Consider the following 57671-nt stretch of genomic DNA (forward strand, 5'->3'; position numbering starts at 1 on the left):
ACCGCATCTTCAAATCCTACGACGACATCGTCGATCACTGCTGCTTCGCCTGGAACAGGCTCGTCGAGCAACCATGGCGCATCATGTCCATCGGCCTGCGCCAATGGGCGCACAGGTTCTGATCAACGAGTCTTGGTATAAGTTTTGTTATTAAATGGACAAAAGTTGTCCCATATTAGATCATCCCTCGTTAACTATAAAAGACCGCGTGACAGCGTAAGAAATCAAACAATAAGATCAGGCCCAGTTGCCGAGAAGTTGTTAGTTAGGAGCCTGAACATGCGTGATCTTAATCTTGACGAACTCGAAATGGTTTACGGTGCGGGCAGCAAGGGCCGCGGTTGCGGTGACTCGCCGACCCCGCCGAGCTGCTGGTGCGATGGCGGCAGCAAAGGCAGCAAAGGCAGCAAAGGTAGCAAAGGCAGCAACCACTCGAAGAACTCCAATAGGCCAAAAAAGAAGTCCAAGCACAGCAAGTGCTAAGCTGACCTTCGCAGCACATTCGAAAGGGCGGGAGCGATCCCGCCCTTTTCATTTGCAGCGGTGCTTTGTGGCGCTCTTTGCGGTTTGGTAAGGCATCGGGGCTAAGCATTCCGCATGCAGCAAGGCGCAAACTCCAAGGAACAGGTTCCGGCGGCCGGGCCAGCCGGCGCTCCGGTACTGGCCAGTGCCGAGCGCGACATGGTCTGGATCCTGGGCCAGCCGCAGCTTGAGGACTATCTCGAGTTCCAGAAGAACAAGGTAATCCGCGAGGGCACCTGCGACCTGCGCGCCTGCGCCGCCGAATGGCGCGCGGCCAATGACCTCTACTATGACCTTGAACAGTCCGAGGCCGGGCTGGCCGAGCAGATCGATTGTCGACCCCTGCCCCCCGAACTGATGCCGCTGGCCCGCGAAGTCGAGGCCCACCGCTGGTTCCAGTCATCGTTCGACGATCTGCCCTACAGCTTCGAACTGGTCGAGCTCGACAAGCTGGTGATTTCCCAGCTGCAGGTGGAAACCGGCTATTCGCGCCGGATCGCCGAACTGCTCGGTGCCGCGCCGCCGCCAGAGGCGCTGTTCCGGTTCTGCCTGCCACTGGAGCGTGAGTTTCCGCCCTACCGGGTGCGCCGGCTCAGCTCGACCCGGTTCCAGTTCACCTCTTATTCCAGCGACTTTCGCGAGCATCGCCCGACCCTGCTCGACCAGGACCAGCTGGCGGCACTGGCTCTGCCCAATCCGGCCGTGGCAATGGTCGGCGTGCCGATCGGTTTCGGCTCCAACCTGCTGAGCGGGATCCGCAGCGGCCAGCGCGTCCTGCTGCAGAACGGCTATCACCGGGCCTATGCCCTGCGCAGCGCGGGCTTCACCCACGCCTGGTGCGTGGTCGAGACTGTGACCCGCAAGGACGAACTGCGCCTGACCGCCGACGAGGACGTGATCGCCGATCCCGAATTCTATTTCGCGGCGCGGCGCCCGCCCCTGCTCAAGGACTTCTTCGACCCGCGCCTGGCCCGGCACTTCCGCGCGCGCCGCAGCGAATTCGTGGTCGAGGTGGAAATCTCGATCCGCACCTCCGGGGCACTGGACGTCACGCCCGACCGCTGACGCCATCCGCAGCCGCCTTGGCCGCAGCCGCGACTAGGGTCGCGACAGCCAGCCCGTGATCGAATAGCGCCGCCGCGGCGCGGCCGGGCTGACCAACGAAACGCTGTGATACTTGGGCACCGCGAAGAGATCGAGCGTGTTGAACTGCGGGCCCATGCCCCAGAAGGGCACCTGGCCGAGTTCGTGGAACATCAGCAGCCCACCCCACTCCAGCCGCCATTGCGGCGTCAGGCCCAGCACGAAGGCCGCCGCCCGCCCGGACCCGGCCAGATCGTCATCATGGCCGGTCAGAAAATCGCCGTGGCCATAGGCCGTCACCTGGCCATCGGTGAAGACCGGATCGGCAATCCCGGTGATCGCCGTCAGCACCTGCTTGACGGCCGCATCGGCCAGCAGGTCGCTGATCTGGCACAAGACCGGATCGTTGCAGGCCTCGTCCTGGGCCGGGATGCGCAGCGCGGCATAGCTGTACTGGAACCCGTCGCAGGCATTGGCGTAGGCTTCCCGCTCGATTTCCGCCCGCTGCCGCGATCCGGGCTCCAGCCATTCGTGGAGAGGCATTTCCCAGGCCCCGCCGGAGGGCTTGTTCAGCAGCTGCATCCAGCATTCGTTGGCTTCGAGATAGCGGTAGAGTTCGGGTGCACCGGCCGTGAGAACGTGCGGAATGCGGACGTGACCCCTGGTGCGAAAAGTCTCCGCGAGCGTCGGAATGTCGAGGTCCGGGTTGAGGGTCAGCGGGCTGACCAGCCGGGTATGGGCATTCATGAGACACCTCCGCTTGCGAACTGCGCCTGGGTTTCGGTGGGGGTCGCCGGGCGGGCACTGGCGGCAAACCCGGATTGGGCATTGGTCCGCACGTGGACCTGCCCGCCATCGACCTCGAGCACGATATCGGCGAGGCGCACCAGCGCCGGCCGGTGCGAGATGGCGATCCGGGTGATCGGCCAGGCGGCAATCGAGCGGGCCAGCACTTCCTCGGTCTGGCTGTCGAGGTTGGCGGTCCCCTCGTCGAGGATCAGCATGTCGGGCTGGCGGTAGACCGCGCGGGCCAGCAGCATCCGCTGGCGCTGGCCGGAGGAAAGGGCCACGCCCATGTCGCTGACCAGCGAGTGATAGCCCATTGGCATTCGGGCGATATCGTCATGGATCTGGGCGAAGCGGGCGGCCTGCTCGATCCGCTGCTGATCGGGGTGCGGATCGAAGAAGGCGATGTTGTCGGCCAGGCTGCCGGACAAGAGATAATCGTCCTGCATCACGGCGCCGACGCGCGCGCGCCAACCAGCGAGACTGGTGGCGTTGAGCGGCGTGCCATCGATCTCGAGCGCGCCGCCCTGCGGGGTCAGCAGGCCCAGCAGCAGCCGCATCAGCGTGGTCTTGCCGGCACCGGACGGGCCGACGATCGCCACCAGCGAACCGGCCGGAATGTCGAAGCTGACCCGCTCCAGCACCGGGGCCGACTGCGCCGAATAGGCAAAGGTCAGGTCGCGCGCACGGATCGTGGGCGGCCGGATCGCGGTGCGCCGCGGGACGACCGGGGCCAGCTGTTCGCGCGGCTCGCCGACGATATCGGACAGCCGCTGCAGATGGACGGACAGCAGCCGCCACTTCTGCCACTGCCGGACCAGCGCCCGCGCGCTGCCCGAAAAGGTGCTGCGGTAAGACAGGAACGCCAGCAGGGTGCCGACCGTCAGTTCCTGGCTGATCACGGCCAGTGCCCCGAAATAGACGGTCAGCAGGAAGGCCAGGTTCGAGGTGATGTCTTCAAGGAAATCGACCTTCTGATTGGCCATCTGGGCCTTGTAACCGGCCGAGATCACCTCTGCGAAATGGTTGCGCCAGCCGCTTTCGCGCGTGGCTTCAAAGCCGTGCAGCTTGATCGCCCGCATCGCCCGCAGGCTTTCCATGACATAGGTTTCTTCCTGGGCCTGGGCCACGATCTGCTCTTCGGTCAGGCGGCGCAGGGTGGGGTGAACCAGCTGGGTGACCAGCAGGTAGAACAGCGTCGCGCCGATGCCGATCAGGGCCAGCGGCACGCTGATCATGAACATCACCACCAGCGTGGCCAGCACCAGCGTGGTGTCGATCACCGTATCGACCAGCCCGTGCGTCAGCAGCGACTGGATCGGGCCCACCGCCCCCAGCCGCGACATGATATCGCCCACGTGGCGCCGTTCGAAATAGGTGGCCGGCAAGCGCAACAGGTGGCGCATCAGGTTGCCCGCCAGCTGGAAAGTCAGCGATTGCCCCAGGCAGATCGTCACCCAGGTCCGCAGGAAACGGGTGACCGATTGCAGCAGATAGATGAACCCGAAGCCCAGCAGCAGCACGGTCAGCAGGCTGCTGTCACCCTGGTTCACCGCATCATCGACCACCATCTGCATGAACAGCGGGCTGGCCAGCGAGGCCAACTGGACCAGCAGCGACAGGAACAGAACCTGCGCGATGGCCGAGCGGAAATTGGTCAGCTGACTCCACAGGTCGGTCAGACGGGTCTGGACCCGGGCCTCGATCGGCTTGAAATCGGGGGTGGGGGTCAGCTCCAGCGCTACCCCGGTAAAGTGTCGTCCGATCGCTGATGCCGCGATACGGACCCGACCACGGGCCGGATCGAGCACGACCACCGACCTCGCGCTGACCGATTCCAGCACCACGAAATGGTTCAGATCCCAGTGCAGGATCGCGGGCAGGGCCAGCTGGTCGAGCTCCTCGACCTCGAGCCGGACCGCGCGCGGCGCAAGGTCAAGCGCCGAGGCGGCGGCCATCAGCTGGCGCAGGTTCAGCCCATCGAGCGAGGTGGGGAAGCGGCGACGCAGGCCAGCCAGGTCAACCCGGTGGCCGAAGTGGCGGGCCACCATGGCGAGCGACGCCAGCCCGCACTCGGCCGCCTCCGACTGGAGGATCGGCGCCATCCGCCGCGTCCAGGGCCAGTCGAAGTCGCTCATGCGGGACCCTTCTCGCCCCAGCCGAACAGGGCCGCCCACAGGCTGCGTCGTTCAACCACGATCTTGCCGGTGACCGTCATCCCCGGCCGCAGCAGTTGCGGGCCGCCCGTAACGCGCGGGGCCATCGCCCGCAGGGAAGTGCGGATCCTGAACACCGGTTCGGCAATCTTCAGGCCGGGATCGAGCGCGGCGGGTTCGGTCGGCACGCCGGCCACAGCGGAGACCACACCAAGGCCGGTGCCATAGGTGCGATGGGGAAAGGCATCGAACTGCAGCCGCACCTGCTGGCCGATGCGGGCATGGCCGACCGCGCGGCTGGGCGCGAACAGCCAGATTTCCAGCTTGCTGCCCGCGGGCACGATCGTCGCCACGGCGGCATCGGGCCGGACCTGCTGGCCCAGTTCGCCGGTGAGGTCACCCACGGTGCCGGCCACCGGGGCCACCAGCACGATCCGGTCGGACCGTTCCAGCGCCTTCAACTCGGCAGCCAGGGCAGCGCGCTGCCCCTCAATCAGCGAGGCCGATTTCGCCCCGCCCGTGGTCAGCAGGGCCCGTTCGGCCGCAACCGCCTGGCGGGCCGAGCGCTGCGCGGCAATCTGTTCGGCAATCGCCTCGGCCTCGGCCCGTCGGGCCAGGACGGCGGACCGCGCATCCTCGACCTGGCGCTGCGTGGCGGCCTGCTCGCGGGCGAGGGCCTGGGCGCGGCGGGCGGCGGATTCGGCCAGCCCAACCTGTTCGCGGGCCAGGACCAGCTGGCGCTGCAACGAGGCGATGGCCGCATCGATCCCGGCGGCACGCTGGGTCAGCGCGGCCAGCTGCGACACGGTCTCGATCCCGGCCAGTTCAGACTGGCGGGCCAGTTCGGCGTCCTGGCGGGACAGGTCCTTGAGTTGCGGGGCCAGGCCCTGCTGGCCCTGGGCAATCGCCAGTTCGACCAGCGGATCGCCGGCGGCGACCTGTTGCCCGGTCTTAACGAAGATCCGCGCAACTTCCGCCGTGGTGCGCGGATAGACCCGCGCCACGCCCTGGTCATAGGCCACGACCCCCCGGACATCGGCCGTCGTCGAAAAACTGCCCAGCATGGCGATCAGCAGCGCGATCGCGAAGGCTGCAAGCGCCAGGCCGGTATAGAGCCAGGCACCGGGCGGCGTGGCCGCAACGACCCGACCGTTCAGGCGGGTGCGCCCAGCCTCGATCACTTCGTTCCGGAAAAGCTGCTGCGCCATTGTCCTCGGCTGAAATCCCCTGCAGGTGCAGGCGGGTTAGCTGCCAAAGGAGAAAATCTGGTTAACCCCGTTTGCAGCACCCCTTTGCGGGCAAGGCGCGGGGCGATAAGCCAATCTTTACCAGCTTCGGTTACCGCGCTGGCATGCGGCTATGCCTTTCCCGAACCCCGGCGATCTGCCTGATGGCCCTGGCGACAGGCTGCGCCGGTTCGGCGCCGCCCGCAATTCGCTATGAAATTCCGGATCTTGCCTGGACCGAACCGACCGCGCGAGCGGCGGCGGAGCAGGCGCCCGCGCACCTCGGCCAGCTGCTGGGCGATCCCCGCCTGACCCAGTTGATCGACACCGCCCTGGCCAATAATCCCGAGATCGGGATTGCCGCCGCGCGGGTCGAGCGCGTGCGAGCGGAGCTGATCAGCCTGCGGCAACAGGGCCTGCCCGAAGTCAGCGCCGAGGCCGGGATCGGCCGCGAGTTCCGCCGCAGTTCCGGCCAGACACTGGATTTCCGCAGCGGCCAGGTGCAGCTGGATATTGCCTGGGAGCCGGACCTGTTCGGTCGGATCCGGGCGGAGAACCGCGCCGGCCTGGCCCGCGCCCGGGCCGCCGAGTGGGAACGCGCGGCGGTCGAACAGGCGATCGTGGCGCAGGTCGCCAGGGCCTGGGTCCAGCGCGCCACGCTCAATCGCCGCCTGCAGATCTACGACGAGGTGATCGCCCGCTCGGAGGAACTCGAACGGGTCGTGCGGGTGCGCCACGCCGCCGGGGCGGCCACGCGGGTCGAACTGGGCCTGCAGACCATCCGGGTGCTTGAACTGCGCCAGCGCCGCAAGGAGCTGGAACAGAGCCTCGACCGGACCCGCACCGCGCTGGCCCAGTTGACCGGCGCCCCGGCTCCCGGCTTTCTGGCCGCCGATCCGCTGCCAGCCGAGCTGGCCCTGCCCGACCTCCAGCCGCCGCCACCGCGGCAATTGCTGGCCCTGCGGCCCGATATCCTCGCAGCCGAGGCCCGCATCCGGGCCACCGATGGTGATGCTCAGGCGGCCCGCGCGGCCTTCTTTCCCCGGCTCAGCCTGTCGTTTGTCGGCATGGTCGAGGCCCTGGGCGGCCAGCCGACCACCCAGTCGCTGTCGCTCGGCTCGTCGCTGCTGGCCCCGATCTTCGATCTCGGACGCCTGCGCCGCAACCTGGCCGTGGCCCGGGCCGACCAGCTGGAGGCAGCGGAAGACTATCGCCGCACCATCCTGGCCGCCCTGGGTGAGGTTGAAGACCTGCTCAAGGCCCGGAGCCTGATTGCCCAGCGCAGCCGGATCATCGCCCAGATCACCGCCGAATCCAGCCTGACCGCCCGGCTGGGCAAGGCGCAATATCTTGAGGGCGAGGAAGATCTGCGGACGCTGATCGACGCCGACGAATTGCTGAGCGAGGCCGAAGAAGCCCAGATCCTGGCCTGGGAAGAACAGCTGCTGGCCGAGATTGCCCTCTACCAGGCGATCGGCGCGCGTGCCGCCATCAGCGCACCAGCACCAGACGCGGAGCGGTCCGCTTCAAACTGATTCGCCACGAACGGAATTCGGCCCTGCGTGATTCTACTGACACGGTCCCAACTAGCCGGTCGGGGCCGACCTCCCAAATGACCAATCTGTGGCATTTTTGCTACCCATTGAAACAAAATTACGCCCGGGACACAGCATTTAGGCACCCGGACTTGCACAACGTGCATCCGCCTGCATGATATCGTTCATCCAGATGGGGGATATTCATGTCTAGTTCTTACGAGTTGCGGGGCCGCTTTGGCCTGCTTGCAAGTGTTGCCGCCGGTGCTCTCACCTTCGCTGCTCCGGCCTTAGCCCAGGATGCCAGTACCCAGGACGCGGGTCAGGAAGAGCAGCCGCAGGCGACCACCGACGATGGCGGGATTGTCGTTACGGGTTCGCGCATCCGTTCGGTCACGCCGTTCAACAGCCCTGACCCGGTTTCGGTGGTCGATCCGGAAATCGCCAAGAAGGAAGGCCGGTTCGACCTGGCCAACACCCTGCAAAGCTCACCGATCGCCAATGGTTCGACCCAGATCACCTCGGCGCTCTCGTCGAACTTCGTGACCAACGGCGGCCCCGGCGCCCAGACGGTCGACCTGCGCGGCCTTGGCGCCAATCGCACCCTGGTGCTGCTGAATGGTCGCCGTGCCGGTCCGGCCGGTACCCGTGGCGGCGTATCCTCGTTCGATCTCAACGTCCTGCCACTGTCGATCATCAACGACATCCAGATCCTCAAGACCGGCGCCTCGTCGGTCTATGGTTCGGACGCGATCGCCGGCGTGGTCAACATCTTCACCAAGTCGAAGCTCGATGGCATCACGCTCGACGTCAACACCTCGTTGCCGTTCGATGCCGGCGGTGAGCAGTATCGCGTCAGCGCCGCCTGGGGCAAGACGTTCGACCGTGGCCGCTTCATGATCGCGGGCGACTATTCCAAGACGAAGGAACTGGCCCGTGGCGACCGCAGCTACCTGGCCTGCCCGGCAGCCAACATCTATGACGAGGCGGGCAACCGCTCCGACCTGATCGACCCGCGCACCGGCAAGCCGCATTGCGAAGATCTGCGCTGGGGCCACGTCTGGACCTATGACCTGATCGGCAACATGCGGCTGGACGGGCCGGGCGGCCCGGACACCGGCCTGTTTACCGCGCTTGGTGGCCGCAACCTGCTGCAGTTCCAGTATCCGGGTCAGACGCTGGGCATCCCGGCCTATGGCGCTCCGTCTTTCGCGGGCGACTTCTTCGCACCGGCGGGCTGGTTCCCGACCGGTTATGACGCCAAGTCGATGGCAGTGCAGAACGCCTATCACCCGTTCGTGGACGAGCAGACCATCGTCCCCGAGACCGATCTCTACACGGTCTATGCCGAAGGCGCGTTCGAACTGTCGGATTCAGCCGAGCTGTTCGGTGAATTCCTGTTCAACCGCCGCGAAACCTACCAGAACGGCTGGCGCCAGTTCTGGAACTTCGGCTACACGGGTGACTTCTATGGCACCGGGGCCGGCAATGCCTACAACTTCTGGGGCGGCGGCTGGGGCGGGATCAACCTGATCAGCCCGACCGGGATCACCAACCTGAGCGACAACAGCCAGAAGGTAGATTACTATCGCGGCGTGGCGGGCCTGCGCGGCAACTTCGGCGGCGACAGCAAGTGGCGCTATGAAGTCTACGCCCAGTACAGCCGCAACGTCGGCCGTTATCGCAGCCAGCAGATCCTGCAGGATGCCTACGACACCGGGTACTTCCAGTTCGCCTCCTGCGCCGGCACGATCACGCCGATCTCGCGCAAGCAGTGCATCGATCTGCCCTGGACCGATCCCAACTTCCTGGCCGGTCAGTTGACCGCCGCCCAGGCCGCCTTCCTGACCGACTGGGAAGAAGGCAAGACGATCTACACCCAGCTGACCGGTGAAGCGACTGTTTCGGGCGAACTGTTCCAGATGCCCGCCGGCGCGCTCGAGCTCGCCTTCGGCGCCTCGATCCGCGAGGACAAGATCAACGACAAGCCGGGCGAAATCACCCTGGCGGCCAACGCCTGGGGTGCTTCGGCCAGCGGCATCACTGCTGGCAAGAGCCTGACGAGCGAAGCCTTTGCCGAACTCAACATCCCGCTCTTCAAGGACAAGCCGTTCCTCGAGGACGTGACCCTGTCGGCGGCTGGCCGTGTCACCAACGTGAAGGCAACCCGCGAATCCGACGGCGTCTCGGACTCGGATAACGGCAACTGGACCTACAAGCTGGGCCTGAACTGGACCATGACCGACTGGCTTCGGTTCCGTGGCAGCTATGGCACGTCCTATCGCGCTCCGGCCCTGTTCGAGCAGTTCCTGGCTGACGAAACCAGCTTCGCCACGCAGAACCGCATCGATCCCTGCGTTGGCTGGGCTGGCGCGCTCACTGCCGGTCGTATTTCGCAGCGAATCGCCACCAACTGCGCTGCAGATGGCATTCCGGGCACCTATGCCGGCGGCGGGATCAGCGCCACCGTCATCTCGTCCGGCGGTCTTGGCATCCTCGATGCGGAAACCTCGAAGGCCTTCGTGGTCGGTACAATCCTCACGCCGAAGCTGGCGTTCCTGCCGAACACCGATCTCAGCCTGGCGGTCGATTTCTTCGATATCAAGGTGAAGGGCGAAATTTCGCAGCTGGGTGCCAGCACGATCCTGTTCGGGTGCTATGACTCGGCCAACTTCGCGACGGAGCCGCTCTGCAACCTCTTCACCCGCGGCCAGAACGTGTCCGCTCCGTTCCAGATCAACACGATCCGGGATTCGTACATCAACGTCTCGAGCCAGCACAACCAGGGCATCGACCTAACCTTCCGGGCGAAGCAGGACCTCGGTTCGCTTGGCACCGTGACGCTGACGGCCGACATGACCTGGCAGCTCAAGGACAATTCGCGCCTGCTGCCCACCTCGCCGCTCGAATCCGACAATGGCGAAGCCGGCTCGCCCAAGTGGGTCGGCGATTTCCGCCTGACCTGGGCGCCCTCGGCGACGTTCAGCGTCTTCTACGGCATGAACGTCATCGGCGGCACCTCCGACCAGAGCGACTTCGAAGATCGCTTTGGCGGCCGCTGCATCCGGTCGTTCAACAACAACGGCACTGCTACCGCGGCTGACGACGTTCCGATCTATGGCACCTATTGCCCGGATCTGACCGCCCCGGCCGTGTTCTATCACAACATCTCGGCAACCAAGGAAATCGCCGATGGCCGCTTCATGATCACGGCGGGGATCAACAACCTGTTCGATACCCGTCCGCCGTCGGTCTCGGTGCTGAACGGGAACCAGATCTCGATGCTGGGGCCGGTGATCGCCGCTTCGCAGTATGGCTTCACCGGGCGTCGCGTCTTCGTGAACGTCAGCGCGAAGTTCTGATCTCCGCCATCACGGCACAGAACAACAGGGGGGCGGCATGGTTTCATGTCGCCCCTTCTGCTATCAGGCCGCAGGAGCCGTAACCCTTCATGCCGATAATCCAGGTCCGCGCCGACACCCTTGATGCCGAAAACGCGCGCTTTGCGCAGGTGCCCCTGCCGCACCCGGTCTTTCTCAATTCCGTTCCCAAGAGCGGCAGCCACCTGCTGCGCAATATCATGCGGATGTTCGTGCCGGCCGATCAGCATTACATGGCCGACTTCATCCAGTGGGGAAACCTGCCGCAGCATCGCCACGCCTTCGATCCGGCGCGGCCGATGCTCAGCTGGGGGCACCTGTTCATGGCCGATGCCTCGGTCGTGGAAACGGCGCGGACCCGGCGCGTGGTGCTGTACCGCGATCCCTACGACTGGGTGATCGCCCGCGCGCGGTTCCTGCTGTCGGAACAGTTCTTCGGCAATGTCGATCATCTGCGCAGCGGCGAGATCGAGGTCGACGAGCTGCTGACCATGATGATCTTTGGCCTGCCGGGCAAACTGCCCTCGCTCAACGACATCTATGAACTGAACGCCGCCGCCTGGCTCGGCACCCGCTGCCATGCCGTGAAGTTCGAGGACCTGGCGGGCGCCGTCGCCGATCTCGACAGCACCGAGGCCGAGCGGTTCTTCGCCGAACTGCTAGATGCCTGCGGGATTGCCATGCCGCAGGACTGGCGCGAGCGGGTGCGGGTCGGGGCGGATCGCAAGCAGAGCGCCACCGCGCGCGAAAACCTGACCGGGGTGGGCATCGAGTTTCCCGACGAGCTGGGCGCCCGTCATCGGTCCCTGGTCGACTACCAGGCCCCTGGTCTCAGGGCCGTGCTGGGCTACGCCTGATGGCGGGAGCGGTATCCACGGCGATCTATCCCCGCCTGACCGAAGCCATGCGGCTGCGCGAACAGGGGCGCGACGATCAGGCCGCCAAGCTGCTGATCGCCCACCTGCGCGAGCATCCCGACGAGCCCAGGGGGCTGGCCCAGCTGGGCCTGCTGGCGGTGCAGACCGGCGCCCTGGGGCAGGCCGAGCATTTCCTGCGCCGGGCCCTGCAGCGCGGGGAAGACAGCACCGAACTGCACCGGGCGCTGGCCTCGGTCTATAGCCAGCAGGATCGGCTGCAGGTGGCCGAAGCCTATACGGCACGCCTGATCAACGAGCGCGGCGACCAGGAACTGCGCGGCCTGCACGCCAATCTGCTCGACCGGATGAGCCGCCATGACGAGGCGCTGGCGATCAAGCAGGCACTGGTTGCCGACAATCCACAGTCGCTGGGTGCCTGGCTGGCCCTGGGCCATGGCCTGCGTGCCGCGGGCCGGGTCGACGAGGCAATCGAGGCCTATCGCCGCGCGATCGCGCTCGACGAGGAATTCGGCGAGGCCTGGTGGGGCTTGGGCAGCATCAAGCGCAAGGTCCTGACCAACGCGGACATCGCGGCGATGCGCGCGGCCCTGTCGATCGCCATCGATGAACGCAATATCGCCCCGCTACACTTTGCCCTGGCCCGTGCGCTGCATGATCGCGGGCAATACGAGGAAGCCTTCCACCACTATGCCGAAGGCAACCGAGTGCGGGCCGAAAGCATCGGTTACGATGCCTCGGAACTGACCGGGGAAGTGGCCGAAACCGAACGCGTCGCCAGTGCGGACTTCCTGGAAAGCCTGCCCGCCGTTCCCAACGGAGACGACCAGCCGGTCTTCATCATCTGCCTGCCCCGCTCGGGTTCGACCCTGCTGGAGCAGATGCTGGGCACCCATCCCGCGATCGAGCCGGTGGGCGAGCTGCCCTATATCCCCGCGATCATGCGCTCCTTCATGGAAATCGTGACCCGCAAGGGGCCGATCACCGTGCCCCAGGCAATCGCCGCGATGACCGACCAGCAGGCCGCGCTGCTCGGACAGGATTACCTCGCCCGCGCCCGGGTCCACCGCAAGACGGATCGCCCCTGGTTCGTCGACAAGCTGCCCCAGAACTGGAGCAACGTGCTGTTCATCCGGCGGATCCTGCCCCAGGCCCGCTTCATCGATATCCGCCGCCCGGCGATGGACTGCTGCTTTTCGAACTTCTCGCAGTCGTTCACTTCGGCCCATGCCGCCTCCTTCGCGCTGCGCGATGTCGGGCAGTGCTATGTCGACTATGTCCGGCTGATGGCGCATTTCGACAGGGTCGCGCCGGGCATGATCCATCACGTGAGCTACCAGTCGCTGGTCGAGGACCAGGAGGCTGAACTGCGGCCGGCGCTGGCCTATCTCGGCCTCGACTGGGACGAGGGCCTGCGCGAGTTCCACAAGCTCGACCGGGTGGTCCGCACGCCCAGCAGCGAACAGGTCCGCCGTCCGCTCAACCGCGACGGGATGGAAGTCTGGCGGCCCTATGCGCAATGGCTTGCACCCTTGCGCGAAGTGCTCGGCGACCTGGCCGAAGCCTGAACCGCGGCAGCCGGTTCAGCCCAGTCCGTTCGCCAGTTCGTCGCGAAAGCGCGGATGGGCCAGCGCGATCAGGGCCTCGGCCCGCTGGTGCAGCGACTTGCCGCGCAGATCGGCCCAGCCATATTCGGTGACCACGATATGGGTATCGTTGCGCGGCGTGGTCACCGGGCCATCGAGCACCGGGACGATCCGCGATACCTTGCCGCCCATCGCGGTCGACTGGCAGGCGATGATCGATTTCCCACCGCGCGAGGCGGTCGCGCCCCGCACGAAATCCAGCTGGCCCCCCGAACCGCTGTACTGCCGGCCCAGCAGGTGTTCGGAATTGCAGGCTCCGCCCAGGTCGATCTGGAGCGTGCCGTTGACCGAGATCACATTGTCGTTCTTCGAAATGTGCCGGGGATCGTTGACGAGATCGACCGGCAGCGAATGAAACGCGGGATTGTCGTCGAGGAAATCGTAGAAGGCCGCATCGCCCATCGCGAAGGTGAACACGCTGCGCCCGCGGTAAGTGGTCTTGGCCTGGTTGGTGACCGCGCCGCATTCCACCAGCCGGGCCAGCGCCGGGGTCATCAGCTCGGTATGGATGCCCAGGTCGCGGCGATCCGCGAGCAGGCTGCACACCGCCGCGGGCAGCGTGCCGATGCCCATCTGCAAGCAGGCGCGATCCTCGATCATCCCGGCGATGATCGCGGCGATCGCCTGTTCTTCCGGGCTCGGCTGGCCGGTGGCGACCTCGGGCAGCGGGGCGTGATGCTCGACAATGGCATCGACTTCGGAAACGTGGAGCAGCGAATCCCCGAACACGCGCGGCATGGCCGGGTTGACCTCGACGAGCAGGCGCCGCGCGCTGCGGGCAGCGGTCGAGGTGTAATCGTTGCTGGTGCCAAAGGTGAACCAGCCGTGGCGATCCATCGGTGAAACCGTGGTGATGCAGACATCCAGGTCGGCGTGCTCGGCCAGCAATTGCGGTGATCCGCTGAAGGCCACCGGCACGAATTCGACCGGGCCGTATGCGGTGCCGGAGGGGTCCTGCCGGATCAGCGCCCGTTCGACCTGGCTGAGGAACATGCAATGCGGGCGCACCCGATCGAGCAGTTCGCGCCGCAGCACGGTCTTGCCCGCCGCTTCGAGCGAATGGAAATACCACAGCTTGAGATCGCCGATCCCGTCGCGCTCGATCCGGCGGCCCAGCGCCTCGAGCAGGGCCGGGGGTTCAGCCACGGCCATGCCCATGGCCACACTCATCCCCGCCGTGATCGCCCCCACCGCCTGATCGGCGCTGGTCAGCCTGGCGCGGTAAAGCTCTTGCGGGGTCATGCGGGAAGTGTCGCATGGCACCGGCAAGCCTGTCAAAGCCCCAGCCTTGCCCGGCGCGGCCAGCCGCTACCCCAGCGTGCGGCGGACAATCGTGATGATCTCGGCCGCTTCGTCGGTCGAGATCGTCAGCACCGGGCGGAATGGCAGGACCGGGGCTACGCCCGAAGGGATGGTCAGCACCCCGGCTGCACTCAAGGCGGCCGAGGCGCCGCGGCTGTCGCCCGTCCATAGTCCCAGGCACAGCCCGCGCTGGCTGACCGGATAGGGCGCATCGGCAAAGCCATCGGCGAACAAGGCCGCCAGCCTGCGCACATGGGCGAGGAAGGCCGGATCAAGCGTCAGTTCCAGCGCGCGGGTGGCAACAATGCAGGCATGTTCCGATCCGCCATAGGTCGAACCGTGGGGTGCGAAATCGCGCCCGGTGAACTTGCGCCAGACATCCTCGCGCATGGTCGCCGCCGAAATCGCGAACATGCCGCCGCCAAGGCCCTTGCCCGAGGCGATGATGTCCGGCGTGTAGCCGTCGCTCTCATAGCTCCACATGGTGCCGCAGCTACCCATCCCGGTCTGGACCTCATCGAGGATGAACAGCGTCCCGGTTGCCTCGCAGGCGGCCTTCACGCCTTTGAGATAGTCGGGATCGGCGGTGGGGAACCCGGACTGGGCCGGGGTCGGCTCGATGATCACCCCGGCCACATCCTCCTGCGCCAGGGCCGCGCGCATGGCGGGCAGGTCATTGAAGGGCACGAAGATGGTGCCGTTTTCGGCGATGCCGTAATGCTTGCGCTCGGCCCCGCTGATCGCGCTGACCGTCAGGCCGAATTCGTTGTGGCCGTGGAACGAGCCGGTCTCGATCGCGACGAAGCGGTGCCGGCCGGTGAAATAGCGCGCGGCATGGGCCGCGATCTCGATCGCATCGCCGCCATTGCAGCCGAAGATCGAACCGGTCAGCGCCCCGCCGGTCGATTCAGCCAGCTTGCTGGCCAGCATGGCGCGATAGCCGGAGACCTGGCTGAAGCTGCCGGCATCGACATGGTCCAGCGCCTCCTTGGCCACCCGCACCAGTTCGGGGTGGAGGTGGCCGAGGTTGAAGGTCGATCCGCCGCGGTGGCAATCGAAGTACCAGCGCCCGGAATAGACATCCTGCACCCGCCCGTTCTCACGCTTGCCATAGTGGATGTTGTGAAAGCCGAGCACCGAATTGAGGATCGAGACGTGCCCCGCCGAGACATGGCGGGAATAGGCCTCCTCGGCCGCCTCGCGGGTCGGGTAGGGTGGCTTGGCGGGAACGGGGAGGAAGGGGGCTGATGACATGGCGGTCCTCGTCAAAAATCAGGCACTGGCCGCGAGGGCGGCATCGGCAATGGCAATGGCCTCGTCGATCGCGGCATCGTCATGCGCGGCGCTGACGAACCAGGCGAGGCGAGGGTGGAACAGCAGGCCGCGCCGGGCCGCCTCATAGGCAAAACGCTCGCCCCGCGCGCAGCCGGGATCCTCGACAAACAGCACGTTGGGATGGGTGGCCGGGCCGGTAAAGCGCAGGTCCAGCCCATGTCGGCCCGCCGCCGCCAGCACCCCGGCCCGCAACCGCTCCGCCGCGCGCTGGATCACCGCGAAGGCATCGTCGCGTTCATAGACATCGAGCGTCGCGATTGCCGCCCGGAAGCAGACCGCGCTGTAGATATAGGTCGAGGTGTAAAGGATCGACGAGGCCGCTGCGCGCAACGGCTCCTTGCCCAGCAGCGCGCCGACAGCATGGCCATTGCCGAGCGCCTTGCCCAGGCACAGCAGGTCGGGATCGAGCCCCATCGCCCGGTGCGATCCCTGCGGGTGCAAGCGAAAGCCCGAGCGCACGTCATCAAGGATCACTAGCGTCCCGGTCCGCGCGCGGAACCGGTGCACTGCTGCGACGAAATCGGCGCTCGCCTCGCTGGCGGGAACACCTGACGGCTGGTCGATCGGATTGAGCATGATCGCTGCCACCTGGTCGGCGGCTTCGGCCGGGAAGGCATCGAGACCGGCCGGATCGTTCCAGTCCAGCCGGTAGAGATTGTCGAGCGCGGCAGCCGGATGGCGTTCATGCCGCAGCGACTGCTCGGCATTGTTGCCGTGGTAGGCCTGCCGGAACAGCACCAGCTTGTCGCGATTGCGGGCGGCGCGGACAATCCGCATGGCCAGCGCCGTGGCGTCCGATCCGGCCTTGACTGGCAGGGCCCAGTCGAACCCCGGACCCCAGCGCAGCAGGCGCTCGCAGAAATCGACCATGGCCGAGGGGAAATAGGGCATCAGATCGCCCTGTTCAGCCTGCCGGCGCGCCGCCGCCTCGACCTCCGGATGGCGATAGCCGAGCAGGTTGGGGCCATTGCCGCAGTTGAGATCGAGGTACCAGCGCCCGTCGGCATCGCGCACGCGGCACCCTTGCGCCTCGTCGATGAAGCCGGGCTGCACGCCGGGCCCGGCGTAGCGCGCGCTGCGGGTCATGAACATGGCGCGGCCGGGCAGCACGGCATCGGCGCGCGCCCATAGCGCCTGGCCGATCGGACCGTCGATCGGCGGGCCGGAGATGTTGCTGGCCCCGTCAATGCCGGGCAGCCTGCTATCGGTAGACATCGATCCCCCCTTCCCTTGCGATCCGCGACGCCGGGATGACCCGCGGCGGCCCCTGCCCCTCGCCATGGCGGGCGGCCCAGCGCCGCGGGGCTTCGCCAAACCAGCGTTCGAAGGCGTGGTTGAAGGCCGATTGTTCGGAGTAACCGAGCGTCAGCGCCAGCTCGGTCAGCGACATGCGCCGCTCCAGCACGATGCGTTCGGCGAGGTCGCGGCGTTGCTGGTCGAGCAGGTCGGAGAGGCTGAGGCCATGGGCATGCAGGCGGCGCTGGAGCGTGCGCGGGTGCATCCCCAGAGCGCGGGCCACACTACCGAGGCTAGCCTCGCCCATCGGCATCAGCATCTCGAGCAAGACCCGTACGGTCGCGATCAGGTCATGGCGCGCAGTGTCGCGCGGCAGGGGGAAGCAGTCGGTCATGACCTGCCCGCCGCAACCATCTGTCGCGTCAAATCAAGCCCGCGTCGGCCCCGAGAGATAACCTGCCAATCATGACCCTGGCGTGGGGTGCGCAGCGACAGGGGAGGAAAGCAGCGATGGCGAAATTGCGGGCGAGAAGGGGGCAAGCGGCGGCCAGGAAGCCAGTCCTGGCGGGCAAATGGCTGGCCCTGGCATCGACCGTGGCCATGGCCCTGGCCGGACCTGCTGCCGCCAACCAGCCCAAGCCCGCCCAGCGACCGAACATCGTCTTCATGATGGTCGACAACTTCGGTTACGGGGACCTGGGCAGCTATGGCGGCGGGGTACTGCGCGGGGTGCCGACGCCGAACCTCGACCGGCTGGCCCAGCAGGGACTGCGGCTGACCAATTTCAACGTCGAGCCGGAATGCACCCCGACCCGCTCGGCGCTGATGACCGGGCGGATGCCGGTGCGCAGCGGCACCAGCTTCGTCAACAACCGGGGCGCGCGCGATGGCCTCGCCAACTGGGAATACACCATCGCCGAACTGCTGTCCGACAGCGGATATCGGACCGCTATCTTCGGCAAGTGGCACCTCGGCTCCGAACCCGGCCGGATGCCGACCAATCAGGGCTTCGACGTGTGGTACGGCATCCCGCGCAGCAGCAACGAGGCGGCCTGGACGATCCAGCCGGGTTACGATCCCGCACTGGCCCGCGACACCGGAATCTGGGAGGCGAGCAAGGGCGCGCCGCCGCGCCGGGTCAAGGCCTATACGCTTGAAACACGGCGGATGCTGGACGAGGAGATCACCGAGCGCGGGGTCGCCTATATCAAGGCCAATGCCCGCAGCAATCAGCCGTTTTTCCTCTACATTCCCTTCACCCATCCGCACACGCCGACCGTGGGCTCGCCGAGATATGTGAAGCCGGGGCGATCGCAGTACCAGAACATCCTGGCCGAGATCGACGGCAATGCCGGGGCTATTATCGATGCCGTGCGCGAGGCGGGGATCGAGGACAATACGATCGTCATCTTCACCAGCGACAATGGCCCGGAAACCATGCTGGGGCCCGGCACCGACTATGGCGCGCAGTCCGACAGCGGGCCGTTCCGGGGCGAGTTCCCCAGCTCGCTGGAGGGCGGAATCCGGGTGCCGATGATCGTGCGCTGGCCGGGCCGGACCCAGCCGGGGCGGGTCTCGAACGAGATTGTCGCCATGCTCGATTTCTACCGCACTTTCGCGCAGCTGGCGGGGGCGGCGGACAAGGTGCCGCAGGACCGCGCGATCGATTCGATCGACCAGACCGACTTCCTGTTCGGCAAGAGCGAGAAATCGGCGCGGGACTTCTTGATGTTCTTCCACAATGGCGATCTGCACGCGATCAAGTGGCGGAATTTCAAGACACATTTCCGGATCAATGAACCCGCCCGCAATGCCGTGGCGGCGCCCGGCCAGGCCGTTGTGACCGGTTACACCAACACCCTGACCTATCCCTGGGTGTTCGATCTGGAGAACGATCCGAAGGAACTTTGGAACCTCAACACGGCCCATACCTGGGTCGGCGCGATCACTGGACGCATACTCAGACGGTACACCGATAGCACTCAGCAGTACCCCAACCTCCAGGCCGGGGAGGACGGACCACCCAAAGGTCCGTGAACGCCGCACCGGCTACTCCGGCCCGCCGCCATAGAGCAGCGGGCGGGGGTTGACCGGCCGGCCATGGACATAATTGTCGACCAGGTCGCGCAGCGCTTCAGCCGATCCGGCCGAGCGGTTGAGCGGCGCCCAGCGCGGGGCGGGCAGCGTCGCGTTCCAGGCCTCCCATTGCTGCTGCAGCCGCTGCGCCACCTGCGGATGGCGCCCGGCCAGGTTGCGCCGTTCGCCCGGATCGGTCGCCAGGTTGAACAGGTAGCTCTGGTTCGCCACCCGCAGCCACTTCCACTGCCCCTGCCGCGCCGCGCCCTGGATATTGCTGCGCCAGTAGAGCGCCCGGTCGGAGAACCCGGTACGGCGCGCTTTCAGGTCAGGCAGCAGGTTGACGCAGTCGAGCGTCGGATCGACCGGCACCCCCGCCACCGCCATCGCCATACAGGGAATGTCATGCCCCACGCCGACCCGGCGCGAGACCTGCCCGGCGGGCAATTGCCCGGTCCAGCGCAGGATCGTCGGCACCCGGATCCCGCCTTCCAGCAACAGCGCCTTGACCCCGTTGAGCGGCCCGTTCGACGCAGTGGTCTGCCAGGTCGGCCCGCCATTGTCGCTGGTGAAGACGATCAGCGTCTCGCGCCCCAGCCCGGCCTGGTCGACCGCATCGACGATCCGCCCGACCGCGCTGTCAAAGGCGCTGAGCATTGCCAGGTAAGTGCGCCGCTTCGGATCGCTGACATGCCTGAACTGGTCGAGATAGGGCGCGATCGATTGCAGCGGGGCGTGAACCGCATTGAACGGCACATAAAGGAAGAACGGCTTGTCACGGTTCTGCCGCACGAAACCCACCGCCTCGTCGGCGAAGGCATCGGTGGTGTGGGCGGGATGCGGCACGGTCTGGGTGCCGCGCAGCATGAAGCGGTCCGCCGGAGTGTTGGTCGGAATGTAGCCGATCGCCCCGTCGAGGAAGCCATAGAAGGTATCGAACCCGCGCGCGACCGGGGTATTGGGCGCGGTAAAGCCGACATGCCACTTGCCGATCATGCCGGTGGCATAGCCGCGTTCGCGCAGCCGCTCGGCAATGGTCGGCAGGTCGCGCGGCAGCCCGGCGGTGGGATCGGTGCGCTGTTCGGGGCCCAGGTTGTTCTCGAACCCGAAGCGGTTCTGCTGGCGCCCGGTCATCAGCGCCGCGCGGCTGGGGCCGCAGACCGGACCGCTGGAATAGAACTGCGTCATCCGCACGCCCTGCCGGGCCAGCCGGTCGATCCGGGGGGTGCGGACATCCTTGCCGCCCTGCACGCCCAGATCGCCATAACCCAGGTCATCGGCGAGGATGACGATGATATTGGGCGGAGTCCCGGCCGGACGGGCGCTTGCTGCCACCGGGGTCACGGCACTGGCGGCGAGCAAACCGGCAGCGAGCAGGCGGGCTGAGCGGATCATGGGTACACCATCAGGTCCTGGTTGTCGTAACGCATCGTGGTCTGGCGCATGCTGGTCCATTGCGGTGCGACATTGCCGCGATCCCAGCGCACCAACCGCGCCCGCAGCCGCGCGACCACGTCCGGATGGGCCGCCGCAACATTGCGTTTCTCGCCCGGATCGGTGGCCAGGTCATAGAGCATGACGTGCTGCCCCAGCGCCGAAACGGTCGCCTGGGTGCCATCGGGAACCAGTGCGGTTTCGGTCATGATCGGGGCGGAGGGATCGCGCCGGTTGGCAATCCACAGCTTCCAGTTGCCATCGCGGATCGCGAAGTTGGGGCCAGAGCGCCAGTAAAGCGTGCGCGGCACCGGCTGGCGCGCCGCCCGGCCCATCAGCCGCACCAGGTCCAGCCCTTCGGCCGTGGCCGGCACCCGGCCCCGTGCCCCGGTTACCGCCGTCGGCATGATGTCGAGGTTCGAGACCACCTGGTCGCTGACGACACCCTTCGGGATCCGCCCCGGCCAGACCGCGATGAAGGGAATGCGGATCCCGCCTTCCAGGTGATCGCGCTTGAACCCACTGAGCGGCGCGTTCGTACAGGCCCCCAGCACATAGCGGGCGCAGCCATTGTCAGAGGTGAAGATGATCAGCGTGTTGTCGGCCTGCCCGGTTTCCACCAGCTTGGCCCGGATCGCGCCGATCGAATCGTCCAGCGCGGACACCATCGCCGCATAGACCCGCTTGCCGGGATCGGTGAAGTGGGCATAGCGATCGAGGTACTTGCGCGTCGCCTGCAAGGGCGTGTGCGGGGCCGGATGGGCCAGGTAGAGGAACAGCGGCCGATCCCGTTTCTGCCCGATCAGGTCCACCGCCGCCGTGGTGAAGGCATCGGTCAGATAGTCGCTGACCTCCACTTCCTGCCGGTCGCGCAGGATCGGCGAGCCGCGGCGCAATTGCGCCATGACCTGTTCCTCGCTGGCATCGGGATCGACCGTGATGCCTTCGGCCTGCCCGAATGACAGGCCCGCGCCGGGGGGCATGTAGCTGCCATCGCCGGGGCCATAGCGGGTCATGAACGAGGTGGCCCCGCCCAGCAGTCCGAAGAAGCTGTCGAACCCGCGGTCGAGCGGATGATAGCCGGTCGGCTGACCAAGGTGCCACTTGCCGATGATCGCGGTCTGATAGCCCTTGTCGCGCATCAGCTGCGGCAGCAGCCGTTCGGCTCGCGAAACACCCCTCAGCCGGTCGCGCCCGGCAGGATTGAATTCATAGCCGAAGCGGGTCTGGGCCCGCCCGGCCATCAGCGCCGCGCGCGAGGGGGAACAGACCGGGTGGGTGGCATAGGCCTGGGTAAAGCGGACCCCATCGCGCGCCAGGGCATCGATGTTGGGCGTGCGCACGATCGGGCTGCCATAGGCGCCGGTATCGCCATAGCCCAGGTCATCGGCGATGATCACGATCACGTTGGGACGGGCATCCCTGGGCTTGGCGGCAGCTCCAGCGGGCAGCGCGGTTGCTGCCACCGTCATGGCCAGCAGCGACGATTTGAGCAGGCGGCGCATCGGCAAGGCTCCCTTCACCGGGCGACAAGGTCACGATCGAGCCAGCGGGCAGTCAGCAGGAACAGCAGCCCGCCGAAGGCATAGATGCACGAAGTGATCAGCAACGAATCCTGCAGGCTCTCCGGATGGGCGATCCCGCAGACCGTGCGCAGATGCTGGGGCAGGGCGGCCAGGCCAGCCCCTTCGCAGGCCTGGCGGGTCAATTCCGGCGCGCCGAGCGCGGCGACCTGCGAAGTGAACAGGAAATCGCTGAGCACGCCGATGAACAGCGGGCCGAAACCATAACCCACGAGGTTGATCACGAACAGCATCACGGCTGTCGCCAGCGCGCGGGTCTGGCTGGAAACCACGCCCTGGCCGATCGAGTATTGCGCCGCGAGGTAGCCGTATTTCGACAGCCCGCCCAGGCACAGGCCGGCCAGTGCGTACCACAGGTTATTCGTCGAAAAGGCCCAGATATAGAACGGGACGCAGACGATCATCCCGATCCCCGGCAGCCAGGCGATCGCCGTGATGCTGCGCGAGGCGAGGCGCGTCGCCAGCCAGCCCGTGCCCGCCGCGCCCAGCGACGAGGCGATCGCCACCGGCACGTTGATGTAGAGCGCCGCCTCGCCGGCGGTCAGGCCGAAGGTGCGGTTGACGAACAGCGACTGGAACGAAGAGACAGCATAGCCGCAGAAGGCGGCGATGGTGGCAGCCGCGGTCATGCTCCAGAACGAGCGCTTGCTCATGATCTCGCGCAGGCCGTCGGAGAAGCGAACCTTCTCCCGCCGGGTGGTGCCCTTGGGATCGGAATAGCCGCGCGGCGGCTCTTCAACGGTCCGTTTGAGCAGCAGGGCCACGGCGATGCCGGGCAGTCCGAGGATGATGAAGGCCCAGCGCCAGCCAAAGGCATCGGTGATCGGGCCACCGATGACATTGGCGAACATCGTGCCCAGCGTCACGCCCATGCCGAAATAGCCCAGCGCAGCGGGTCGGGCCTTGGGTGGGAAGTAATCGGAGATCAGCGAATTGGCCTGCGGCACGCAGCCCGCTTCGCCCACGCCCACGCCCATGCGGAAGACCAGCAGGACCCAGAACACCCCGATGGTGATTGAACCGATGGTGATCTCGGTGCTGAGCCCGCAGGCCGCGGTCATCAGCGACCAGCCGGCGATGCAGACCGCCATGATCTGCACGCGGTTGCGGGTTTCGGCGAACTGGGCCAGCGGAATGCCGACCACGGTGAAGAACAGGGCAAAGCCGAAACCGGTCAGCAGGCCGAACTGCGTGTCGGAAATGCCCAGTTCCGGCTTCATCTGCGGGGCCACCACGGCCAGCAGCGTCCGGTCCATGAAGTTGAGGATGAAGATCAGCAGCAGGACATTGAGCACGTAGCGGCGGTAGCCCGGCGTGCGATAGCCGTTCTCGGGGTCCTCCGCGCTCTCACCGGCCATGTTGGCACCGGGGGTTTGCGTTGCGGAGGTGTCGGCCATGTCAGTCTCCCTGTCTCGAAGCGGCAGCCTTGTCGCGCAGCCGGGCCATGCCGGCGATCCACCGGTCGTAATCGTCGGTCTTGCGGCGCATGTAGGTCAGCACCTGGGGGTGCGGCAGCGCCAGGAAGGTCTCTTGGCCAATCGCCTCGAGCGCGGATTCGGCCACCTCCTCGGGCGAGATGATGCCATCGAGGCTCTGGGTGCCGGTCGCGCCCTTGAGCAGCGGGGTATCGACCGCCTGCGGGCAGAGCACGGTCACCCGAATGTTCTGGTGGCGGTGGGTGATCGCCAACGCTTCGGCAAAGCCGATTGCTGCATGCTTGGTCGTGGCATAGCCGGGGCTGCCCGGCTGGCTCAGCAGCCCGGCCGCCGAAACGGTGTGCAGGAAATAGCCCCCGCCCTGCGCGATCATCCCTGGCAACACCGCGCGGGCGGCATAGACATGAGCCATCACGTTGATTTCCCAGCCGCGTTGCCACAGCGCGTTGGATGCGGAGGTAACGAAATCCGGATCGGGATCGCGCATCGAGATCCCGGCGTTCGAGCACATCAGGTCAATCCGCCCGAACCTGCCAATGGCCTGTTCGGCCAGGGCGGCCAGGTCGCTTTCACGGCTGACATCGGTCGGGACGGCGATCCCGCCAACTTCGGCCGCGACGGCTTCGGCCCCGGCGTGGTCGAGATCGGCAATCACGATCCCGCGTGCGCCGGCCTGGTGAAACCGCCGGGCCAGCGCCTTGCCGATCCCGCTGGCACCGCCGGTGATGACTGCAACCTTGTCTTTCAGGTCCATGGCCCGTGCGCGTCCATTGTTTGGGGTGCCCGGCTTGCGGGGCGGTGCTGTGCCGCCGCGCAAGCCGGGTCAGGCATGGGGATTGCTCCCCGGATCAGAACTTCTTGGTGAACTCGATGTTCACCTGGCGCGGCTCGTTGAGCGTGCAGCGCAGCACCGTGCCGCCCGTCACCGTATTGCGCAGCAGGAACTGCTGATCCTGCACCTGCGGCGCCATGTTGAGGCAGTAGGCCTTGTTGGTCAGGTTCTGGCCGGCCACGGCAACTTCCCAGTTGCCGTCCTCGGCCCCGATCCCGAACCGGGCCCCCAGCAAGGCATAGCCGGGCTGGATCGCGTCGGGGTTGTTGTCCCCCTGCGCGCCGACATTGGATGCCGAGGCAAAGCTGAGATCGGCCCGAAGCGACCACTTCAGGTCCTGATTGAGACGCCCCTCGTAAGCCGCCGAGGCCGCGCCCTGCCACTTGGGCGAGAAGGGCAGGCGGGTGCCAGTCAGGTCCTGCGTACCGCCAAAGGCGGGCAGGTTGGGAGCACCGCGGAAATCGAGATACTTCGAATCGAGGTAAGCCGTGCCGAGCGTCAGGGTCAGCTCGGGGACCGGCCGCGCGACGATGTCGACTTCCACGCCCTGCTGCTGGACCTTGCCGTTGTTGCGGGTGCGGAAGGTCAGCCCGTCAAAGGTGCGGAACTGCAGGTCGTCGATCCGGGTGCGGTACAGCGTGGCGTTGAAGATCAGCTTGCGGTCGAACAGGCTCGACTTGACGCCAAGCTCCCAGTTCTTGGTCCGCTCGGGCAGGAAGGTGCGGTTGGCCGATCCGACCGCCGCCGTGGTCGGCGGCGAGGAGTCGAACCCGCCCGACTTGAAGCCCGTGGCATAGCTGGCGAAGACCATGATGTCCTCGGTCGGCTTGTAGGTGGCGTTGAGGCGATAGGTCGTGGCCGAGGCATCGAGCCGCAGCGCGGTGGTCTCGTTCGCGCGGGTGATCGTGGTGTTGTAAACGATCGAGTTCAGGTCGCCGACCTTCTCGTCCTTGGTCGCCCGGATCCCGCCGGTGATCGAGAACTTGTCACCCAGCATTAGGGTCGCTTCGCCGTATCCGGCCAGCGACTTGGTGTTCTGGAAGAAGTTGAACCGGGTGCCCGGCACCTGCTGCTGGGCGAGGCAGGTCGCCAGGCGGGTCGGCTGGGCGTTGCGGATCAGCACGTTGCAATAGGGCGGCTTGAGGTCCAGCCCTTCGTTGATCCAGTAATCTTCCTCGAAGTAATAGATCCCGGCCACGAACTTGAGGTGGCCGTTCAGCATGTCGTCGGGCGAGATGAACTGGAATTCCTCGCTGTGCGACTGGCTGTCGAACCCGCCGGGTCGGCCATAGGGCGATCCCGGAATAGCGACGGTGTTTTCCTGGTACTGGAAGTTGTGCCAGTCGCGATAACTGCTGATGATCCGCATCGCGAAATCACCGCCCAGGTCGACGTTGAGATCGCTGACCACGCCCCAGTTCTTGTCGTCCAGCGTCCCGCCGGTGTCCTGACGGACCCGCCAGTTATAGGTATCGTCGAGGATCGGCAGCGAACCGGTCAGCGGACCGGCCCCGTCCGGATCGGTGCGGGCCAGCCAGTTGGCGGCGATGGTGGGGGTGACGGTCTTGGACACGACGGTCAGCACATTGTTGCCGTCACCGCCTAGGTCGACGAAATCGCCGCGCAGCACCCATTTGACCCGCTCGTTGGGTTCCCAGCGGAAGGCGCCGCGGATCGAGAAGCCGTTCTCCTTGCCCATGCGGCTGCCGTCGAGCTCGTTCCGCCCAACCCCGTCGGCCCGGTAATAGACCGAGGAGAAGCGGAAGGCGGCCGTATCGGACACCGGAATGTTGACGATGCCGGACAGGCGGACCCGGTTGTAGCTGCCATAGGAGCCCTGCATCCGGCCTTCGAATTCGTCCTTGGGCTCGGTGGTGTTCAGCACGACCGCGCCCATCGAGGCATTGCGGCCGAACAGGGTGCCCTGCGGCCCGCGCAGGACTTCGACCGAGGAAATGTCGTTGAGGCCCGCCAGCAGCGAACCGATGCGGGGGATATAGACCCCGTCGACGAACGAGGCGACGCTGGGTTCGATCGCCGAGTTGCCGCTGGTGCCCACGCCGCGGATCTGGATGCGGGTATTGGCGGTCTGCGCCGCCGTGGTGAAGTTCAGGTTGGGAGTGATCCGGCGCAGGTCGCGGACATCCTCGATCCCGGCTGCCGCCAGCGTCTCGCCCGAAAAGGCGGTGATCGAGATCGGAACGTCCTGGACGTTTTCCGCGCGCTTCTGGGCGGTCACCACGATCTCGGCGAGACCGTCGGATCTGGTCTCGGCCTCCTGGGCCATGGCGACGCCGCTTGTCAGGATGGCCGCCACCACGACCGTCGAAGCACTCGCAAGAAATCGCTTCATCATTCCCTCCCGTTGTTGACGCTTTGCGACTGATGCCGCCCGTCCGAGTTTGCCCGGTCCGGGCCTGCAAAACCTCCTCGACTTGAATGTTTCTCTTTGGTAACAAGCTATGCCTGTTACGCAGGGGTGTCAAGCGACGCGCTGGCCACTCTTGAACTGACGGCAGGCGGGGCCAGCTTTGGCCCGGCAAACCCGGGTTTGACGCGGTTTTCCGGGGCAGGTCGCGCAACGAGGGGGCGGTTGACAGCGGGGGCGGGATGCTGAAATGCGGCTATGCGCTTCCACTTTTTGCGAATCCCTGCGCGCTTGTTGTCCTGAGTGTCGCCTGAAGTGATGCCCGAAGTGATGGAGGCCTGGCTTGCTGGCAAAGACCAAACGACCGCCTGCCAAGACTGAACCGGCGCGCCGAGGCGGCCCTGGCTCCAAGCCGCGCGTCGATGTCGCCGCCCGGCGCGGGGAATACATCCGCATCGCCGCCAGCGTCCTTCTCGAAAAGGGCATCGGCTCGACCACCATGCAGGACATCGCTGACCGCGCCGGTGTGCCCAAAGTGCTGTTCTACCGTATTTTTCGCTCCAAGCAGGCGCTGCTTGACGCGATTGTCGATGAAGTGCTGACCACCTTCCACGCGGCCTATGCCCAGCGCGGCAAGACCTATGGCAACCGCGTGATCGTGCTGGCCAATATCGCCCGCCAGCGGCCCGAGCCCTATCTGCTGGTGCTGGCCTATGTCCGCGCCGGGCTGGATCAGGGCCAATGGGCGCGGATCGTCAGTGACACGGTGACCCAGTATGCGCTGGAGCGGCTGTTCGTCCCCGCCCCCGGCGCGCCGCCGGGCGCCTGGGAGCGCGCCCAATATGCCGCCCGGCTGTGGACCGGCCCGTTCCTGGATGCGCTGATCGCCGCGATCGAGAATCGCGACGGCGTGGATGACGAGGCGCGGATGCGCTGGTGGGGGCAGATTGCCCGCCAGTATCACCTGAGCTCGCGCGAGGCATATCAGCTCGATGCGCCGAAAACGGCAGAAGGCGTAGCGTCCGGAGATTTGATACCGGATGGAAACATAACGGTTGAAGCAGGCAGCGGCCCGCGCTAGGCTGGCCGCGCCGGGCCCCTCGGCAGAAAGCGGGCCGCAGGCGGGCGAGGACGGGGGTTGGCGATGAGCACGCAAGGCCAGGACCGACGCAAACCAGCCAGCCCGGCAACGAGCGCGGCGCAGGCAGCTGCTGCCGGCACCCTGCCCGCCGATGATCGCCACGATTTCGCCCTCGCCAGCCAGGGCTTCATCGCCACCCTGCCCGATGCCGATGTCGGCAAGGCCTGGAGCCAGGCACCCTTCGCCTTCCTGGAAGGCGAGCGGCCCGACACGGTCCATCCCAGCCTGTGGCGCCAGGCCAAGCTCAACTGGATCCACGGCCTCTTCAAGGTCTGCGACGGGATTTACCAGGTCCGCGGCTTCGACATTTCCAACGTGACCTTTGTCGAAGGGCGCGATGGACTGATCGTGATCGATCCGCTGACCTCGGCCGAACCGGCCGCCGCCGCGCTGCGCCTGGCGCGCCAGCATCTGGGCGACAAGCCGGTGACGGCGGTGATCTATACCCACAGCCACGTCGATCATTACGGCGGCATCCTCGGCGTCGCCACGCCCGAGGAAATCCGCGACGGGCTGCGGATCATCGCCCCCGAAGGCTTCCTGCAGGCCGCCGTCAGCGAGAACGTGCTGCTGGGCAATGCGATGAGCCGGCGCGCCACCTACATGTACGGCGGGCTGCTGCCGCGCGACGCGCGCGGCCATGTCGATTCGGGGCTGGGCAAGGGCACCTCGCGCGGGAAGGTCGCACTGGTCGGGCCGAGCGAAAGCATCACCCATACCGGTCAGCGGCTGAAGGTCGACGGGGTGGACATCGTCTTCCAGGTGACGCCCGATACCGAGGCCCCGGCCGAAATGAACTTCCAGTTCCCCGAGCACCGTGCGCTGTGCATGGCGGAAAACTGCACCTGCAACCTCCACAACCTCTACACCCCGCGCGGCGCCCAGGTGCGCGATGCCAAGGGCTGGAGCCATTACATCGAGGAAGCCAAGCAGCTGTTTGCCGGCCAGTCCGACGTACTATTTGCCAGCCACCACTGGCCGCGCTGGGGCGTGGACGCGGGGATGCGCTTCCTCGACAAGCAGCGCGATCTCTACAAGTACATCCACGACCAGACCCTGCGGCTGGCCAACCACGGGATGACCCCGCTGGAAATCGCCGAGGTGCTGCGCCTGCCGCCGGACCTGGCCGACGAATGGTACACCCGCGATTACTACGGCACGGTCAGCCACAACGCGAAGGCGGTCTATCAGCGCTATCTCGGCTGGTTCGATGGCAACCCGGCCAACCTCAACCCCCACCCGCCGCAGCAAGCGGGGCAACGCTATGTCGAACTGGCGGGCGGCGCGCAGGCGATCCTCGACAATGCGGGCGCGGCGATGGCGCGGGGCGACTATCGCTGGGCGGCCGAAGTGCTGAAGCACCTCGTCTTCGCCGATCCGGGCAACGCCGCCGCGCGCGAGCTGCAGGCCGACGTGTTCGAGCAGCTGGGCTACCAGTCCGAATCCGGGCCATGGCGCGACTTCTATCTCACCGGCGCGCTTGAACTGCGCAATCCGCGCCCCCCGGCGGACAAGCCGCGCCAGGCCTCGGCCGGGCAGCTGCGGACACTGAACGCCGACGACCTGCTCGATTCGCTTTCGGTCCGCCTCAATGGCAAACAGGCCGGGCGGGCGCGGTTCGGGATGACGATTGCCTTTGCCGATACCGGCGAACGGTTCGCGCTGTGGCTGGAAAACGGCGTGCTGCATCACGCCGCCACCGCGCCTGCCGGGCTGGACTGCCCCGAAGTGGCCCTGTCGCGCGAAGTCCTGATCGACCTGGTGCTGGGCGATCCCTTGAGCGGCGATCCGCCAAGCGGGCCGGGCACCGCTGCGCTCGACCAGTTGCTGCCCATGCTCGACCGCTTCGACCTGTGGTTCGAGATAGCCGCCCCCTGAATGGAGTAATGCCTGCCATGCCCGCCGAGTTCGAAACCCTGCTGCTGGACGTTACCGAGGGCATTGCCACGATCACGCTGAACCGGCCCGACCGGAAGAACGCGTTCAATCCGAAGATGGCGATCGAACTGATCGCGGCCTTCGACGCGACCGATGCCGACGATGCGGTGAAAGCGGTGATCGTCACCGGATCGGGCGACAGCGCCTTTTGCGCCGGGGCCGACCTCAAGGCCGGGGGCAGCACTTTCGATGCCGGCCAGCGCGAGGCCGAGCGCCGCGCGGCGGGCGATACCGCCGACCTCAGCCGCGATGGCGGCGGGCGCGTGGCGCTGCGCGTGTTCCAGAGCCTGAAGCCGGTGATCGCCGCCTTCAACGGCGCGGCTGTGGGTGTGGGGGTAACGATGACCCTGCCGATGGACATCCGCATCGCTTCCACCACCGCGCGCTTCGGCTTTGTCTTCGCCCGGCGCGGGATCGCGCTGGAAGCCACCTCGTCATGGTTTCTGCCCCGGCTGGTCGGTGCGCCGACCGCGCTCGAATGGGCCTATTCGGGGCGGGTCTTCGCCGCTGAGGAAGCCCATCGCCGCGGCCTGGTCCAGTCGCTGCACGAACCGGCCGACCTGATCCCGGCGGCGCGCGCGCTGGCGCACGATTTCATCGATCATTCGGCCCCCATGTCGCTGGCGGTCACGCGCCAGCTGATCTGGCGCGGGCTGGTGGCCGATCACCCGATGGAAGCACACCGGGCCGACAGCCGCTCGATGCGGCAGCGCGGCGCCTCGGCCGATGCGCGCGAGGGGATTTCGGCCTTTCTGGAAAAGCGTCCGGCCGTCTTCCCGGACAAGGTTTCAGCCGGATTGCCCGATCTGTGGCCGGACTGGGAAGAACCCGAATATCGCTAGGTTTGAACAGGCAATTCGTGAACTGGGGAGTGGGACGATGAGCAAGGCCAGGATCATGTTGCTGGGGGCCTGCGCGATCGGCGCGCTGGGGCTGCTGGCGGCGAGCGGCGGCGATGCCACGGCGGAAGCTGCCAGCGCGCGGGTCGCCAAGCCCGAGCCGGCGCGGGTGCCGGGGTTCAACCCCGATCGCAACGCCTATTTCGGTGACTTGCACGTGCACACGCACCTGTCGTTCGATGCCTATATTTTCAATGTCCGGCGCACGCCCGACGATGCCTATCGCTTTGCCCGGGGTGAGGCGATCGGCCATGCCGGTGGTTACCAGATCCGCCTGGCCGGTGGGCCGCTCGATTTCGCGGCGGTGACCGACCACGCCGAATACCTTGGCGTGATGCGCGAGGCCGAAAACCCGGACAGCCCGATTTCCAAGGTGCCGTTTGTCCAGGGGCTGATGACCAGCGATCCGACCAAGGTGCGTGCCGCCTTTGGCCAGTATGTCGCCGCGCGGCGGGCCAACCAGCTGCCGGTGGAATTCAACGATCCGGAGATCGCCTCGCGCGCCTGGCAGGTGGTGACCGATGCCGCCGCGCGCCATTACCAGCCGGGCAAGTTCACCACCTTCATCGGCTATGAATATACCTCTGCCCCCGATGGCCGGAACCTGCACCGCAACGTGATTTTCAAGGGCGCGCGGGTCGCGCCGCCGTTCTCCGCCAACGATTCGGCCGATCCCGAAGACCTGTGGAAGGCCATGGACGGCTGGCGCGCCAAGGGGGTGGAAGCCATTGCCATCCCGCACAATTCGAACGGGTCCGACGGGCTGATGTTCGACAGCGTGCGGCTGAGCGGCAAGTCGATGGACAAGGCCTATGCCGAACTGCGCAGCCGCAACGAGCCGCTGGTCGAAATCTCGCAGATCAAGGGCACGTCCGAAACCCATCCGACGCTTTCGCCCAATGACGAATGGGCCAATTTCGAGCTGATGGAGAGCTATATCGGCACCGAACGGGCGGTGACGAAGTTTGCCGGTGGCTATGTTCGCCGCGCGCTGCTTGACGGGATCCTGCGGCGCGAGCAGGACGGGTTCAACCCGTTCAAGTTCGGCTTCATCAGCTCGTCCGACACGCACAATGCCTCGCCCGGCACGGTCGAAGAGCCGAACTATTTCGCCAAGACCGGCCTGTCGGACAGCACGCCGGAAATCCGCGGTTCGATCCCGCCGGGCGGCAAGAAGGACTGGAGCGGGATGACGCCCGAAATGTATGTGGCCACCAAGCGCAGCCGATCGTGGGGCGCATCGGGGCTGGTCGGGGTCTGGGCCGAGCAGAACACCCGCGATGCGATCTATGCCGCTTTCCGCCGCAAGGAAACCTTCGCCACCAGCGGCCCGCGGATCAAGGTGCGGTTCTTTGCCGGTTACGATCTGCCCGCCGACCTGTTCGACCGCGTCGATGCGGTGCGACAGGCCTATGCCAAGGCCGTGCCGATGGGCAGCGACCTGCTGTCGGCCAAGGGCCGCGCGCCCAGCTTCGTGGTCTGGGCGGTGCGCGACCCGCGCAGCGGCTATCTCCAGCGCGCCCAGATCGTGAAGGGCTGGGTGGAAAACGGCCAGGCGCGCGAACAGGTGTTCGACGTGGCCTGCTCCGATGGCCTCAAGGTCGACCCGCGCACCAACCGCTGTCCGGCCAATGGCGCCAGCGTCAACATGGCGACCTGCGAGGCGGACAAGTTCAAGGGCGATGTCGAACTGCGCACGGTCTGGCGCGATCCGGGCTTCGATCCCAAGCAGCGCGCGTTCTATTACGTGCGCGTGCTGGAAAACCCCTCGTGCCGCTGGTCGACCTGGGACGCGCTGCGCAACGGCACGCCGCCCAATCCCAACAGCGAGGCACTGGTCATGGAGCGCGCCTGGTCATCGCCGATCTGGTATGAGCCGCTGCGCTGAGGAGACCTGACGCTTGGCAAAGTTGAAAGCGGCAGCGGAATGGGCGCTGCACGAACCGCTGATGCGTTTCCTGGTGATCGGGGCCGTGCTGTTCGCCGGGATCAGCCTGGTCCGCGCCGAACAGCGCCCGACCATCACCATCGACGCCGCCGAGATCGAGCAGCTCGTCTCCTACTGGCGCCAGCAGAGCCACCGCGAGCCTGACCGCGAGGAGCTGAAGGCGATAATCAACGAACGGGTCGATGAGGAAGTGCTGGCCGAAGAGGCCAAGCGGCTCGGGCTGGATAGCGATGACATGATCATCCGGCGGCGGCTGGCGCAGAAGATGGCTTTCGCCAGCGAGGACACGGTCGAAATCCCGGAGCCGAGCGAGGCGGAACTGGCCGCGTACTATCAGGCCAACCAGGCCCGCTATGCCGCGCCGGAACGGGTGGCCTTGCGCCATGTCTTCTTCAGCGATGACCGCACCGAGACCAGCCCACCCGTCGCCGCCAGCGATGCGCTGCGGGTGTTGCGGGCAGGCGGGCGCGCGACCGGCGACCCTTCGATGCTGCCGCTGAGCTATGCGGACGTCACGATCGAGACGCTGGAACGCGATTATGGCGAGGCCTTTGCAAAAGCGGTCGCCGCTGCGCCCGTCGGGCAATGGACCGGCCCGGTCGAATCCGGCTTTGGCCTGCACCTGATCCGGGTGGAAAGCCGCCAGGGCCGCAAGGTGCCGCCGCTGGCCGATGTGCGGGACGAGGTCCGGATCGCCTGGATCGAGGAGCGACGCGCCGTCGCCCTGCGTGAGCAGCTGGCCGAGCTGCGGCGGGGCTATCGGATCGAAGTGGCCGGGCTGCCCAAGTGATCGCTGCGCTCCGTTCTCTCCTGATCCTCCTGGCCATGGCGCTGGGCGCATCATCCGCGCTGGCGCACGAGGTTCGCCCGGCACTGGTCCAGATCGAGGAGCTGGCCCCCGGCGATTATGACGTTGTCTGGAAACGTCCGGTGGTGGGCGACCTGGCGCTGCGGCTGAATCCGCGCCTGTCGGGTGGGGCGCTGGAGCAGAAGCCGTCAATCCAGCCTGGCCCCGGCTTTGCCACCTATCGCTGGAAAGTGCGCGGGGGGGCGCCGCTCGAAGGGCAGACGCTGGAAATCGATGGCCTGGCCCAGAGCGTCACTGAAACCCTGGTGCGGGTGAAGCTGGCCGACGGGCGCAGTTTCGACTGGACCCTGCGGCCATCCTCACCCCGGCTGGTGCTCGATTTCTCCGAGCCCGCCGGGGTCGCGTTGCCGGGCTACCTCGTACTGGGGGTGGAGCATATCCTCTTGGGCTTCGATCACCTGCTGTTCGTGCTGGCGCTGCTGATGCTGGTTGGCCGGGGCTGGCAGATCGTCAAGGTGATCACCGCCTTCACGATTGCCCACAGCCTGACGCTCGGCCTCACCGTGTTCGGCTATGTCTCGCTCGATACCGGCGCGCTCGAAGCACTGATCGCGCTCAGCATCGTCTTCCTCGCTGTCGAGTTGGTCACCACGACGACGGACCGGTCGACGCTGACCCGCCGCTATCCCTGGCTGGTGGCTTTCGCCTTCGGCCTGCTCCACGGCATGGGCTTTGCCAGCGCCCTGGCCAGCATCGGCTTGCCCGCCGATGCCGTTCCAGAAGCGCTGCTGCTGTTCAACATCGGCGTCGAGCTGGGGCAACTGGCCTTTATCATGACCATGCTCGGGCTGGCTTCGCTCGCCCTGCGCTTCCTGCCACAGCGGCGCTGGGGCGAAGCGCTGGTACAACGCGGTCCGGCGCTGATGACCAATGCGATCGGCGGCCTGGCCGGCTACTGGCTGATCGAGCGGACCTGGTCGGCGCTGGCCTGATCGGCGGCCAGCAGCGCCGCGCGGACCTCGCGCTTGAGGAGCTTGCCGGAAGCCGTGCGCGGGAAGGGTTCGGGCCAGAACTCGATCCGGCGCGGTAGTTCGAAGGGCGCGAGCTTGCCTTTGACGAAGGCCACCAGTTCATCCCGTTCAACCGGCGCGGCCAGGAACAGGCAGGCGGCCACTTCTTCGCCCAGCCGTTCGTCGGGTATACCGAACACGGTCGCCTCGCGCACCGCCGGGTGTTCCAGCAGCGCGGCCTCGATCTTGCCGCAACCGATGTTCTCGCCGCCGCGGATGATCAGGTCCTTCAGCCGGTCGACGATCCGGACATAGCCATTGGCGTCAATCGTGGCCTGGTCCCCGGTGCGGAACCATTCGCCATCAAAGGCCTCGGCATCGGCGTCCGGCCGCCGCCAATAGCTGCGCACCACCGATGTGCCGCGCACCTGCAGCTCGCCCGGTTCGCCGGACGGCAGTTCGCGGCCCGCCTCATCGACCACGCGCAGGTCGAGCACGGCGGAGACCTGGCCGACCGTATCGGCGTGATCGACATAGTCCTGCCCCCGGATGCCGGTGCCGATGGCATTGGTTTCGGTCATGCCCCAGCCGGTCACCGGCATGGCCCCCGCCAGCTGGCTGGCAATAGCCCGCACCTGCTCCGGCGCGCGGGCCGCCCCGCCGCCACCCAGCACCTGCAAGCCCGGCAGGCCGATCCCGCGGCGCTGCGCTTCGTTCAGCAGGTCACCGGTAACGGCAGACGGCGCGTTGACATGGGTAATCCCCTCGCGCTCGATCAGGGCGATCGCTTCGGCCGGGTCCCACTTGTGCATGCTCACCAGCTTGCGCTGCGCCCGGAACGAGCTGAGGTAGACCGCGTGCAGCCCGGTGACGTGGAACAGCGGGATCGCGAGCAGCGCCGCCTGGGCCGTCGGCCCTGGTGTCACCCCGGCGCGCAGGTTGGCGACCTGGGTATCGAGTTCCCATGACAGCAGCGCGCTGATGATGTTGCGATGGGTCGATGGCACGCCTTTGGGATGGCCGGTCGAACCCGAAGTATAGAGGATCGTGGCAAGATCGTCGCTGGCGGGGGCCTGCTCCGGCATGGGCGCAGCGCGATAGGCCGCGATCAGGTCATCGAAGGCCAGCGCCGTGCCGCGCCGTTCTGCCGGGGTGCGCACCGCCACCAGCGGCACCGGCACCGGCGCACCCGCCGCCTGCCAGCCGGCCAACCGCTCCGCATCGACAATCAGCACGCGCGGCTCGGTATCGCGCACGGCGTGGGCCAGCTCGTCGGCCGGCCAGTGGGAATTGGCGGCAACGGCCACCGCCCCGATGGCGGTGATCGCCTGGAACGCGATCATCCATTCCGGGTAATTGCGCAGCGAGATCGCCACCCGGTCACCCGCAGCCACGCCGAACCGGTCAACCAGCGCGGCGGCGAAGGCGCTGGTCTGCTGCCAGCTTTCGGCAAAGGTCAGGCGGCTGTCGCCAAAGACGATGAAGGGCTGGTCGCTGACCGCCCCGGCATAGATCTCGCGCAGGCTGGCCGGCGCGTTGCGGAACACCCGCTGGCGGCGTCCGGCAATCTCCTGCCAGACGATTTCCAGCGGCATGCCCGGCCCCGCAAGCTGGCGAATTGCCTCAATTTTGCTGATCGGATTGCCCACCGCCGCACATCCCGTCTTGCCCCACCGGCAAAATGATACCATATGGTATCAAATAGCAAGAGCCGGATTTGCTGTTGGCAATGTTGTTGCGGTAACTGGCCGCCGGAATTTCCAATTGCGCCCGCCAGGGTCGCATGCTGGACCAGATCGATCATGCATCCCATGGGTGCAGCGTGTAACATCCGGAGTCTCACCTCCACCTTACGGGAAACGGCCATGGCAGACCACTCATCCACTCCCTCGCCTTCGGGCTTCGGCTTCAATCCGCGCGATCCGCTGAACGATCTGCGGATGTCGGAAGCCGCCATCCCGCTTTATGAGAAGGTCCGCGATTTCGTCCGCGACGTGGTGGAGCCGATGAGCGTGGAATTCCACCGCCTTGGCGCCGGGCGCCCCGATCCCTGGCAATATGCCCCGGGCCAGCTTGAAGTGCTGGAAGCGGCCAAGGACAAGGCCAAGGCCGCTGGCCTGTGGAACTTCTTCCTGCCCAATGCCGAAACCGGCGAGGGGCTGTCCAACCTCGACTATGCCTACATCGCCTTCGAACTCGGCAAGAACGAGCTGGCCTCGCAGGTGATGAACTGCAGCGCGCCCGATACCGGCAACATGGAAGTGCTGGAACGGGTCGGCACACCTGCACAGAAGGAACAGTGGCTGAAGCCGCTGCTGGAAGGCAAGATCCGCTCCGCTTTCGCCATGACCGAGCCCGACATGGCCTCGTCCGATGCCAAGAACATCCGCTGCCAAGCCGTGCTGCAGGGCAACGAATACGTCATCAATGGCGAGAAGCACTATATCTCGGGCGCGGGCGATCCGCGCTGCAAGATCATGATCGTGATGGTCCAGACCAATCCCGATGCGCCCACCAACCGCCAGCAATCGCAGATCCTGGTGCCGATGGACACGCCGGGCGTCACCGTGGTCGGGCCGATGAACGTGTTCGGCGATCCCGATGCCCCGCACGGCCATATGCACATCGTGTTCGAGAACGTGCGAGTGCCCAAAGAGAACATGCTGCTGGGCGAAGGGCGCGGGTTCGAGATTTCGCAGCTGCGGCTGGGGCCGGGCCGGATCCACCACTGCATGCGCGCGATTGGCCGGGCCGAGAAGGCGCTGGACCTGATGGTGCAGCGCGGGACCGAACGCGTTGCCTTCGGCAAGCCGATCATCCAGCTGGGCGGCAATATCGAGAAGATCAGCCGCGCCCGGATCGAGATCGAATCGATGCGGCTGATGGTGCTGAAGGCGGCCAAGGCGATGGACGTGCTGGGCAACCGCGAGGCGCGGGTGTGGATCCACATGGTCAAGGCACTGGTGCCCGAACGGGTCTGCGACATCATCGATCAGGCGATCCAGATGTACGGCGCGCTGGGCGTCTCGCAGAAGACCCCGCTGGCCGCGCTCTATACCAAGTCGCGCACCCTGCGGATCGCCGATGGCCCCGACGAGGTGCACCACATGGTGGTGGGCCGCAACGAGCTGAACGTGGTGCGCGATACCGCGGCCGATCCCTCGATCGCGGCGGTGTTCCGCAACTAGCCTGCGGGCACGCGCCGGACGCAGCGAAAGCCGATGTGGCTGGTGGCGGTGTCGATCATTTCCGGGTGACGCGCCGCCGGGCGGAACCGCTGGCAATGGTTCAGCGCGCATAGGTGCGATCCGCCTTTCAGCACCTTGCGCCCGATCCGGATCTCCGGCTGGGCCGGATCGAAGCTGTCACGCAGCTTGCCGCCGCGCGGATTGCTGATCGCGCAGCAGGCCTGGCCATGCTTCTTCTTCGGCGCGGCAGGATGTTCGCTCCACCAGTCGGCTGTCCATTCCCAGACATTGCCGACCATGTCGTAAAGCCCGTGGCCATTGGGCGGGAAGCTGCGCACTGGCGAGGTCCGCTCCCAGCCATCCTCGCGCGTGTTGGCAAAAGGGAACAGCCCCTGCCAGTAATTGGCCAGCATCTTGCCCTCGGGCGCAAGTTCGTCACCCCAGGCGAACTCCTTGCCTTCCAGCCCGCCGCGTGCGGCAAATTCGTGCTCGGCCTCGGTCGGCAGGTCCTTGCCGACCCACTTCGCATAGGCCTCGGCATCGGCCCAGGCGACCTGGACCACCGGATGGTCCCAGAGCTCGAGACTGTCGAGGTCGCTGTCTGGCCCCAGCGGGTGACGCCAGTCCGCCCCCGGGGTGAAGCGCCACCAGTGGTGATACTCGGCCAGCGGGACCGGCCCGGCCGTCTTGGTGAAGACCAGCGATCCGGGCTGGGCATATTCGGGCAGCATCCCCGGATAGTCCTTCGGATCGGGCGCGATCTCGGCCAGGGTGACATGGCCGGTCGCCGCGACAAAGCGCGCGAATTCCCGGTTGGTGACCGGGGTTTCATCGATCCAGAAGCCATCCACCTTCACCCGGCGCAGCGGGCGCTCTTCCGGATAGAAGGCTTCCGAACCCATGGTGAAGGTGCCGCCGGGGATAAACCGCATTCCGGCTGGATCGGCGTGATCGGCGGTCATGGTTCCTCTGGCCCGGTACGCCGCCGCTGCGGCCGACGTGGCCGCACCATTCACCATCCCGGCAATGTGGGCAAGGCCGCCTGTTCCCGCTTGTGAAAGCGCGATCCGGGCGATAGCCCTGTCTCCCACGCAAGGAGGGCGGTCCGGACCGGGCATGGGGGTCAACGGCACCAGTGAAATCGGCTTGAGCGCCCCGCAACCGGTGCTCGATGTGGGGGTAACCGGCCATCGCAGCCGCCACCCCGTGTTCTCCGCCAACAGCGAGGCCATTGCCGCGACCCTGGCTGACCTGCTCGGGTCGATCGAGCGGATCGCCAGCGAAACGGGACCCTCCAGCGCCCCGGCCCGGCTCCACTCGCTGCTCGCCTATGGGGCGGACATGATGGCGGTGGGGGCTGCAACGGCGCGGGGCTGGCCCGTGGCGGCGCCGCTGCCGTTCGGGAGTCGGCTCAACCTGGCGATCAATGCCCAGCCCTCCAACCTTGATGACATGGAGCGGTTGCTGGCCGGGGCGGAACCCGAGGAACCCGAAGTGGCGCAGCGCGCTGCCGAGATCCGCCAGGGCGGCAAGCAGGTGGGCATCTTCGAACTGGCCGAGCAGGACGCCGCGGTCGAAGACCTCTATCGCCGCCATCTGGGCGATCCCGCCGATCCGGCCGCCCAGCAGGCCTTCTACGCGCTCTGCTCCGATCGCGCCGCCATGGCCGCGCGGGTCATGATCGAGCATTCCGACCTGCTGATCGGGATCTGGGACGGCGAAACGCGCGGGGCGATCGGCGGCACCCGGCATACGATCGAGGCGGCGCTGGAGCTGGGCGTTCCGGTGGTCTGGATCGACGCGCGCCAGCCGGCCGGATGGCGCGTGCTTCACGCGGCCGAGGAACTGGCCGGGATCGGGCGCCGGGAGGCGCTGGAGCGCGACGAGGCCGGCCTGCGCGCGGTTATCGGCGACGCCCTGCTGCCGTCCGGGGACAGCTGGCAACGGGCCCGCGGGCACGAGCGCTGGCGGCCCCGGAGCAATCCGTTGCTGCAGGCCTATCGCCGGATCGAAACCCTGTTTGGCGAGCCCTGGCAGCGCCCGTTCCGCTCCCTGACCCAGCGCTATGAGAACCCCGAAGCCATCGTGCGGGGCAGCGCGGCGCCCCTGCTGGCAGCGGTGGCCGCCCTGCCCGGCGGCGATCCCGCGATCCCGGACAGGATTGCGACCGGCGTCCTCAAGCCGTTTGCCTGGACCGATGGCCTCTCGACCTGGCTGGCCGATGCCTATCGCGGATCGATGGTACTGAGCTTCTTCCTGTCCGCCTTCGCGATCGTTGGCGGGATTGCCTATCTGCCGGTGGCGACGGTCGATCAGAAATGGGCCTTTGCCTTGTTCGAGTTCGCCTTGCTGGCGGCGATCATCGGCATTTTCATCATGGGCAAGCGGCTGCGCTGGCATCAGCGCTGGTTCGCGATGCGCCGGGTGGCCGAGTATTTCCGGCACGCGCCGATCATGCTGCTGCTGGGCGCGGCGCGATCGACCGGGCGCTGGCCGCGCGGAACGGGCGGGAACTGGCCCGAATGGTACGCGCGCCATGCCTTGCGGACGATCGGCCTGCCGCAGATGCGGGTTACGGCCCCATTCCTGCGGGCCGCGCTGGAACTGATGCGCGACCATCACATCGAACCGCAGCGGCACTATCATCTCGCCAAGGCAGACCGCCTGCACCGGGCGCAGCACAATCTCGACCGCCTGTCGGAAAGCCTGTTCGTGCTCGCCGTGCTGTCGGTCGCCTGTTACCTGGTGATCGAGCTGGGGGCCGCGCTGGGCTGGCTGCCCCGCCACCTGCCGCACGATGTCGCCAAGGCCTTCACCTTTGTCGGCGTCCTGCTGCCGACCCTCGGCGGGGCCTTCGCCGGGGTGCATTACTTCGGGGACTTCGAGCGGTTCGCCGGCATTTCGGAAGTGACCGCGGAAAAGCTGGGCGACGTGGCGGTGCGGATCGCCATCCTGCTCGACGCACCCGATGCCGACATCAGCTATGCCAGCGTTTCGGCCCTGGCCCATGCGATCGACGAAATCGTGGTGGACGAGATCGAAAACTGGCAATCTGTCTTTGGCGGGAAGCACATAACGGTTCCGGTCTGACCAGCCGGAAAGGGCCAGTCAGCTTGGGGGGGTGACATGGGGCAAGCAGATCTTATCGGGAAGGTTCTCCACTCGCTGGCCATCCCAACGCTTGTCATGATCGCGGCGCCGGTGTGGGCGGAGCAGTCCCAATCCCAAGGTCCGGCCGACCAGTCCGTGGCCACCAAAGCCGGGGAGCGCTGTGATCCGCTGGGGGACGAACGGACAGTTTGCCCAGGTGACCCGCGCCTGCGGATCGGGTTGCGGGACAATCTGGGCGAAGCGCTGCCAAAACTGGAGGCAATTGTCCGCGGGCACCCAAGGGTCAAGCTGGGATGGCCGGCGCGGTTTGAGATATCGCGCTATCTCGAATACCCGAAGCTGGTCGGGCTGGCCGACATGGGACGGGGGACAGAAGCCAACAACGGCTTCGTGTATCCCGGAATGACATATCTCAACTCGACCTATCCGGGATACAATCCCGATCCTGTGGTGATTGGCTATGCGGAGGATCCCGATCTGCCCGCGAAGTTCGATCAGGCATTGCGCCTGATCGAACGGGTTGGCGCCTTGAACGCACTGGTTGATGGCAGTGCCGGCGGTGACGACCAGCCCTATGCCTTTTGCCTCGAGCCCCAGGGTCAGGATTGCCCGGCCAATGGAGAATCCGAGATCAGGGAGGTCGATCCCCAGATCGACTGGACCATCGGCCTGCGCAACCAGAGCAGCCAGCCGCGCTATTTCTATGTTCTGGCCATCAATCCCGACAATGAACTGCGCGTCCTGCTGACCCCTTACGATGGCGATGGCCTTGCCCTGCAACCCGGAGCCCTGCTTGCATCCCGCAATCCCTATTTTGCGCTGCGGGGGCGCACCCAGTTCTTCGTCGTTGACCGGGCCAAGCCATTCGACCCGCGTCTGCTGGCTCCCGTGCCGGGCAGTCGCGATCTGACCTTCAACTGCGATGGCGGGCTTGAGCCGGAGCTGTGTTCCGCCTTGACGGGCAAGAACTGGTCGAAGCCCGACGCAGCCACGCTGGAAAATGATGGTCAGACCGTCACCCAGCGAACGATCTATTTCGACCGGGAACCGGCCCCCGCCGCGGGCGGAGGCTGGCCGCCGCCGGAAGGCTATGCCCCGTGGCAGGCGCAGATCTATTCCACCCAGACCTACAGCCGCGAACAGATCGAGGCCGATAGCAGGCTGGGGGTGAACGGCAAGTTCCTGGCCCAGCAGGCGCGCTACCAGCTCTATCACCGCTGCGGCGGCTCGCTGATTGCGCCCGACATCGTGCTGACGGCCGCGCATTGCGTGGCCAATGGCGCCGCGGTGGAGGGGGTGAAGGTCCTCACCACGCGCGAGGTGCGGCTGGGCACGCAGGACCTCAGGGTTCCGGGCGATACCTACCGGATCGCGGCCGTGGTGGTGCACGAAGGTTATCGCGGCGGGCAGCAGCGCGATGACCTGGCCCTGCTGCGCATTGTCCGCAAGACCGGCAGCAAGGCGCAGGTGCCGATTGTTCTCCCGCATCAGGCGCCGGGTCTGGCGCGGATTGCGCCCAAGGCCCCGCTCAGCGTGCTGGGCTGGGGCTATACCCGTGTGGTCGAACGCGGCGAGCGGCACGAAGTGACCGAGGACGGTCCGCAGTTCGCCCAACCGCTGTTGCAGAAGGCCGACATGGAAGTGTTCGACACCGAGCGTTGCCGCAAGCTGCGCAGCTATGGCGACATTTACAAGACCATCTGCGCGGTTTCGCTGTCGACCCGCCAGGAGCCAGGCCATGCCTTCAGCTGCCGCGGCGACAGTGGTGGCCCGATCATCCAGGAACGGGGCCGCACCATCGTCCAGGTCGGGGTGGTATCCGGCGGGGTGGGCTGCGGCGCCTTCGAGAACGGCCAGCAGAACCCGTCGCGGTTTGTCGATCTCAGGCAATATGCCGGCTGGTTGGAAGCAGCCAAGCGGCGCGTTGCGCAGCTGTCCGGCACGGTCGAACGGCTGGCCGAACCGGTACCGACGGCAAGCGCGCGCCGACCGTGACCGGCCAGAGGGGCCGATCTTGACCCGGACTGCAGCAGGAGTGGCAGGATGAAGGCGCAGATGATGGCAAGGCGATCGATGATGGCAAAGCCGCTGCGGCGCGGCTGGAGCGGGATCGGCGCCGCGGCCTTGCTGGCGATCTCTCATGGCCAGATCTTGGCGCAGCAGCCAACCAATATCCTTCCGCCCGATCCGGCCCCTGTGTCGGCCCCTGCTCCGGCCAGCATTCAGAATGATGCCTGTTCCTATCTCAACGCCACTCGCAACAATTGCACCAACACCCGGCGGGTGACGATCGGCTGGCGCCTCAATATCGAGGCCGAACAGGACCTGCTGTGGCGAATGATCACGCGCAATCAGAAGGCGAGGGTGGGCTGGCCGGCCGAGTTCGAGATCAGCCGCGCCGAGCCTGGCAGCAAGACCCTTGTGCTGATCGACATGAAGAATGGCCCGGCTGGGTCCACCGAAACCGAAGAGGCGGCATCCTATCGCGGCCCGGACCATGAAACCGGCGAAGCGGCCCGGGCGGGGCGCGCGATCGTGATCGGCGAACTGGATGATCCCCGGCTGGCCGACAACTTCGACCAGGCGCTGCAGAACCTCATCCGGATCCGGGCGCTGGGCCTGCTGACCTCGCAATGGCGGCGCGACGAGTTTGCACTGTGTCTGGAGCGGGTGGACCGCGAATGCCCCGAGGAGGACGGATCGGACTTTTCATTGCTGCTACCCGGTGAAGAGGCGCGGTTCGGATTGCGCAATGTCTCCGATCCCGCCACGGCCGGATCAAGGCCAAGCTATGTCTATGTCCTGATGGTGACCCCCGACAACCAGGTGCGGGTGATCCTCACGCCCGATGACGCGGGCGGCCAGCCACTTGCCTCTGGCCAGATTGCCATCAACCGGCGGGAAACGATCACACTGCAGGATGGACGCACCCGGTTCTTCACCCTGATCCGGGAGGCTCCGTTCGAGCCTGGCGTTATCGTGCGCGACCCGGTTTCGGGACAGCGGAGGTTTGATTGCAGCGCCGGGCGCGAGCCCGTGCTGTGCAGCGCGCTGTCGGGCGAGAACATCGCCTTGCCCCCAAGCTGGCCCGAGGGTCCGGTCTATTGGACCATGGCCGAGCAGAGCGTGATCGTGACGCGCAAGCAACAATTCGCAGCCGGCGGCGGGCGGACGGCAAAGGCCGGGTTCGCGCCGTGGCAGGCACAGATCTTTTCCAACCAGACCTATTCGAAGAAGCAGATCGATGCCGACACGGCGCTGGGGCCAAAGGGCAGGATGCTGGAAAAGCAGACCGACTATCAGCTCTATCACCGCTGCGGCGGCTCGTTGATCGCGCCGGGCATCGTGCTGACCGCCGCCCATTGCGTGGCCAAGGGGCCGACCGTGGAGGGTGGCCAGGTGCTGCGCACGCGCGAGGTGCGGCTGGGAACCCAGGACCTGAGCCAACCGGGCGCGGTCTACCGGATCGTCGCCGTGGTCGTGCACAAGGGCTACCGGACGAACAGCCAGCGCGACGATATTGCCCTGCTGCGGATCGTACCCAAGGTGGGGGTGGCGCCGCAGGTGGCCGTGCGCCTCGCGCACGAGGTTCCGGGCTTCCCGAGGGCGACACCGGGGGCGCCGATCAGCGTGCTGGGCTGGGGCTTCACCGGCGTGGTCGAGCGCGGCGAACGCCACGAAATGACCCGGGACGGGCCGCAATTCGCGGTGGCCCGGCTGCAGATCGCCGACCTCCAGGCCTTCGACCCTGCGGAATGTGCCCGGATTCCCGGCTATGGCGATATCTTCAAGACGATCTGCGCCGTTTCCCGCAGCGATCGGCGGGATGGCTCCACCGCGTTCAGCTGTCGCGGCGACAGTGGCGGCCCGGTGGTCCGGCAACGCGGCGCCCAGATCGTGCAGGTCGGGCTGGTGTCAGGCGGAGTCGGCTGCGGGGCGATCGAGAACGGGCAGCAGAACCCTTCGCGCTTTGTTGACCTGGCGCTTTATGGCGGCTGGATCGAGGGCGCCAAGAAGCTGGTCCGGTCCCTGACCAACGAGGTCAGGCCCTATCCCTGAGCTGCGCCACGGCCAAGAAAAAGGCCCGCCGCAGCGAGCCTTTTCCATTCAGACGGTTGCCGGACCGAATTACTGGTCGGTATTGCCCTGATCGGTCGAGCCCTGATCGGTCGAGCCCTGGTCAGTGGACCCCTGATCGGTCGACTCCGTGGCAGCGGCCGTGGCGGCTTCGGTTGCCGCAGCGGTGGCCGCTTCGGTCGCGGCGGGTTCGGCAGCCGGTGCTTCTTCGGCCGGCTTGCTGCAGGCGGCGAGGGCCAGGGCCAGGGTGGCAACGGCAATAATCGTGGTCTTGCGCATTCGGTTTACTCCCCCAAGAAATGAGAATCGCATGATCTATGCGAATCCGAATTCGCGCAACAGATTATTGAAGCGCGGATCGGGCCGGATCGGATCGAGCAGCGGATCGTTGAGGAGATAGACCAGGCCCGCATCCGCTTCGGCCCGCGCCTTGTCCAGCGCGGCAAAGGCTTCATCGCTCGCCCCCCGCTGGGCCAGGACCTGGGCCTGCTGGTAGAGGCCGCTATCCCCCAATTCGCCGACCAGGGCAGCAAAGGCCGCATCGGCCGCAGCCGCCTGGCCGCGCCGGTGGGCGACAATGGCCTTTCCAGGCAGGGCCAGCAGCTTGCTGGTTTCCTGGGCGAATGCGGCCTCGGCCCCGGCAAGATCGCCCATCATCAGCAAGGCATTGCCGATATCGCCATGAAGCGTGCTGCGCTTTGGATTGATGTCGAGCGCCTTGCGGGCAAAGTCGATCGCCTCGGGCCAGGCGCGGGCGGCATACTTGATGTTGCCGGCCGACTTGAACATCGAGGCATTGAGCGGATCGAGCGCGGCCGCACGGGCAATCGCCGTATCGGCCGCATCGAACCGGCCGGTGCGGGCGCAATAGACGGCATAGCGGCTCAGGACATCGACATCGCCACCGCCCAGCCGCGCGGCCTGCTCGTAGGGAGCGCGCGCTTCCTTCGCCTGCAGGCGGCCATAGAACAGCGCATAGCCCAGCGCGATGAAGCCATAGGCGAAATCGGGCGCCAGTTCGGTCGCGCGGCGGGCTTCGGCAACCGCCTCGCCATAAAGCGCCTTGCGCTCGGCGGTCGCAACATACTGGTTGGCGATCACCGCCAGCGAGCGCGAGCGCGAGGCACGCGCGGCGGCATAGTCCGGATCGAGCACGATGGCCTGTTCAAACTTGGCAAGGGCAGCCCGGCCAGATGCCTCGTCGACATGCGATTCGAACAGATCGCGGCCGCGCAAGTAGGCATCGAAAGCGGCCAGGTTCTCGGTCCCGCCGATCTGCTTGCCGCGCTTGCCATCGAGCTGCTCCCCGATGGTGGCCGAAAGCTCACCCGCCACGGCCACGGCGATCGCGCTCTGCACCGCGAAGACATCGGCCAGGCGGCGTTCGAACACGTTCGACCAGGCGTTCTTGCCATCCCGGCCATCGATCAGCGCGGTCGTGACCTTGAGCTGGTCGCCTATCTTCTGGACCGTGCCGCTGAGCAGGAAGGCCACGCCCAGCTTGCTGGCGATCGCGCGATCGTCGGCCTCGCCATCGCGGAACTGGTTCGACGAGGTCTGCCCGGCAATCTCGAGCAGGGTGTTGCGCGACAGCTGGGCCCGGATTTCAGCGGCCAGCCCATCGGAAAAGTACTGCTGCGCGGGATCGCCGCTGAGGTTGGCAAAGGGCAGGACCGCGATCGAGTTGCCGGCCGGCCCGCTGCCCAGCAGGCCCGATTTCCAGGCCGCCAGCCCACCGGCGACGGCCAGCGCGGCAATCCCGCCACCAATCGCCGTGCGCCGGTCGATCTTCAGCCCCCGGGCGCCTTGGGCGGCCACCGGCAGGGGTTGGTTGTGGAGGGCAGCAATGGCCCGGAGCATTTTCTGGACCTGCGGATCATCAGGACGCAATTTGGCCTTGGACAGGTCGATCACCTGGAACTGGCCAAAGCCCAGCGGCGGATCGCTGCCGTCCAGGGCAATCGGCACCAGCAGCCCGCGATCGCGCCCGCGGGTGGCCTCGTCATGGACCCAGTGTGACCCGACCGAGCTTTTCGACCACAGCACGACCACTGCCCGTGCCCGGTTCAGCGCTTCCTCGGTAGCGCGCGAATAGCGCTCGCCGCCCTCCAGCAGGCCATCCCACCAGGTCGGGAAGCCGCTCTCCTCGATCAGGCGGATGATCGGCAGCGCCCGGGCGCGATCCTCGCGCGAGTAGCTGAAGAAGACGCTGGTTGGTGCAGCAGGCTGTTCGCCCATCGAGGCAGTGCTATCGCTCAATACGGACCGGCTCCCTGACTGGCTCTGGTAACCAGCAATGCGTAAGTGTTTTTCATTCTTCGGGCGGCGCGGCAATATCGAAAGTGCGTTGCGGTCGGCGCTTGTGGCGGCAGCGAGGGTGGAGTGGGCCGCCAAGTCGGCGCGACCCGATCGCCGGCAGGGCCAGAACGGTAATTGGACGGACGACCAATGAAAAACGACCGTCCAGTCACCTGGACGGTCGTTCGATTCGCGACCCGGAGGAAACCCCCAGGCAGTTCTGGTAACACAACGACTGGATTTGTAACGGCGCTTCGCTTCCGATCATGCTGCAATCATTACAGAAATGGTAGCATCTGCCTGGTGGCCGACCACGTCAGGTCGACTTGGGATCGACCCCGTCCCAGCTTGACGCGAGGTAGCGGCTCATCAGTTCAAGCGCATGCGGTTCCAGCTGCAGGAGCGTGCGCCGCCGATCGCCGGGATCAAGTTCGCGGCGCACCAGGCCCGCCTCGACGAGCTGGTTGACATGTCGCAAGGCCGTACTGAGCGGCACCTGGGTGGAGGCACAGGCGCTGGAAGTGGGCACCATTTCGCCCTTCAGGCCGGCCACGGCGAGATCGAGCAGGATGTCCCAGGCCGGACCCGACAGGATCTGCGGATCGAAGAACTTGCTGCGCCGCTGGCGGTGCTGCATCAGGCGCGCAGCAAAGGCCTGCAGCTCTTCCGTGGTCGGCGTCCGCGGACCGCCGCCGGACGGGAGCTCGGTCGGACTGCTCTCGCCGCCCTCTGGCAGCGGCGTGAGCGCCAGCAGCTTGAAATGGGCAACCGCGCGCGCCCAGCGCAGGGCCGCCCGCCGCAGCGCGCCTGACATGCCGTCGAGTGAAACCGGCTTCGTCAGGAAGTCGACCGCGCTGGATCGCATCGCGCTGACGGCTGTTTCAAGTGTGGAATTGCCGGTCACGACAATCGCGACCAGCGGCCGGGTGGGCATGAAGCGATGGGCCAGCTCATCAAGCAGGGTCAGGCCATCCATGCCGGGCATGCGCAGGTCGGTCACCACGATTCCGATCGCCGGATCGCCGGCAATCAGCCGCAGCGCCTGGGCGGCATCGGCGGCAACGGTGCAATCATAGCCAAGATTCTCGACGAGTTCGGCATACTCCTCGAGGCAGAGTGGATCGTCATCCACGATAAGCACCCGGCAGGTTGCCGGATATCCGCCGGATCGTCGATCCGGCTGCGTCCTATCTGGCACCAGCCAGCCTCCTCCTGCGATGAACCGTAGGGTCACCGCCCTTTGAACCCCGTCCCGCCTGCATTGTTATCGAGTTTGGCTGTCCGGTGAACCGCAATTGCTGCAATTACTACAATATTGGCAACGATTGGCCGTGTCATCCGTGAAAATGCTGATATTTTCGTTGCCAAGTTGGCGCAAATCGCAGTGTTTGGTCGACAACGGCGACGGTTGCGGCTCTGATAACGTTACACATTGAAATCGGGCGCGAGGGATCAGTGAGGCTCGGTTCGGGAGTTGGAGAGATTGGAACAGAGTAAAGTCTCGGTGAGCCGCCACGACATAAGACAGCCTCTCAATATCGTGATGCTGGCCTGCACCAACCTGCGCGCCCGGATCGCACCGCGCCTGAGCCCGGAGGACGCGGTCTATCTGGATGCAAAGATCGGCCGGATCGAACAGCAGGTCGAGCGGATTTCCGGGATGCTGGGGGCCAGCGTGACAACGCAGGGGCCGGACGCGGGCGATGCTCCAGCCAAGGGGGATTGAACCAAGACCATGTATGGAATGATTCATCGCGCAGTGCGGCAGATGGTGCTGGATACGCGGGGCGAAGCGACCTGGGCGGAGATCGAGCGGGCAGCCGGGCTGGGTCCGGCCGAAATGATCAGCGCCGAAGTCTATGACGACGAGGTGACGTTGAAGCTGATCGGCGCCACGGCCGAAATACTGGCGGAACCGGTCGACGCGCTGCTGCTGGCCTTCGGACGATACTGGATCAGTTTCGCCGAACGCGGTTCATTCGGGCGGATCCTGGATTTCACCGGCACCGACCTGGTCAGTTTCATCGGCAATCTCGACAACATGCATCGGGGCGTACAGGCGGTCATGCCAGACGCGCGGATGCCCACGTTCCATTTGGTGGACTCGACACCGGGTCGACTGATCGTTTCCTACGCCTCGTCCCGCACCGGGCTTGAACGGTTTGTCGAAGGCCTGTTGCTGGGCCTGCTTGACCGGTTCGGGCTTACTGGCTCGGTCAGCGAGCGACCGGCGAACGGACACGGTCGCCAGTTCCTGCTGACTTATTCCACGATCTGATTGCCCATGCAGATCGAGATCGACGAATCCGTCTTGGGGGTGCTGTTCCCGGCGTTCGTCATCCTCGACGATTCGGGCCGGATTCGCCAGTTCGGACCGACGATCGCCCGCCGGTTTCCGACGATTGCGGGCGGAGACAGGATCGAGACCCACTTCACGATCAGCGGTGCCGCACCGGATGGCGATCTGTCCGCCCTCGCTGGCTCCTCGCAGACGTTTACCCTGGTCGGCCATGTCGACCAGGCGAGGCTGGTCGGCACGGTGCTGCGTTGCTCCGCCGGGCTGCTGCTGACCTTGCGCATGTCACCGGAGAGCTTCCTGCTCGACAGCTCCGACTACACCATGGCCGATTTCGCGCCCGGCGATCCGGCAATTCATGGCCTGCTGCTGCTCTCGATGCAGCGCGCCCTGCTCGACGAACAGCGCACCGTGGTCCGGGAACTGGCCAAGGAACGGCAGAGCAGCGTCGACCTGCTCGACCGCGTGAGCCGCGTGGCAGGGTTCATGGCGCATGACTTCAACAACTTCCTGTCGATCATCAAGCTCACCTCGGACCGGATGCGGATGGAGCTGCTGGATCAGCCGCGCCTGCGCCGGATGCTCGACATCATCAAGAGCACGGCGGCGCGGGGATCGGCGATCACCCGATCGCTGATGACGCTGTCGCACCAGCGCGACGATACCCGGATCCTGGTCTCGATCGACGACATGATCCGCGACAACGCCCAGTTTTTCTCGACGATCGCGGGGACAGGTGTCCAGATCAAGATGGATCTGGCAACGACCGGCCTGGTCACTGCAGTCAGTCCGGTTGGAGCACTGAACAGCCTGGTCAATCTGCTGATGAATGCCCGCGATGCCATGCCCGAGGGCGGGTCCATAACGCTCAGGACACAGGTTCGTCGGCTGCCGGCTGGCGCCATTGGCAGATCGGATGAAGCGAGCGATTACATTGTGATCGAGGTGGCCGACACCGGCAAGGGCATGGCGCCCGAGGTGCTTTCGAAAGCCTTCAAGCCACTGTTCTCGACCAAGCCGTCCGGCAACGGACTGGGGCTGGCTTCAGTCCTCGACTTCGCCCGCGAATCCGGTGGCGATGCCTGCATAGATTCCACGCTTGGCCGCGGGACCGAGGTTCACATCATGCTCCCGGCCCGGCCCGCTCCCGATGTCGCAATGGCTCGTGAACCTGGCCTGGCCGGTCCGCACCCAGGGTCCGAGACGGCGCCGACCATTCTGCTGGTGGATGACGAGCCCTATGCGATCGAGGCGCTGGCCGAATTGCTTGAAGCGGAAGGCTATGCGGTGACCGCCTGCCAGTCTTGCGCGCAGGCGCTGGTGGAACTGGCGTCAAAACCATTCCGGATCCTGCTGACCGACATCGTCATGCCCGGTGAAAATGGCACGGCCCTGGCCGAGGCGGCCTGCCGGATGCAGCCGGACCTGAAAGTGATCCTGATGAGCGGCTTCGTCCCCGAGGGTCAGTCGATGGCCGAGGACTGGATGTTCCTGCGCAAGCCGATCGACACCGCCACGCTGACCAGCATGCTGCGTCTGGCGCTAGATGGCCCGGTTGCAGCTGAATAGCTCGCGCCGGACTACCTGATTTCGAGGCCGGCCTTCAGCGCGATCCGCACCGCGTCGGGCGAATTGCTCGCCTGCATCTTGCTCAGCAGGTGAGCCCGGTGAACTTCGACCGTGCGCGGGCTGATGCTCAGGTGCTCGCCGATCGCGCGGCTGGAAAGACCCTTGGCCATGCAGCCCAGCACTTCCTTCTCGCGCGGGGTCAGCCGGTTGACCAGCTCGCGCACCTGCGCTTCCGCCTCAAGATGCTCCCACCGTGGCTCATAGATCTCGACACAGTCGTCGATGATCCGGTCCAGTTCGTCGGCTGCAATCGGCCAGTCGAAATAGTCCACCGCGCCAAGCCGCATCGCTTCCACGAGCGCCCGCGACCGCAGCCGCTCGGCATAGGGCACGACCGCGATCGGCTTGCCCACTTCCTTGCACCAATTGAGGAGGTCTGCCACCGCAGTGCCTTCGTCGTGGACCAGTACCACCTGGCGCTTGAACTTACCGCCGAGGAACTCGCGAAAGTCCTCGAAAGGCTCGGCGTGACGCCCGACCGAAGCCAGCACCCGGATCAAACCGGCGCGGTTGGCATAGCTGCTATCGATAACGGATACGGATGTTTTGCTCATGCATCCTACCTAGGGGAAGGTCGCTAGGAGAAACACTCATATCGGTTTCACTATGGCACCGTTGGGCCGGCAATCGATCCGAAAGTTGCAGCATTCACCGCCGCAGGGAATTTGTTAGCCCAGTCTCGCCGGGGATCGCGTACGAATATTTCGCAGCTGACCAGACGCTAGCCCTGGCGGCCGGTCTTCCACTTGGACAGCAGATGGTCGACGACCGGCAGGTAAAGCGGTTGTTCAAACTCCAGCCCGGCGGTGAGCCGGTTCCGCCAACGGACCTGGGCCCGTTGCGGCGCAAGGTTATCCAGGCTGATGACCAATTGGCCGGCATGGCTCAAGTCGTCATTGGCAAAGATGACCCGGCAACCGTGAGTCGACAGGTCGGTCACCGCCACGCTGCAACGCGATACCGTGCCATCACGGGTAGTGCCAGGCATGGCCAATTGACCGCGTGGTTCCCGACGTCGCACCATCTCTTCACTCATGCTCCCTGCTCCCGGCCCTTTGAGGGCGCTTTGGCAATCAACGGTTCCCGCAGTGCACACTAGTTCGCCCGATCAGGCTGCCGCATGGCCTGCGCCGCCACATCCAGCCCAGCACCCAGTTCGCCCGCAAGGCCATCGATCGAAAGAGAGATGGCTACCGCGATGAGCGAGGCGGCGAAACCGTATTCAATTGCAGTTGTTCCGCTGCAATTCCGCAAAATCATCATCAATTTCTTCAAGTCTAACCCCCTTGGAGTATCAATGATGATCTAGCAGAGTCTGATCTTTAAAGGTCAATCAAAGAACAGCCTCGCAAACACCATACTTTTGATTTCATACACGATTTGTTTCTCGATATTAATTGCTTATAATTAGGTGTTTACGTGTATAGACCCCGCTTTCCCTCCTTGGTACCGACCCCTTGTGACGTTCGTCGTCAATTCGACCCGATCGGCGAACGTCACAATCAATGCCAAGCCGGCACCGCCCATCTGGCGACGTGCCGAGTGATATGGGGAGCATGGCTTGACCAGGATCGCCAAACTCCCGGGCAATGATCCCACGGGTGAACCCGCCGCTGGAACAGGGCAATCTGGCTGGACCAAGCCGCAACTTGTCCGCCTGGCTCCAGATGAAGCGTCGCATCTGCGGGCGCTCAGCGCCTTCGCCCAGGCCAGGACGCGTGCCTCCTAGGCAACGTTACACGCCGCCCCCAGGCTGATCGGCTGGGGCCTTATCCTGTTTGTTGTCAGAAGGGTGCGCGGGCCGCTTCGGTTTCGGCTTGCCGAGCCGCACGGGACTATCGGCCACTGCGACCAGTCCGTGCATCGGCCGGCATCAGTCAGCAAACCAGTGGTTGAGAACTGATTGGCAAGCCCTGAAGCAGACCGTCGTTCAAGCCATGTTCGCCAGGCCCCAGCCAGCCGGTGGTTTGTAGTCGCAGACCTGCTAGGGATCGCGGCATGACCAAGATCCACAAGCTTTCCGGTACCGTCGACGTCGACGGGTTCCAATATGAGTGGGAGCTGCGCAGCGAGCCGCAGTGGAGCGAGCGTGAAGGCTGGAAAGGCATGACCGTCGCCTTGCTGCGCAAGCACACGCAACGCGGCGCCTTGCTGGAGTTTCCCGCGCCGAAACGCTTGATGAAAGGTATGCAGCGAGGCCGCCTCCAGATCGGCGACGCCATTGTCATCAGAGGCATTCAGGCGGCGTTACAAGCCGGCTGGGACCCTTCTTCGCGGGGAAAGCCGATGGTTTTCGAAGTCGATGCCGATGGCAACTAGCCTCAGGCCGCCTTGGGCTTGGCTCAGTCGTTCAGCCATTCGTCTGAGATCTCGCCGCTATGCCCCTCGGGTGCCAGTGCGGCGCGCAGGGCTTCCAGCAGGGGCGGCAACGCCTGCGTGAAGGCGTAGGGCGGGTTGACGATAAACAGGCCCGCGCCGTTATAAATGCCGGGCTGATCGCTATCGTAGAGCCAATGCTCCACGCACAGCAATTTCGGGATGCCGAGCTTGCGTAACTGCTCCTTCCACCGCGAATGCGTGGCGCGGTCTTTCAGCGGATACCAGATCACCGTCACGCCATGCGCCCATTTGCGGTGCGCCGCGGCAAGGCTAGCTATGATACGCGCGCGTTCATCGGTCTGCTCGTAGGGCGGATCGACTACAACCACGCCGCGAGGTGTTCGGGGCGGCAGCATCGCCAGCCAGAACTCATAGGCGTCGCGCTGATGCACAGCGGCGGCTGTGCCGCGCATCGCGCCGCGCAGGGCCTGGACATCCTCGGGATGCTTTTCATTCAGGATCAGGGCATCCTGCGGACGCAGAAGCTGCGCCAGAAACTGCGGCGAGCCGGGATAGAGGCGCGGTTCGCCCCCCTCATTCACCGCCTGGACGGCGGCGCGGTAGTCATCCAGCAAGGGGTTCGGATCGGCCAAGGCCCGCAGCACGCCCTGCGTGGCTTCGCCGGTGCGTTGGGCATCCGCGCCATCAAGGTCGTACAGCCCGCAGCCGGCATGGGTGTCGATCAGCGTCAGCGCGCTATCCTTGTGCTGCAAAGCGCGCACAAGCGCGATCAGCAGGCTGTGCTTCACGACATCGGCGCTATTGCCGGCATGAAAGGAATGGCGATAGTTCATTTCGGCGCAAAACCCTGACGATCTGCCTCTAATCGAAACTGCGGGGCGCGAAAGCCGAGCCCGAGGCGGTTGAAGCACCCAATCCGTTGCCCGTACAGGGGCGAGCGGAAACCTTCAAAGCACTTCTGCGCGAGGTCTGAAGCCCGCGTCTGCTCATGTCGGCAAGGGCTGGCACTGGTGTTATCAGTCTAATCGCAACTTGTCGCCGATTGGCGGCGCTGAGGCTTTGAGAAGACCGGTGCTGGGGGGTGTGGCGGAGCGGGAGGGATTCGAACCCTCGATACGCTTTTGACGTATACTCACTTTCCAGGCGAGCGCCTTCGACCACTCGGCCACCGCTCCGCACTAAGCCTGATCGGATCGCACGCAGTGCGGGCCGTGAATCAGGCGACCAACTCAATCGGCCTGGATGGACTGCGCCCTAGCGGCGGTGGGCGGCGGGCGCAAGCATTGGCGGTGCGGGGACAAATGCCTATCTCTCCCGGCATGACCCGCACCTTTGGCCTTGCCCCCTCCGCCGCCGAGATCGAAACCCTGGCTCTGGCTGCGCTGGCCAGCCTGCCCGAACCCTTTGCCGCGCATCTTGCTGGCGTGGTGTTGCAGGTGGAGGAGTTCGCCGATGCCGAAACGCTGGCCAGCGTCGGGCTGGACGAGCCATTCGAGCTGACCGGGATCTACGAGGGTGTGCCGGTGGGCGACAAGCACTCAGCGCCCAGCGGCACCCTGCCCGACCGGATCCGCCTGTTTCGCGCGCCGATCCTCGATGAATGGGCCGCGCGCGGGGATGAGACACTGGAACACCTGGTGGCGCACGTGGTGATCCACGAGGTTGGCCACCATTTCGGCCTGAGCGATGCCGATATCGAGGCGCTGGAGGACGCGGCGGACTAACGGCTTGCAGCAATGCGATTTGCTGGCAAAGTCCGGGCCATGCGCAAACACCTGCTCCCCCTTACCGCCCTGCTTTCCGCCACCGCGCTGACCGCGCAGGAGAAGGCCGCCGTCCCTTCCCCGCCCGAGATCGTCAACGCCGCGCCCAAGGCGGACTGGGTGGCGATTGCCCCGTCCGACCTCATGGTGATGGACCTGACGCCGGACACGAAAGGCAAGCCGCGCCGCGTGGTGATCCAGCTGATGCCCGCGCCGTTCAGCGAGGGTTGGGTGAGCAACATCCGCAAGCTGGCGGCGGCGCGATTCTGGGACGGGCTGAGCATCAACCGGGTGCAGGAGAATTACGTCGTGCAGTGGGGCGATGCGAATGGCGAGGACCAGGCCAAGGCGCGCAGGTTGCCGGATGGTTTGGCGGTGGTGCCGGAAAGCGCTTACGAATTGCCCGTCAGCCGCCCGGCTTTCTGTCGCTCTGGCGACCTTGCAGTTTGCCGTCAGCCGGGAGCTATCAACCACGACACGATCAATTCCCGAAATGGCTCAATGCACGATCCGTACCGCGGAAATGACGGCTTTTGGCGTGGCTGGCCTGTCGCCGCCGAAATGCCGACCGTAAGCATCATCCCGGGCGATCGGAATGAGCCAAGCACAGTGTGGCCCGTCCACTGCTACGGCATGGTTGGCGTCGGGCGCGATATGCCGCCCAACACCGGCACCGGGGCCGAACTCTATACCGTGATCGGCCATGCCCCGCGCCATCTCGATCGCAACATTGCCCTGGTCGGCCGGGTGATCGAGGGGATCGAGCACCTCTCCAGCCTGCCGCGCGGGACCGGGGCGCTGGGCTTCTATGAAACGGCGGAAGAGCGCACGCCAATCGTCTCGGTGCGGATCGGCACCGAGGTGAACGGCCTGCCGGCTTACGAATACCTCTCGACCGAGAGCGCCAGCTTTGCCCGCTATGCCGATGCCCGCGCCAACCGCCGCGATGCCTTCTTCATCCGCCCGGCTGGCGGGGCGGACGTGTGCAACATCCCGGTGCCGGTGCGGCGGGTGAAGTGACCCTTCGGCAAGCTCAGGGTGAGCGGGAAATCATTGCGCACACCGGCACCCTGTGGCGCTGGACTGGCGGTGCTTCCGGCGGCTCGTGGCATTTCCTGACAATCGACGGGGCAGCGGGCGAGGCCTTGTCCGGCACGGCGCTGATGCGGCGGATGGAAAAGACCATCGGCGGGTTCGGCTCGCTGAAGGTGACCGCAACGATCGGTGGAAGCACCTTCAGGACATCGCTGTTCCCGTCGAAAGAGCTGGGCTGGCTGCTGCCGGTCAAGGCCAGCGTCCGCAAGGCCGAAGGGATCGGCGAAGGCGATGCGGTGGACGTGACGCTGGAAGTCTAGATCCGCTCGGCCTGGGCCACGGCATCGCTGGCGCGCAGCGCGGACACGATGCGGGTCAGGTGCGCCAGGTCGGTCACCTCGATCTCCGCCTCGTACGTACTGAACAGCTCATCGCGGTTGGAGTTTTCCAGCGCGGCGATATTCGCGCGGTTGCCGGCGAAGATGCCCGCCGCTTCGGCCAGGGTGCCGGGCCGGTTGTGCAGCACCATGCGGATCCGCCCGACCGCGCCGGTGGTGCGTTCGCCCCATGACAGGTCGAGCCAATCGGCATCGACTCCGCTGGCCAGCGCCATGCAGTCAATCGCATGGACTTCCACCCCCTTGCCCGGCACGCGCACGCCCACGATCCGGTCACCCGGGACCGGATGGCAGCATTCGGCCAGGTGGAAAGCCACGCCCGCCGTCAGCCCGCGGATCGAGATCGCGCGTTCCTGTCGCGGCCAGTGATCGGGATCGGGCAGGTGCTTGGTGCTGCCCGGCACCAGGGCTTCCATCACCGCGCGGTCATCCAGCTTGGCCGTGCCGATGGCCACCAGCAAGTCTTCCTCACTGGCCAGGCCCAGCCGCTTGAACGCGTCGCGCACCGCCTTCTTGCCGATCTTAGCGGGCAACCGGTCAGAGATCTCTTCCAGCAGCTTGCGGCCGATCGCGGCAACTTCCTGGCGTTCCTTGGCGCGCACGGCGCGGCGGATCGCGGCGCGGGCCTTGCCCGTCACGACGAAGCCCAGCCAGGCCAGCTGCGGCGCGGCGCTCTTGCTCTTGATGATTTCCACCACGTCGCCGTTGTTCAACTCGGTCCGCAGCGGCATGTGGCGACCGTTGATCTTGGCTCCCACGGCAAAGTTGCCGAGGTCCGAGTGGACTGCATAGGCAAAGTCCACCGGGGTCGATCCCTTGGGCAACTGGTGCAACGCGCCCTTGGGGGTGAAGGCAAAGATGCGATCCTGGTAGATCGCCATGCGGGTATGTTCGAGCAGTTCCTCGGCATCGTGGCTGGCGTCGACGATCTCGATCAGGTCGCGCAGCCAGCCGACCTGGCCATCGGGCTTGTCACCCTGC

General features: G+C 66.0%; 46 protein-coding genes, 1 tRNA gene and 1 pseudogene (1 of these 48 running past the window's edge). 25 read left to right on the forward strand and 23 right to left on the reverse strand.

Going from position 1 to position 57671, the window contains the following annotated elements:
- From O9281_RS00005 to O9281_RS00015, 3 genes and pseudogenes are all read left to right on the forward strand, one after another.
- Window positions 1–122, forward strand: a pseudogene (locus O9281_RS00005) (IS630 family transposase); the annotation flags it as partial.
- Window positions 123–279: 157 nt separating this feature from the next.
- Window positions 280–483, forward strand: coding sequence for a hypothetical protein (locus tag O9281_RS00010; RefSeq protein ID WP_298181425.1), 204 nt, complete (start codon window positions 280–282; stop codon window positions 481–483).
- Window positions 484–597: 114 nt separating this feature from the next.
- Complete coding sequence (locus O9281_RS00015) at window positions 598–1587, forward strand: hypothetical protein (RefSeq protein WP_298181427.1); 990 nt, start codon at window positions 598–600, stop codon at window positions 1585–1587.
- Between the two features lie 33 nt (window positions 1588–1620).
- Here the strand turns inward: O9281_RS00015 and O9281_RS00020 are convergent, their stop codons facing one another.
- Genes O9281_RS00020 through O9281_RS00030 form a run of 3 tightly spaced genes read right to left on the reverse strand, consistent with a single transcriptional unit; the run spans window position 1621 to window position 5755 of the window.
- The gene (locus O9281_RS00020) at window positions 1621–2352 is read right to left on the reverse strand and encodes a 2OG-Fe(II) oxygenase family protein (RefSeq protein WP_298181430.1); all 732 of its coding nucleotides are present in this window, start codon (window positions 2350–2352) and stop codon (window positions 1621–1623) included.
- The gene (locus O9281_RS00025; protein ID WP_298181433.1) at window positions 2349–4529 is read right to left on the reverse strand and encodes a peptidase domain-containing ABC transporter; all 2181 of its coding nucleotides are present in this window, start codon (window positions 4527–4529) and stop codon (window positions 2349–2351) included. The genes O9281_RS00020 and O9281_RS00025 overlap by 4 nt, the downstream gene beginning before the upstream one ends.
- Window positions 4526–5755, reverse strand: coding sequence for an HlyD family efflux transporter periplasmic adaptor subunit (locus O9281_RS00030; protein ID WP_298181434.1), 1230 nt, complete (start codon window positions 5753–5755; stop codon window positions 4526–4528). Before O9281_RS00030 ends, O9281_RS00025 begins: the two co-directional genes overlap by 4 nt.
- Window positions 5756–5937: 182 nt before the next feature.
- Here O9281_RS00030 and O9281_RS00035 point away from each other — a divergent pair, with 182 nt between their 5' ends.
- The 4 genes from O9281_RS00035 to O9281_RS00050 all read left to right on the forward strand — a co-directional run bounded on the left by O9281_RS00035 (window position 5938) and on the right by O9281_RS00050 (window position 13131).
- On the forward strand, window positions 5938–7308 hold the full coding sequence (locus O9281_RS00035; RefSeq protein ID WP_298181435.1) for an efflux transporter outer membrane subunit: 1371 nt from the start codon (window positions 5938–5940) through the stop codon (window positions 7306–7308).
- A gap of 206 nt (window positions 7309–7514) precedes the next feature.
- The gene (locus O9281_RS00040) at window positions 7515–10670 is read left to right on the forward strand and encodes a TonB-dependent receptor (protein WP_298181436.1); all 3156 of its coding nucleotides are present in this window, start codon (window positions 7515–7517) and stop codon (window positions 10668–10670) included.
- An 89-nt stretch (window positions 10671–10759) separates the two neighbouring features.
- On the forward strand, window positions 10760–11545 hold the full coding sequence (locus tag O9281_RS00045; protein WP_298181437.1) for a hypothetical protein: 786 nt from the start codon (window positions 10760–10762) through the stop codon (window positions 11543–11545).
- Window positions 11545–13131, forward strand: a complete 1587-nt coding sequence (locus O9281_RS00050; protein ID WP_298181438.1) for a tetratricopeptide repeat-containing sulfotransferase family protein — start codon at window positions 11545–11547, stop codon at window positions 13129–13131. Before O9281_RS00045 ends, O9281_RS00050 begins: the two co-directional genes overlap by 1 nt.
- A gap of 15 nt (window positions 13132–13146) precedes the next feature.
- On the opposite strand, the gene O9281_RS00055 is transcribed toward O9281_RS00050, so the two are convergent.
- From O9281_RS00055 to O9281_RS00070, 4 genes are all read right to left on the reverse strand, one after another.
- Window positions 13147–14451: an acetyl-CoA hydrolase/transferase C-terminal domain-containing protein gene (locus tag O9281_RS00055; protein WP_298181439.1), complete on the reverse strand. Its 1305-nt coding sequence runs from the start codon at window positions 14449–14451 to the stop codon at window positions 13147–13149.
- Between the two features lie 66 nt (window positions 14452–14517).
- Window positions 14518–15765: an aminotransferase class III-fold pyridoxal phosphate-dependent enzyme gene (locus O9281_RS00060; protein WP_298181440.1), complete on the reverse strand. Its 1248-nt coding sequence runs from the start codon at window positions 15763–15765 to the stop codon at window positions 14518–14520.
- Between the two features lie 18 nt (window positions 15766–15783).
- Window positions 15784–17061 (reverse strand): aminotransferase class III-fold pyridoxal phosphate-dependent enzyme, encoded by a 1278-nt coding sequence (locus O9281_RS00065; protein WP_298181441.1) that lies wholly within the window; start codon window positions 17059–17061, stop codon window positions 15784–15786.
- Complete coding sequence (locus O9281_RS00070) at window positions 17048–17476, reverse strand: helix-turn-helix transcriptional regulator (RefSeq protein WP_298181442.1); 429 nt, start codon at window positions 17474–17476, stop codon at window positions 17048–17050. The genes O9281_RS00065 and O9281_RS00070 overlap by 14 nt, the downstream gene beginning before the upstream one ends.
- A 116-nt stretch (window positions 17477–17592) precedes the next feature.
- Here O9281_RS00070 and O9281_RS00075 point away from each other — a divergent pair, with 116 nt between their 5' ends.
- On the forward strand, window positions 17593–19119 hold the full coding sequence (locus tag O9281_RS00075) for an arylsulfatase (protein WP_298181444.1): 1527 nt from the start codon (window positions 17593–17595) through the stop codon (window positions 19117–19119).
- A 12-nt stretch (window positions 19120–19131) separates the two neighbouring features.
- Here O9281_RS00075 and O9281_RS00080 read toward each other — a convergent pair whose 3' ends face one another.
- The 5 genes from O9281_RS00080 to O9281_RS00100 form a co-directional block, all read right to left on the reverse strand.
- On the reverse strand, window positions 19132–20553 hold the full coding sequence (locus O9281_RS00080; RefSeq protein ID WP_298181446.1) for a sulfatase-like hydrolase/transferase: 1422 nt from the start codon (window positions 20551–20553) through the stop codon (window positions 19132–19134).
- The gene (locus O9281_RS00085) at window positions 20550–22097 is read right to left on the reverse strand and encodes a sulfatase-like hydrolase/transferase (protein ID WP_298181448.1); all 1548 of its coding nucleotides are present in this window, start codon (window positions 22095–22097) and stop codon (window positions 20550–20552) included. Before O9281_RS00085 ends, O9281_RS00080 begins: the two co-directional genes overlap by 4 nt.
- 14 nt (window positions 22098–22111) lie before the next feature.
- The gene (locus O9281_RS00090; RefSeq protein WP_298181450.1) at window positions 22112–23572 is read right to left on the reverse strand and encodes an MFS transporter; all 1461 of its coding nucleotides are present in this window, start codon (window positions 23570–23572) and stop codon (window positions 22112–22114) included.
- A 1-nt stretch (window position 23573) separates the two neighbouring features.
- Window positions 23574–24365 (reverse strand): SDR family oxidoreductase, encoded by a 792-nt coding sequence (locus tag O9281_RS00095; protein ID WP_298181452.1) that lies wholly within the window; start codon window positions 24363–24365, stop codon window positions 23574–23576.
- Window positions 24366–24459: 94 nt separating this feature from the next.
- Window positions 24460–26796, reverse strand: coding sequence for a TonB-dependent receptor (locus O9281_RS00100; protein ID WP_298181453.1), 2337 nt, complete (start codon window positions 26794–26796; stop codon window positions 24460–24462).
- A 358-nt stretch (window positions 26797–27154) separates the two neighbouring features.
- On the opposite strand from O9281_RS00100, the gene O9281_RS00105 reads away from it, so the two are divergent.
- The 6 genes from O9281_RS00105 (at window position 27155) to O9281_RS00130 (ending at window position 34537) form a co-directional block, all read left to right on the forward strand.
- A complete protein-coding gene (locus tag O9281_RS00105) occupies window positions 27155–27892 on the forward strand; it encodes a TetR/AcrR family transcriptional regulator (RefSeq protein WP_298181455.1) in 738 nt (245 codons plus the stop codon).
- A gap of 63 nt (window positions 27893–27955) precedes the next feature.
- Window positions 27956–29830, forward strand: a complete 1875-nt coding sequence (locus O9281_RS00110) for an alkyl sulfatase dimerization domain-containing protein (protein ID WP_298181457.1) — start codon at window positions 27956–27958, stop codon at window positions 29828–29830.
- 8 nt (window positions 29831–29838) lie between these two features.
- Window positions 29839–30732, forward strand: a complete 894-nt coding sequence (locus tag O9281_RS00115; RefSeq protein ID WP_298181459.1) for a crotonase/enoyl-CoA hydratase family protein — start codon at window positions 29839–29841, stop codon at window positions 30730–30732.
- Between the two features lie 37 nt (window positions 30733–30769).
- Complete coding sequence (locus tag O9281_RS00120; protein ID WP_298181461.1) at window positions 30770–32677, forward strand: DUF3604 domain-containing protein; 1908 nt, start codon at window positions 30770–30772, stop codon at window positions 32675–32677.
- Window positions 32678–32690: 13 nt separating this feature from the next.
- On the forward strand, window positions 32691–33527 hold the full coding sequence (locus tag O9281_RS00125) for a peptidylprolyl isomerase (RefSeq protein WP_298181463.1): 837 nt from the start codon (window positions 32691–32693) through the stop codon (window positions 33525–33527).
- The gene (locus O9281_RS00130; RefSeq protein ID WP_298181465.1) at window positions 33524–34537 is read left to right on the forward strand and encodes a HupE/UreJ family protein; all 1014 of its coding nucleotides are present in this window, start codon (window positions 33524–33526) and stop codon (window positions 34535–34537) included. Before O9281_RS00125 ends, O9281_RS00130 begins: the two co-directional genes overlap by 4 nt.
- On the opposite strand, the gene O9281_RS00135 is transcribed toward O9281_RS00130, so the two are convergent.
- Window positions 34498–36150: a class I adenylate-forming enzyme family protein gene (locus O9281_RS00135; RefSeq protein WP_298181467.1), complete on the reverse strand. Its 1653-nt coding sequence runs from the start codon at window positions 36148–36150 to the stop codon at window positions 34498–34500. The two genes, O9281_RS00130 and O9281_RS00135, sit on opposite strands and share 40 nt — an antisense overlap.
- A 270-nt stretch (window positions 36151–36420) precedes the next feature.
- On the opposite strand from O9281_RS00135, the gene O9281_RS00140 reads away from it, so the two are divergent.
- Window positions 36421–37743, forward strand: coding sequence for an acyl-CoA dehydrogenase family protein (locus tag O9281_RS00140; protein WP_298181469.1), 1323 nt, complete (start codon window positions 36421–36423; stop codon window positions 37741–37743).
- Here the strand turns inward: O9281_RS00140 and O9281_RS00145 are convergent.
- Window positions 37740–38675 (reverse strand): formylglycine-generating enzyme family protein, encoded by a 936-nt coding sequence (locus O9281_RS00145; RefSeq protein ID WP_298181645.1) that lies wholly within the window; start codon window positions 38673–38675, stop codon window positions 37740–37742. The genes O9281_RS00140 and O9281_RS00145 overlap by 4 nt on opposite strands.
- Window positions 38676–38889: 214 nt before the next feature.
- Here O9281_RS00145 and O9281_RS00150 point away from each other — a divergent pair, with 214 nt between their 5' ends.
- The 3 genes from O9281_RS00150 (at window position 38890) to O9281_RS00160 (ending at window position 44913) form a co-directional block, all read left to right on the forward strand.
- The gene (locus tag O9281_RS00150) at window positions 38890–40833 is read left to right on the forward strand and encodes a hypothetical protein (protein ID WP_298181470.1); all 1944 of its coding nucleotides are present in this window, start codon (window positions 38890–38892) and stop codon (window positions 40831–40833) included.
- Between the two features lie 423 nt (window positions 40834–41256).
- The gene (locus tag O9281_RS00155; RefSeq protein ID WP_298181472.1) at window positions 41257–42849 is read left to right on the forward strand and encodes a trypsin-like serine protease; all 1593 of its coding nucleotides are present in this window, start codon (window positions 41257–41259) and stop codon (window positions 42847–42849) included.
- An 81-nt stretch (window positions 42850–42930) separates the two neighbouring features.
- Window positions 42931–44913, forward strand: a complete 1983-nt coding sequence (locus O9281_RS00160) for a trypsin-like serine protease (protein WP_298181474.1) — start codon at window positions 42931–42933, stop codon at window positions 44911–44913.
- Between the two features lie 69 nt (window positions 44914–44982).
- On the opposite strand, the gene O9281_RS00165 is transcribed toward O9281_RS00160, so the two are convergent.
- The 3 genes from O9281_RS00165 to O9281_RS00175 form a co-directional block, all read right to left on the reverse strand.
- Window positions 44983–45210, reverse strand: coding sequence for a hypothetical protein (locus tag O9281_RS00165; protein ID WP_298181475.1), 228 nt, complete (start codon window positions 45208–45210; stop codon window positions 44983–44985).
- Window positions 45211–45246: 36 nt separating this feature from the next.
- Entirely contained in the window at window positions 45247–47190 is a 1944-nt protein-coding gene (locus O9281_RS00170) for a TIR domain-containing protein (RefSeq protein WP_298181478.1), read from the reverse strand.
- Window positions 47191–47545: 355 nt separating this feature from the next.
- On the reverse strand, window positions 47546–48361 hold the full coding sequence (locus tag O9281_RS00175; protein ID WP_298181480.1) for a response regulator: 816 nt from the start codon (window positions 48359–48361) through the stop codon (window positions 47546–47548).
- A gap of 372 nt (window positions 48362–48733) precedes the next feature.
- Between O9281_RS00175 and O9281_RS00180 the strand changes: the two genes are divergently transcribed.
- From O9281_RS00180 to O9281_RS00190, 3 genes are read left to right on the forward strand one after another with little or no spacing between them, the layout of a single operon-like run.
- Complete coding sequence (locus tag O9281_RS00180) at window positions 48734–48955, forward strand: hypothetical protein (protein ID WP_298181483.1); 222 nt, start codon at window positions 48734–48736, stop codon at window positions 48953–48955.
- An 18-nt stretch (window positions 48956–48973) separates the two neighbouring features.
- Window positions 48974–49507, forward strand: coding sequence for a heme NO-binding domain-containing protein (locus O9281_RS00185; protein WP_298181486.1), 534 nt, complete (start codon window positions 48974–48976; stop codon window positions 49505–49507).
- 6 nt (window positions 49508–49513) lie between these two features.
- On the forward strand, window positions 49514–51094 hold the full coding sequence (locus O9281_RS00190; protein WP_298181489.1) for an ATP-binding protein: 1581 nt from the start codon (window positions 49514–49516) through the stop codon (window positions 51092–51094).
- Window positions 51095–51105: 11 nt separating this feature from the next.
- Here the strand turns inward: O9281_RS00190 and O9281_RS00195 are convergent, their stop codons facing one another.
- The 3 genes from O9281_RS00195 to O9281_RS00205 form a co-directional block, all read right to left on the reverse strand.
- Window positions 51106–51708 (reverse strand): LuxR C-terminal-related transcriptional regulator, encoded by a 603-nt coding sequence (locus tag O9281_RS00195; RefSeq protein WP_298181492.1) that lies wholly within the window; start codon window positions 51706–51708, stop codon window positions 51106–51108.
- A 167-nt stretch (window positions 51709–51875) separates the two neighbouring features.
- Window positions 51876–52190, reverse strand: a complete 315-nt coding sequence (locus O9281_RS00200; protein WP_298181494.1) for a PilZ domain-containing protein — start codon at window positions 52188–52190, stop codon at window positions 51876–51878.
- Window positions 52191–52249: 59 nt separating this feature from the next.
- The gene (locus O9281_RS00205; RefSeq protein WP_298181497.1) at window positions 52250–52429 is read right to left on the reverse strand and encodes a hypothetical protein; all 180 of its coding nucleotides are present in this window, start codon (window positions 52427–52429) and stop codon (window positions 52250–52252) included.
- A gap of 723 nt (window positions 52430–53152) precedes the next feature.
- Between O9281_RS00205 and O9281_RS00210 the strand changes: the two genes are divergently transcribed.
- Complete coding sequence (locus O9281_RS00210) at window positions 53153–53473, forward strand: hypothetical protein (RefSeq protein ID WP_298181498.1); 321 nt, start codon at window positions 53153–53155, stop codon at window positions 53471–53473.
- A gap of 23 nt (window positions 53474–53496) precedes the next feature.
- Here the strand turns inward: O9281_RS00210 and O9281_RS00215 are convergent, their stop codons facing one another.
- Together O9281_RS00215 and O9281_RS00220 are read right to left on the reverse strand one after the other, a co-directional pair.
- A complete protein-coding gene (locus O9281_RS00215) occupies window positions 53497–54327 on the reverse strand; it encodes a 23S rRNA (adenine(2030)-N(6))-methyltransferase RlmJ (protein ID WP_298181501.1) in 831 nt (276 codons plus the stop codon).
- A 251-nt stretch (window positions 54328–54578) separates the two neighbouring features.
- Window positions 54579–54669, reverse strand: a tRNA-Ser gene (locus O9281_RS00220).
- A 144-nt stretch (window positions 54670–54813) separates the two neighbouring features.
- Between O9281_RS00220 and O9281_RS00225 the strand changes: the two genes are divergently transcribed.
- Genes O9281_RS00225 through O9281_RS00235 form a run of 3 tightly spaced genes read left to right on the forward strand, consistent with a single transcriptional unit; the run spans window position 54814 to window position 56612 of the window.
- Complete coding sequence (locus tag O9281_RS00225) at window positions 54814–55218, forward strand: metallopeptidase family protein (protein WP_298181504.1); 405 nt, start codon at window positions 54814–54816, stop codon at window positions 55216–55218.
- Between the two features lie 39 nt (window positions 55219–55257).
- Window positions 55258–56277, forward strand: a complete 1020-nt coding sequence (locus O9281_RS00230; protein ID WP_298181506.1) for a peptidylprolyl isomerase — start codon at window positions 55258–55260, stop codon at window positions 56275–56277.
- The gene (locus tag O9281_RS00235) at window positions 56274–56612 is read left to right on the forward strand and encodes a DUF1905 domain-containing protein (protein ID WP_298181510.1); all 339 of its coding nucleotides are present in this window, start codon (window positions 56274–56276) and stop codon (window positions 56610–56612) included. Before O9281_RS00230 ends, O9281_RS00235 begins: the two co-directional genes overlap by 4 nt.
- Here the strand turns inward: O9281_RS00235 and O9281_RS00240 are convergent.
- Window positions 56609–57671 carry the 3' portion of a bifunctional (p)ppGpp synthetase/guanosine-3',5'-bis(diphosphate) 3'-pyrophosphohydrolase gene (locus tag O9281_RS00240; protein WP_298181512.1) on the reverse strand. The gene runs 1028 nt beyond the window's last position, so the window shows 1063 of its 2091 coding nt (coding positions 1029–2091); its start codon lies off the right edge, out of view — the gene reads right to left on this strand; it ends in the stop codon at window positions 56609–56611. The genes O9281_RS00235 and O9281_RS00240 overlap by 4 nt on opposite strands.

Source organism: Novosphingobium sp. (assembly GCF_027531025.1).
GTDB lineage: Bacteria > Pseudomonadota > Alphaproteobacteria > Sphingomonadales > Sphingomonadaceae > Novosphingobium.

What these genes read in the sequence shown, in the direction of transcription:
- O9281_RS00135 (WP_298181467.1), bottom strand. Translation starts at nt 36,150, where the DNA reads ATGCCGCTGGAAATCGTCTGGCAGGAGATTGCCGGACGCCGCCAGCGG.
- O9281_RS00200 (WP_298181494.1), bottom strand. Translation starts at nt 52,190, where the DNA reads ATGAGTGAAGAGATGGTGCGACGTCGGGAACCACGCGGTCAATTGGCC.
- O9281_RS00190 (WP_298181489.1), top strand. Translation starts at nt 49,514, where the DNA reads ATGCAGATCGAGATCGACGAATCCGTCTTGGGGGTGCTGTTCCCGGCG.
- O9281_RS00195 (WP_298181492.1), bottom strand. Translation starts at nt 51,708, where the DNA reads ATGAGCAAAACATCCGTATCCGTTATCGATAGCAGCTATGCCAACCGC.
- O9281_RS00025 (WP_298181433.1), bottom strand. Translation starts at nt 4,529, where the DNA reads ATGAGCGACTTCGACTGGCCCTGGACGCGGCGGATGGCGCCGATCCTC.
- O9281_RS00160 (WP_298181474.1), top strand. Translation starts at nt 42,931, where the DNA reads ATGGCAAAGCCGCTGCGGCGCGGCTGGAGCGGGATCGGCGCCGCGGCC.
- O9281_RS00085 (WP_298181448.1), bottom strand. Translation starts at nt 22,097, where the DNA reads ATGCGCCGCCTGCTCAAATCGTCGCTGCTGGCCATGACGGTGGCAGCA.
- O9281_RS00140 (WP_298181469.1), top strand. Translation starts at nt 36,421, where the DNA reads ATGGCAGACCACTCATCCACTCCCTCGCCTTCGGGCTTCGGCTTCAAT.
- O9281_RS00060 (WP_298181440.1), bottom strand. Translation starts at nt 15,765, where the DNA reads ATGTCATCAGCCCCCTTCCTCCCCGTTCCCGCCAAGCCACCCTACCCG.
- O9281_RS00155 (WP_298181472.1), top strand. Translation starts at nt 41,257, where the DNA reads ATGACATATCTCAACTCGACCTATCCGGGATACAATCCCGATCCTGTG.
- O9281_RS00075 (WP_298181444.1), top strand. Translation starts at nt 17,593, where the DNA reads ATGGCGAAATTGCGGGCGAGAAGGGGGCAAGCGGCGGCCAGGAAGCCA.
- O9281_RS00185 (WP_298181486.1), top strand. Translation starts at nt 48,974, where the DNA reads ATGATTCATCGCGCAGTGCGGCAGATGGTGCTGGATACGCGGGGCGAA.
- O9281_RS00080 (WP_298181446.1), bottom strand. Translation starts at nt 20,553, where the DNA reads ATGATCCGCTCAGCCCGCCTGCTCGCTGCCGGTTTGCTCGCCGCCAGT.
- O9281_RS00010 (WP_298181425.1), top strand. Translation starts at nt 280, where the DNA reads ATGCGTGATCTTAATCTTGACGAACTCGAAATGGTTTACGGTGCGGGC.
- O9281_RS00030 (WP_298181434.1), bottom strand. Translation starts at nt 5,755, where the DNA reads ATGGCGCAGCAGCTTTTCCGGAACGAAGTGATCGAGGCTGGGCGCACC.
- O9281_RS00090 (WP_298181450.1), bottom strand. Translation starts at nt 23,572, where the DNA reads ATGGCCGACACCTCCGCAACGCAAACCCCCGGTGCCAACATGGCCGGT.
- O9281_RS00115 (WP_298181459.1), top strand. Translation starts at nt 29,839, where the DNA reads ATGCCTGCCATGCCCGCCGAGTTCGAAACCCTGCTGCTGGACGTTACC.
- O9281_RS00225 (WP_298181504.1), top strand. Translation starts at nt 54,814, where the DNA reads ATGACCCGCACCTTTGGCCTTGCCCCCTCCGCCGCCGAGATCGAAACC.
- O9281_RS00145 (WP_298181645.1), bottom strand. Translation starts at nt 38,675, where the DNA reads ATGCGGTTTATCCCCGGCGGCACCTTCACCATGGGTTCGGAAGCCTTC.
- O9281_RS00215 (WP_298181501.1), bottom strand. Translation starts at nt 54,327, where the DNA reads ATGAACTATCGCCATTCCTTTCATGCCGGCAATAGCGCCGATGTCGTG.
- O9281_RS00100 (WP_298181453.1), bottom strand. Translation starts at nt 26,796, where the DNA reads ATGAAGCGATTTCTTGCGAGTGCTTCGACGGTCGTGGTGGCGGCCATC.
- O9281_RS00055 (WP_298181439.1), bottom strand. Translation starts at nt 14,451, where the DNA reads ATGACCCCGCAAGAGCTTTACCGCGCCAGGCTGACCAGCGCCGATCAG.
- O9281_RS00035 (WP_298181435.1), top strand. Translation starts at nt 5,938, where the DNA reads ATGGCCCTGGCGACAGGCTGCGCCGGTTCGGCGCCGCCCGCAATTCGC.
- O9281_RS00015 (WP_298181427.1), top strand. Translation starts at nt 598, where the DNA reads ATGCAGCAAGGCGCAAACTCCAAGGAACAGGTTCCGGCGGCCGGGCCA.
- O9281_RS00070 (WP_298181442.1), bottom strand. Translation starts at nt 17,476, where the DNA reads ATGACCGACTGCTTCCCCCTGCCGCGCGACACTGCGCGCCATGACCTG.
- O9281_RS00095 (WP_298181452.1), bottom strand. Translation starts at nt 24,365, where the DNA reads ATGGACCTGAAAGACAAGGTTGCAGTCATCACCGGCGGTGCCAGCGGG.
- O9281_RS00045 (WP_298181437.1), top strand. Translation starts at nt 10,760, where the DNA reads ATGCCGATAATCCAGGTCCGCGCCGACACCCTTGATGCCGAAAACGCG.
- O9281_RS00210 (WP_298181498.1), top strand. Translation starts at nt 53,153, where the DNA reads ATGACCAAGATCCACAAGCTTTCCGGTACCGTCGACGTCGACGGGTTC.
- O9281_RS00120 (WP_298181461.1), top strand. Translation starts at nt 30,770, where the DNA reads ATGAGCAAGGCCAGGATCATGTTGCTGGGGGCCTGCGCGATCGGCGCG.
- O9281_RS00050 (WP_298181438.1), top strand. Translation starts at nt 11,545, where the DNA reads ATGGCGGGAGCGGTATCCACGGCGATCTATCCCCGCCTGACCGAAGCC.
- O9281_RS00230 (WP_298181506.1), top strand. Translation starts at nt 55,258, where the DNA reads ATGCGCAAACACCTGCTCCCCCTTACCGCCCTGCTTTCCGCCACCGCG.
- O9281_RS00110 (WP_298181457.1), top strand. Translation starts at nt 27,956, where the DNA reads ATGAGCACGCAAGGCCAGGACCGACGCAAACCAGCCAGCCCGGCAACG.
- O9281_RS00040 (WP_298181436.1), top strand. Translation starts at nt 7,515, where the DNA reads ATGTCTAGTTCTTACGAGTTGCGGGGCCGCTTTGGCCTGCTTGCAAGT.
- O9281_RS00065 (WP_298181441.1), bottom strand. Translation starts at nt 17,061, where the DNA reads ATGTCTACCGATAGCAGGCTGCCCGGCATTGACGGGGCCAGCAACATC.
- O9281_RS00020 (WP_298181430.1), bottom strand. Translation starts at nt 2,352, where the DNA reads ATGAATGCCCATACCCGGCTGGTCAGCCCGCTGACCCTCAACCCGGAC.
- O9281_RS00165 (WP_298181475.1), bottom strand. Translation starts at nt 45,210, where the DNA reads ATGCGCAAGACCACGATTATTGCCGTTGCCACCCTGGCCCTGGCCCTC.